The sequence below is a fragment of the Erythrobacter sp. AP23 genome (assembly GCF_001542855.1).
GTDB lineage: Bacteria > Pseudomonadota > Alphaproteobacteria > Sphingomonadales > Sphingomonadaceae > Qipengyuania.
The window spans coordinates 110,766-165,728 of record NZ_LNBY01000012.1 but is presented as its reverse complement, the minus strand read 5'-3'; the positions used below and the strand labels follow the sequence as shown (position 1 = coordinate 165,728).

General features: G+C 64.9%; 58 protein-coding genes and 2 tRNA genes (2 of these 60 running past the window's edge). 27 read left to right on the top strand and 33 right to left on the bottom strand.

What is annotated here, in order from left to right:
* Both ASS64_RS06130 and ASS64_RS06125 read left to right on the top strand, forming a co-directional pair.
* Positions 1-421: the end of a hypothetical protein gene (locus tag ASS64_RS06130; RefSeq protein ID WP_234002342.1), read on the top strand. Its footprint begins 515 nt before the window's first position; 421 of the gene's 936 nt are visible here — the last part of the coding sequence; the start codon falls outside the window, past its left edge; the stop codon is at positions 419-421.
* Between the two features lie 86 nt (positions 422-507).
* Positions 508-583: transfer RNA gene (locus ASS64_RS06125), tRNA-Ala, on the top strand.
* 19 nt (positions 584-602) lie between these two features.
* On the opposite strand, the gene ASS64_RS06120 is transcribed toward ASS64_RS06125, so the two are convergent.
* Together ASS64_RS06120 and ASS64_RS06115 are read right to left on the bottom strand one after the other, a co-directional pair.
* Entirely contained in the window at positions 603-1,481 is an 879-nt protein-coding gene (locus ASS64_RS06120; RefSeq protein ID WP_198147663.1) for a hypothetical protein, read from the bottom strand.
* Positions 1,474-2,802, bottom strand: coding sequence for a replication-associated recombination protein A (locus ASS64_RS06115; protein ID WP_067691360.1), 1,329 nt, complete (start codon positions 2,800-2,802; stop codon positions 1,474-1,476). Before ASS64_RS06115 ends, ASS64_RS06120 begins: the two co-directional genes overlap by 8 nt.
* A gap of 106 nt (positions 2,803-2,908) precedes the next feature.
* Between ASS64_RS06115 and ASS64_RS06110 the strand changes: the two genes are divergently transcribed.
* Positions 2,909-3,535 carry a PadR family transcriptional regulator gene (locus ASS64_RS06110; protein ID WP_234002341.1) on the top strand — a complete coding sequence of 209 codons (627 nt, stop codon included), beginning with the start codon at positions 2,909-2,911 and terminating at the stop codon, positions 3,533-3,535.
* A gap of 72 nt (positions 3,536-3,607) precedes the next feature.
* Positions 3,608-4,060 (top strand): hypothetical protein, encoded by a 453-nt coding sequence (locus tag ASS64_RS06105; RefSeq protein WP_067691357.1) that lies wholly within the window; start codon positions 3,608-3,610, stop codon positions 4,058-4,060.
* 4 nt (positions 4,061-4,064) lie between these two features.
* On the opposite strand, the gene ASS64_RS06100 is transcribed toward ASS64_RS06105, so the two are convergent.
* Positions 4,065-5,237: a glycosyltransferase family 1 protein gene (locus ASS64_RS06100; protein ID WP_067691354.1), complete on the bottom strand. Its 1,173-nt coding sequence runs from the start codon at positions 5,235-5,237 to the stop codon at positions 4,065-4,067.
* Positions 5,238-5,410: 173 nt separating this feature from the next.
* Here ASS64_RS06100 and ASS64_RS06095 point away from each other — a divergent pair, with 173 nt between their 5' ends.
* The 3 genes from ASS64_RS06095 to ASS64_RS06085 all read left to right on the top strand — a co-directional run bounded on the left by ASS64_RS06095 (position 5,411) and on the right by ASS64_RS06085 (position 9,477).
* On the top strand, positions 5,411-6,574 hold the full coding sequence (locus ASS64_RS06095; protein ID WP_067691351.1) for a phosphoserine transaminase: 1,164 nt from the start codon (positions 5,411-5,413) through the stop codon (positions 6,572-6,574).
* Between the two features lie 101 nt (positions 6,575-6,675).
* Positions 6,676-8,259, top strand: a complete 1,584-nt coding sequence (serA, locus tag ASS64_RS06090; RefSeq protein ID WP_067691348.1) for a phosphoglycerate dehydrogenase — start codon at positions 6,676-6,678, stop codon at positions 8,257-8,259.
* Between the two features lie 105 nt (positions 8,260-8,364).
* Complete coding sequence (locus ASS64_RS06085) at positions 8,365-9,477, top strand: ATP phosphoribosyltransferase regulatory subunit (protein ID WP_067691346.1); 1,113 nt, start codon at positions 8,365-8,367, stop codon at positions 9,475-9,477.
* Here the strand turns inward: ASS64_RS06085 and ASS64_RS06080 are convergent.
* Genes ASS64_RS06080 through ASS64_RS06065 form a run of 4 tightly spaced genes read right to left on the bottom strand, consistent with a single transcriptional unit; the run spans position 9,474 to position 12,446 of the window.
* Complete coding sequence (locus ASS64_RS06080; protein WP_067691651.1) at positions 9,474-10,079, bottom strand: glutathione S-transferase; 606 nt, start codon at positions 10,077-10,079, stop codon at positions 9,474-9,476. The genes ASS64_RS06085 and ASS64_RS06080 overlap by 4 nt on opposite strands.
* Entirely contained in the window at positions 10,072-11,034 is a 963-nt protein-coding gene (locus ASS64_RS06075) for a rhodanese-related sulfurtransferase (protein WP_234002340.1), read from the bottom strand. Before ASS64_RS06075 ends, ASS64_RS06080 begins: the two co-directional genes overlap by 8 nt.
* A 45-nt stretch (positions 11,035-11,079) precedes the next feature.
* Positions 11,080-11,898: an aldo/keto reductase gene (locus tag ASS64_RS06070; RefSeq protein WP_067691341.1), complete on the bottom strand. Its 819-nt coding sequence runs from the start codon at positions 11,896-11,898 to the stop codon at positions 11,080-11,082.
* A 50-nt stretch (positions 11,899-11,948) separates the two neighbouring features.
* On the bottom strand, positions 11,949-12,446 hold the full coding sequence (locus ASS64_RS06065; RefSeq protein ID WP_067691339.1) for an Rrf2 family transcriptional regulator: 498 nt from the start codon (positions 12,444-12,446) through the stop codon (positions 11,949-11,951).
* A 68-nt stretch (positions 12,447-12,514) separates the two neighbouring features.
* Here ASS64_RS06065 and ASS64_RS06060 point away from each other — a divergent pair, with 68 nt between their 5' ends.
* From ASS64_RS06060 to ASS64_RS06050, 3 genes are all read left to right on the top strand, one after another.
* Positions 12,515-13,441: a hypothetical protein gene (locus ASS64_RS06060; protein ID WP_067691337.1), complete on the top strand. Its 927-nt coding sequence runs from the start codon at positions 12,515-12,517 to the stop codon at positions 13,439-13,441.
* A gap of 170 nt (positions 13,442-13,611) precedes the next feature.
* A complete protein-coding gene (locus tag ASS64_RS06055; RefSeq protein ID WP_067691334.1) occupies positions 13,612-14,901 on the top strand; it encodes an adenylosuccinate synthase in 1,290 nt (429 codons plus the stop codon).
* An 18-nt stretch (positions 14,902-14,919) separates the two neighbouring features.
* Positions 14,920-15,444 (top strand): murein L,D-transpeptidase family protein, encoded by a 525-nt coding sequence (locus tag ASS64_RS06050; RefSeq protein WP_234002339.1) that lies wholly within the window; start codon positions 14,920-14,922, stop codon positions 15,442-15,444.
* Here ASS64_RS06050 and ASS64_RS06045 read toward each other — a convergent pair.
* Entirely contained in the window at positions 15,441-15,815 is a 375-nt protein-coding gene (locus tag ASS64_RS06045; protein WP_067691328.1) for a DUF6768 family protein, read from the bottom strand. The two genes, ASS64_RS06050 and ASS64_RS06045, sit on opposite strands and share 4 nt — an antisense overlap.
* Entirely contained in the window at positions 15,812-16,366 is a 555-nt protein-coding gene (locus ASS64_RS06040) for an RNA polymerase sigma factor (protein WP_067691325.1), read from the bottom strand. Before ASS64_RS06040 ends, ASS64_RS06045 begins: the two co-directional genes overlap by 4 nt.
* Positions 16,367-16,489: 123 nt before the next feature.
* On the opposite strand from ASS64_RS06040, the gene ASS64_RS06035 reads away from it, so the two are divergent.
* Positions 16,490-17,461: a hypothetical protein gene (locus ASS64_RS06035; protein WP_067691649.1), complete on the top strand. Its 972-nt coding sequence runs from the start codon at positions 16,490-16,492 to the stop codon at positions 17,459-17,461.
* On the opposite strand, the gene ASS64_RS06030 is transcribed toward ASS64_RS06035, so the two are convergent.
* The 4 genes from ASS64_RS06030 to argH all read right to left on the bottom strand — a co-directional run bounded on the left by ASS64_RS06030 (position 17,458) and on the right by argH (position 21,175).
* Complete coding sequence (locus ASS64_RS06030) at positions 17,458-18,225, bottom strand: bifunctional precorrin-2 dehydrogenase/sirohydrochlorin ferrochelatase (protein WP_067691324.1); 768 nt, start codon at positions 18,223-18,225, stop codon at positions 17,458-17,460. The genes ASS64_RS06035 and ASS64_RS06030 overlap by 4 nt on opposite strands.
* A 12-nt stretch (positions 18,226-18,237) precedes the next feature.
* Positions 18,238-19,500, bottom strand: coding sequence for a diaminopimelate decarboxylase (gene lysA, locus ASS64_RS06025; RefSeq protein ID WP_067691321.1), 1,263 nt, complete (start codon positions 19,498-19,500; stop codon positions 18,238-18,240).
* A 62-nt stretch (positions 19,501-19,562) separates the two neighbouring features.
* The gene (locus ASS64_RS06020; RefSeq protein ID WP_067691318.1) at positions 19,563-19,799 is read right to left on the bottom strand and encodes an argininosuccinate lyase; all 237 of its coding nucleotides are present in this window, start codon (positions 19,797-19,799) and stop codon (positions 19,563-19,565) included.
* Positions 19,799-21,175, bottom strand: coding sequence for an argininosuccinate lyase (gene argH / locus ASS64_RS06015; protein ID WP_067691315.1), 1,377 nt, complete (start codon positions 21,173-21,175; stop codon positions 19,799-19,801). The genes ASS64_RS06020 and argH overlap by 1 nt, the downstream gene beginning before the upstream one ends.
* 16 nt (positions 21,176-21,191) lie before the next feature.
* Between argH and ASS64_RS06010 the strand changes: the two genes are divergently transcribed.
* Positions 21,192-21,749: a TlpA disulfide reductase family protein gene (locus ASS64_RS06010; RefSeq protein ID WP_067691312.1), complete on the top strand. Its 558-nt coding sequence runs from the start codon at positions 21,192-21,194 to the stop codon at positions 21,747-21,749.
* 22 nt (positions 21,750-21,771) lie between these two features.
* Here the strand turns inward: ASS64_RS06010 and ASS64_RS06005 are convergent.
* Positions 21,772-21,847 (bottom strand) — tRNA-Val (locus ASS64_RS06005).
* A 100-nt stretch (positions 21,848-21,947) separates the two neighbouring features.
* On the opposite strand from ASS64_RS06005, the gene ASS64_RS06000 reads away from it, so the two are divergent.
* Positions 21,948-22,925 (top strand): asparaginase, encoded by a 978-nt coding sequence (locus tag ASS64_RS06000; protein ID WP_067691309.1) that lies wholly within the window; start codon positions 21,948-21,950, stop codon positions 22,923-22,925.
* Between the two features lie 86 nt (positions 22,926-23,011).
* Here the strand turns inward: ASS64_RS06000 and ASS64_RS05995 are convergent, their stop codons facing one another.
* The 4 genes from ASS64_RS05995 to fmt form a co-directional block, all read right to left on the bottom strand.
* Positions 23,012-24,124 carry a zinc-binding dehydrogenase gene (locus ASS64_RS05995; protein WP_067691306.1) on the bottom strand — a complete coding sequence of 371 codons (1,113 nt, stop codon included), beginning with the start codon at positions 24,122-24,124 and terminating at the stop codon, positions 23,012-23,014.
* On the bottom strand, positions 24,121-24,519 hold the full coding sequence (locus ASS64_RS05990) for a hypothetical protein (protein WP_067691304.1): 399 nt from the start codon (positions 24,517-24,519) through the stop codon (positions 24,121-24,123). The genes ASS64_RS05995 and ASS64_RS05990 overlap by 4 nt, the downstream gene beginning before the upstream one ends.
* Positions 24,519-25,277, bottom strand: a complete 759-nt coding sequence (gene truA, locus ASS64_RS05985; protein ID WP_067691301.1) for a tRNA pseudouridine(38-40) synthase TruA — start codon at positions 25,275-25,277, stop codon at positions 24,519-24,521. The genes ASS64_RS05990 and truA overlap by 1 nt, the downstream gene beginning before the upstream one ends.
* A 121-nt stretch (positions 25,278-25,398) precedes the next feature.
* Positions 25,399-26,307, bottom strand: a complete 909-nt coding sequence (gene fmt / locus ASS64_RS05980; RefSeq protein ID WP_067691646.1) for a methionyl-tRNA formyltransferase — start codon at positions 26,305-26,307, stop codon at positions 25,399-25,401.
* 131 nt (positions 26,308-26,438) lie between these two features.
* Between fmt and recR the strand changes: the two genes are divergently transcribed.
* From recR to ASS64_RS05950, 6 genes are all read left to right on the top strand, one after another.
* Entirely contained in the window at positions 26,439-27,035 is a 597-nt protein-coding gene (gene recR / locus ASS64_RS05975) for a recombination mediator RecR (RefSeq protein ID WP_067691299.1), read from the top strand.
* Entirely contained in the window at positions 27,035-27,490 is a 456-nt protein-coding gene (locus ASS64_RS05970) for a GNAT family N-acetyltransferase (protein WP_067691298.1), read from the top strand. Before recR ends, ASS64_RS05970 begins: the two co-directional genes overlap by 1 nt.
* A gap of 49 nt (positions 27,491-27,539) precedes the next feature.
* Positions 27,540-28,112: a peptide deformylase gene (locus tag ASS64_RS05965; RefSeq protein WP_067691297.1), complete on the top strand. Its 573-nt coding sequence runs from the start codon at positions 27,540-27,542 to the stop codon at positions 28,110-28,112.
* Between the two features lie 170 nt (positions 28,113-28,282).
* On the top strand, positions 28,283-29,746 hold the full coding sequence (locus ASS64_RS05960) for a DNA recombination protein RmuC (RefSeq protein ID WP_067691296.1): 1,464 nt from the start codon (positions 28,283-28,285) through the stop codon (positions 29,744-29,746).
* Positions 29,747-29,859: 113 nt separating this feature from the next.
* The gene (locus tag ASS64_RS05955; protein ID WP_067691295.1) at positions 29,860-30,933 is read left to right on the top strand and encodes a PAS domain-containing protein; all 1,074 of its coding nucleotides are present in this window, start codon (positions 29,860-29,862) and stop codon (positions 30,931-30,933) included.
* Positions 30,930-31,292: a response regulator gene (locus ASS64_RS05950; protein ID WP_067691293.1), complete on the top strand. Its 363-nt coding sequence runs from the start codon at positions 30,930-30,932 to the stop codon at positions 31,290-31,292. Before ASS64_RS05955 ends, ASS64_RS05950 begins: the two co-directional genes overlap by 4 nt.
* Positions 31,293-31,311: 19 nt before the next feature.
* On the opposite strand, the gene ASS64_RS05945 is transcribed toward ASS64_RS05950, so the two are convergent.
* From ASS64_RS05945 to ASS64_RS05915, 7 genes are all read right to left on the bottom strand, one after another.
* A complete protein-coding gene (locus ASS64_RS05945) occupies positions 31,312-32,121 on the bottom strand; it encodes an RNA methyltransferase (protein WP_067691292.1) in 810 nt (269 codons plus the stop codon).
* Position 32,122: 1 nt separating this feature from the next.
* Positions 32,123-32,401, bottom strand: coding sequence for an HPr family phosphocarrier protein (locus tag ASS64_RS05940; protein ID WP_067691291.1), 279 nt, complete (start codon positions 32,399-32,401; stop codon positions 32,123-32,125).
* Positions 32,398-32,823 carry a PTS sugar transporter subunit IIA gene (locus ASS64_RS05935; RefSeq protein WP_067691289.1) on the bottom strand — a complete coding sequence of 142 codons (426 nt, stop codon included), beginning with the start codon at positions 32,821-32,823 and terminating at the stop codon, positions 32,398-32,400. The genes ASS64_RS05940 and ASS64_RS05935 overlap by 4 nt, the downstream gene beginning before the upstream one ends.
* Before the next feature lie 72 nt (positions 32,824-32,895).
* On the bottom strand, positions 32,896-33,792 hold the full coding sequence (gene rapZ / locus ASS64_RS05930; RefSeq protein WP_067691288.1) for an RNase adapter RapZ: 897 nt from the start codon (positions 33,790-33,792) through the stop codon (positions 32,896-32,898).
* A 10-nt stretch (positions 33,793-33,802) separates the two neighbouring features.
* Positions 33,803-34,249, bottom strand: a complete 447-nt coding sequence (locus tag ASS64_RS05925) for an HPr kinase/phosphorylase (RefSeq protein WP_067691287.1) — start codon at positions 34,247-34,249, stop codon at positions 33,803-33,805.
* Positions 34,246-35,811 (bottom strand): stimulus-sensing domain-containing protein, encoded by a 1,566-nt coding sequence (locus tag ASS64_RS05920; RefSeq protein WP_067691285.1) that lies wholly within the window; start codon positions 35,809-35,811, stop codon positions 34,246-34,248. The genes ASS64_RS05925 and ASS64_RS05920 overlap by 4 nt, the downstream gene beginning before the upstream one ends.
* A gap of 17 nt (positions 35,812-35,828) precedes the next feature.
* A complete protein-coding gene (locus tag ASS64_RS05915) occupies positions 35,829-36,584 on the bottom strand; it encodes a response regulator transcription factor (RefSeq protein ID WP_067691284.1) in 756 nt (251 codons plus the stop codon).
* Between the two features lie 181 nt (positions 36,585-36,765).
* Here ASS64_RS05915 and ASS64_RS05910 point away from each other — a divergent pair, with 181 nt between their 5' ends.
* On the top strand, positions 36,766-38,364 hold the full coding sequence (locus tag ASS64_RS05910; RefSeq protein WP_067691283.1) for a phosphoenolpyruvate carboxykinase: 1,599 nt from the start codon (positions 36,766-36,768) through the stop codon (positions 38,362-38,364).
* A gap of 83 nt (positions 38,365-38,447) precedes the next feature.
* Here ASS64_RS05910 and ASS64_RS05905 read toward each other — a convergent pair whose 3' ends face one another.
* The 3 genes from ASS64_RS05905 to ASS64_RS05895 all read right to left on the bottom strand — a co-directional run bounded on the left by ASS64_RS05905 (position 38,448) and on the right by ASS64_RS05895 (position 43,653).
* Positions 38,448-40,079, bottom strand: a complete 1,632-nt coding sequence (locus ASS64_RS05905) for an FAD-dependent oxidoreductase (protein ID WP_067691281.1) — start codon at positions 40,077-40,079, stop codon at positions 38,448-38,450.
* Between the two features lie 79 nt (positions 40,080-40,158).
* Positions 40,159-41,730: a DUF1570 domain-containing protein gene (locus tag ASS64_RS05900; RefSeq protein ID WP_067691280.1), complete on the bottom strand. Its 1,572-nt coding sequence runs from the start codon at positions 41,728-41,730 to the stop codon at positions 40,159-40,161.
* A 57-nt stretch (positions 41,731-41,787) separates the two neighbouring features.
* Entirely contained in the window at positions 41,788-43,653 is a 1,866-nt protein-coding gene (locus ASS64_RS05895) for a DUF885 family protein (RefSeq protein WP_067691279.1), read from the bottom strand.
* A gap of 54 nt (positions 43,654-43,707) precedes the next feature.
* On the opposite strand from ASS64_RS05895, the gene ASS64_RS05890 reads away from it, so the two are divergent.
* Positions 43,708-43,929 (top strand): hypothetical protein, encoded by a 222-nt coding sequence (locus ASS64_RS05890; RefSeq protein ID WP_083508206.1) that lies wholly within the window; start codon positions 43,708-43,710, stop codon positions 43,927-43,929.
* Positions 43,930-43,936: 7 nt separating this feature from the next.
* Here ASS64_RS05890 and ASS64_RS05885 read toward each other — a convergent pair whose 3' ends face one another.
* Both ASS64_RS05885 and ASS64_RS05880 read right to left on the bottom strand, forming a co-directional pair.
* Positions 43,937-44,608 (bottom strand): TonB family protein, encoded by a 672-nt coding sequence (locus ASS64_RS05885; RefSeq protein WP_067691277.1) that lies wholly within the window; start codon positions 44,606-44,608, stop codon positions 43,937-43,939.
* Positions 44,609-44,760: 152 nt separating this feature from the next.
* The gene (locus ASS64_RS05880) at positions 44,761-45,417 is read right to left on the bottom strand and encodes an alpha/beta hydrolase (RefSeq protein WP_067691276.1); all 657 of its coding nucleotides are present in this window, start codon (positions 45,415-45,417) and stop codon (positions 44,761-44,763) included.
* Between the two features lie 115 nt (positions 45,418-45,532).
* Between ASS64_RS05880 and ASS64_RS05875 the strand changes: the two genes are divergently transcribed.
* From ASS64_RS05875 to ASS64_RS05855, 5 genes are all read left to right on the top strand, one after another.
* On the top strand, positions 45,533-46,591 hold the full coding sequence (locus tag ASS64_RS05875; RefSeq protein ID WP_067691274.1) for a cysteine desulfurase family protein: 1,059 nt from the start codon (positions 45,533-45,535) through the stop codon (positions 46,589-46,591).
* 331 nt (positions 46,592-46,922) lie between these two features.
* A complete protein-coding gene (locus ASS64_RS05870; protein ID WP_067691273.1) occupies positions 46,923-47,999 on the top strand; it encodes a cysteine desulfurase family protein in 1,077 nt (358 codons plus the stop codon).
* A complete protein-coding gene (locus ASS64_RS05865) occupies positions 47,996-48,325 on the top strand; it encodes a 2Fe-2S iron-sulfur cluster-binding protein (RefSeq protein WP_067691272.1) in 330 nt (109 codons plus the stop codon). The genes ASS64_RS05870 and ASS64_RS05865 overlap by 4 nt, the downstream gene beginning before the upstream one ends.
* A gap of 48 nt (positions 48,326-48,373) precedes the next feature.
* The gene (locus tag ASS64_RS05860; protein ID WP_067691270.1) at positions 48,374-48,796 is read left to right on the top strand and encodes a hypothetical protein; all 423 of its coding nucleotides are present in this window, start codon (positions 48,374-48,376) and stop codon (positions 48,794-48,796) included.
* 61 nt (positions 48,797-48,857) lie between these two features.
* Positions 48,858-49,943, top strand: a complete 1,086-nt coding sequence (locus tag ASS64_RS05855) for an alpha-amylase (protein ID WP_067691269.1) — start codon at positions 48,858-48,860, stop codon at positions 49,941-49,943.
* Between the two features lie 67 nt (positions 49,944-50,010).
* Here ASS64_RS05855 and ASS64_RS05850 read toward each other — a convergent pair whose 3' ends face one another.
* A complete protein-coding gene (locus tag ASS64_RS05850; protein WP_067691267.1) occupies positions 50,011-50,568 on the bottom strand; it encodes a type 1 glutamine amidotransferase domain-containing protein in 558 nt (185 codons plus the stop codon).
* A 98-nt stretch (positions 50,569-50,666) separates the two neighbouring features.
* Here ASS64_RS05850 and parC point away from each other — a divergent pair, with 98 nt between their 5' ends.
* Entirely contained in the window at positions 50,667-52,964 is a 2,298-nt protein-coding gene (parC, locus tag ASS64_RS05845; protein ID WP_067691266.1) for a DNA topoisomerase IV subunit A, read from the top strand.
* Positions 52,965-53,074: 110 nt separating this feature from the next.
* On the opposite strand, the gene ASS64_RS05840 is transcribed toward parC, so the two are convergent.
* Together ASS64_RS05840 and ASS64_RS05835 are read right to left on the bottom strand one after the other, a co-directional pair.
* On the bottom strand, positions 53,075-53,632 hold the full coding sequence (locus ASS64_RS05840; protein ID WP_067691264.1) for a hypothetical protein: 558 nt from the start codon (positions 53,630-53,632) through the stop codon (positions 53,075-53,077).
* Between the two features lie 231 nt (positions 53,633-53,863).
* Positions 53,864-54,963 carry the 3' portion of a CCA tRNA nucleotidyltransferase gene (locus ASS64_RS05835; RefSeq protein ID WP_067691263.1) on the bottom strand. The gene runs 76 nt beyond the window's last position, so the window shows 1,100 of its 1,176 coding nt (coding positions 77-1,176); its start codon lies off the right edge, out of view; it ends in the stop codon at positions 53,864-53,866.

The following is a 54,963-nucleotide window of genomic DNA, read 5'->3' as shown; positions in this document are numbered from 1 at the left end:
AGCGGATTTCTGCCGTACGGCTCTCGGCATTTCGCAGCAATATCTCGCGACGCAGGATGTCGATCCGATCGGCTTTGCCCTGGCCAATTTCGCGACATTCGAGGGACCGTTCGAGCGCTTCTTCGTGGCTTACGAACAGTACGAGCGCGAATCCGCGGCCTGGGATGCCCGCTACGGCGAACGCTACGGCGCTTCGCAACCGGGCTATGTGGCAGTGATGAACGCACGCAGCTCGCGATTGCCGCAACCGGGTTCCGATCCTGCCGAGCTGAGTGCCACCCCCTTGCAGGAAACGAGGGTCGTCGATCCCGAGACGGGCGCGCGGATCCCGGTCGTCCCGGTCGACGAAACGCGCGCTTCGCTGCCGATCGTGCAGCCCATTCCCAATGATGCAGGCGAAGACGACACGCCTCAGGAATAGTGGGATTGGTGCTTTTCAGGCGCGCCGCCATTCGCTAAACGGCGCGCCGCGCACCGTCCGCGTGGGTGGTGCGGCGAACCTGGAACGGGGCCGTAGCTCAGTTGGGAGAGCGCGTCGTTCGCAATGACGAGGTCAGCGGTTCGATCCCGCTCGGCTCCACCAGGGACCCATGTTTGTTGTTTCAGCGCGCGCCGAAGGTCCAACCTTCGGTTCGGGCAATCGTGCTTTCGAGGCCTTCGGGACACCACCGCGAAGGATCTTCCGCCGCAGTGCGCAGCCACGCCGCAGTGAGCAATGCGTCGGAGGCATGGTCGTCGATCGAACCGTCACCGCCGACCCCCGGGCTGCCGAGGGCCTCCAACGCGTCATTGAGCGCTTCGAAGGTCCGCATTTTCGCCCGGGAGGGGCTGCGCCCGGCATCCATTGCGGCCAGGCTGGTATAGATTTCGACCACGACCGAGCCCGACGCGGGCAGGGGATCGATCGGCCAAACGGGCAGGCGGTCGCGCAGCCGATGCAGCATCCGCATGCCGGTCAGGCTCGACTTGCCGACCTGTGCGGCTCCGACGAGGTTGAAGTTCGAATAGGGCTTGCACCCCATGGCCGCCTGCGCGTGTTCGGTCACGCGAAACCGCCCGCGCCCATGGTTCGCGCCGTCGCATCCGAAGTGGGGGCCGGTTACGCTTCCATTGCGGAAATAGGGTGCGAAATCGGGATGGTCGACGAAGCTCTGCGCGCCGAGATTGGGATCGCGGGCACAGATATCGTCGATCAGCGCCCAGAGTGACGGTGCATCGGGCAGGAGCAGGTCCCGCCGAGGGAAATAGGCCCCGCAATCGGCGTGAGGCAGCGCTATTCCGAGATCGAGCCCGACCAGGGTTCCCGCGGGCAAGTCCTCGCGCAGCAAGGCGAGCACATCCTCGCGCGACCAGCCGCGGCCGGGGTCGACCAGTACCGGCGGACCGCCATCGGCGTGGGCCAGGGCGAGCGCGATACCTTTCTGGACCGGTCCCTTGGCACCCGACCAGTCGATGGCGAGGAAGCGATCAAACCTAGCCACGCTCGCGTCGCAGCTTGTCCCAATAGTCGAGCCGTTTCTTCACCTCGCGTTCGAATCCGCGCTCGACCGGTTCGTAATAGCGTTGCGGCTCCATCTCCTCGGGCCAGTAATCGTCGCCGGAAAAACCTTCCTCGGCATCATGATCGTAGCTGTAGCCCGAACCGTAGCCGATATCCTTCATCAGCTTGGTCGGCGCGTTGAGGATGTTCTGCGGCGGCATCAGGCTGCCGGTTTCCTTCGCCGATTTGAACGAAGCTTTCTGCGCCTTGTAGACCGCGTTCGATTTGGGCGCGGTGGCGAGATAGGTGCAGGCCTGCACCAGTGCGAGCTCGCCCTCGGGACTGCCGAGGAATTCATAGGCGTCCTTCGCCGCCATGCACTGCACCAAGGCCTGCGGGTCGGCCATGCCGATATCCTCCACCGCCATGCGGATCAGGCGGCGGGCGAGGAAACGCGGCTCCTCACCGGCCGTCAGCATGCGGGCGAGGTAATATAGACTTGCCTGCACATCGCTGCCGCGTACCGCCTTGTGCAGCGCCGAAATGAGATTGTAGTGACCCTCGCGATCCTTGTCGTAGACCGCCACGCGGCGTTGCAGGAAACTGCCGAGCGCGGCCGGATCGAGCGGCCCGGAGCCGTCGACTCCGATCTTCGCATTGTAGAGCGTTTCGGCCTGGTTGAGCAGGAAACGGCCATCGCCATCCGCGCTGGCCACCAGCGCATCGCGCGCTTCGGGCGTAAGAGGTAGCGGGCCCTCGAGGGCCTCGGCCCGGTCTAGGAGCTGCCCTAGCGCGTCGTGGTCCAGTCGCTGGAGGATGAGCACCTGCGCGCGGCTGAGCAGAGCGGCATTGAGCGCAAAGCTCGGGTTTTCGGTCGTTGCGCCGACCAGCGTGACCGTTCCGCGCTCGACGAAGGGGAGGAAACCGTCCTGCTGCGCGCGGTTGAAGCGGTGAATCTCGTCCACGAACAGCAGCGTGCGCTGGCCAGCTTCCGCTGCCTTGTCGGCGGCGGCGAAGGCCTTCTTGAGATCGGCGACGCCGCTGAACACTGCGCTCACGCTTTCGAAGCGCATACCGACACTGTCGGCCAGCAGTCGCGCGATGGTGGTCTTGCCGGTGCCGGGCGGGCCCCACAGGATCATGCTGGACAGGCGGCCTGCCGCCACCATGCGACCTATCGCGCCTTCCGGCCCTGTCAGATGGTCCTGCCCGATGACCTCGTCGAGCGAAGCCGGACGCAACCGATCGGCCAGCGGTGCATCCTCGCGCGGGGTGTCGGGTGCCGGTGCCTGGGGCACGTCATCGGGAAACAAATCGGCCATTGGTCGGCTGACATAGGGCCTTGGCCGAGGAATTGCAGGGGCCTCTTGCGTATCGGCAAATAAGATATATCTTAGAGCTATCGAAGATAACTCAAGGACTCGTGACATGCACAAGGCATACAAGTGGCGCAAAATGCGCAGGATGGGTGGCTGGCCCTTTGTGGCAGCCATGATGGCGGAGGCGGAATGCAAGGACGGCCTCGGTGCATCGGGGAAATTCGGCGGCCCCGGCTGGACCTTCGATTTCGGCCCGCGTGGCGGCGGACGCAGACGGCGCCGGATGTTCGGTTCGGGCGAATTGCGGCTGGTGCTGCTCAAGCTCGTCGCCGACGAACCGCGTCATGGCTACGAATTGATCAAGGCGATCGAGGAGCTGACCGAAGGCACCTATGCACCGAGCCCGGGCACGATCTATCCCACGCTGTCGCTGCTCGAGGACGAAGGCGCGATCGCGCAGGCTGCGGGTGATGAAACGCGCAAGGCCTATGAAGCGACCGATGCCGGTCGTACCGAACTCGATGAACGCGCCGACGAGGTCGAGGCGCTGTTCGAGCGGCTCTCGGGCCATGGAGAACACCGCCGTGCCTTTGCCACGCCCGAGATGTTTCGCGCGCTTGGCAATCTCGCCGGCGTGCTCAAGAACCGCGCCCGGTCAGGCAAACTCGATGAGGAGACCATGCGCGAAATCGTCGATCTGGTGGACGAGCTGGCCAAGAAGATCGAACGGCTCTGATCCGCTCCCGATTGCCATCCGCGGGCCAGGCGTTAGTCTCGCCCGCGGGTTCGCATGAGGGAGGGAACAACAATGAATACGAGAGCCAAGACGCCGTGGCACCTGTGGGTCGTGGGGTTGGTTTCGCTACTGTGGAACGGGTTCGGCGCTTACGACTATCTGATGTCGAAGGCCGAGAATCGCGAATACCTCGCCAGCATGATGGAACCCACCGGCGTGACCGTAGATGCGGCGATCGCGTACATGAATGCCATGCCATTGTGGGCCAATGTCGCTTGGGGGCTCGGAGTATGGGGCGCGGTCGCCGGCTCGATCCTGCTGCTCCTGCGCAGTCGCTTCGCCTTCCACGCATTCCTGCTGTCTCTGGTGGGACTGGTTTTCGGCATGATCCACCAATGGACCAACCCGATGCCGGGAATGACAGACCCGACCACCCCCATCATCTTCACCTTCGTGATTTTCGCGATCACCTTGTTCCTGGTGTGGTACGCGCGCCGGATGGCGGCCACGGGCGTATTGCGCTGATCGCCTAGCCTGCGGCTGCGCGGGCCTCGCACAGCCGCAGGTAGGTGTCGACGACCGCCTGGTTGATCGCATCCCACGAATAGGCGCGGGCTGCTTTCTCGCCGTTCGCCCCATGCTGGAGTCGCAGCGCGTCGTCGGTGCAATAGGGCGCCAGGGCTTCGGCGCAGGCGGGGGCGAAGACATCGGGCTTGCCCGGCGGCACGAGCCGACCGGTCTCGCCATCCTTTACCAGGCTCGCCGCACCGGTGGCGCCGGCCGCGACCACCGGCAGCCCGCAGGCCATCGCCTCGAGCGTGACATTGCCGAAGGTCTCGGTGATCGATGGGTTGAAGAAGACATCGCCGCTGGCGAGCGCCATGCCAAGGTCCGTGCCGGTCTTGAATCCGGCGAAAATCCCGCCGGGCAGCGCCTTTTCGAACCAACCGCGCGCCGGTCCGTCGCCGATGACGAGGACCTTGTGCGGGACCTGCCTCCTGCGTAGCTGGACGATCGTCTCAGCGAAGACGTCGAGCCCCTTTTCCATCACCAGACGCCCGAGAAAGACGATCGCGACATCGTCGTCGGCAAGGCCCAGCGATCGCCGCCATTCGAGATCGCGCTTCGACGGGTCGAACACCGTCCGGTCGACACCGCGCGACCAGATGCTGATGTCGTCATGCATCCCCTGCGCCTTCAGTTCGTCGATCTGGCTTTGCGACGGTGCGACCAGTGCATCGCAGCGCTGGTAGAACCGCCGCAGGATCGCCTCGACCGCAGGCTCCAGAAAGCCCAGGCCGTAATAGCGCGGGTAGGTCTCGAATCGCGTGTGGACCGAGGCCAATACCGGAATCTCCCGCTCGCGCGCCCATTTCAGCGCCCCATGCGCAGCCGGATCCGGCGATGCGAGGTGCAGCGTATTGGGTGCGAACCGCTCGAGGTCGCGGCACACCCTTTCGTCGATTCGCAGCGGCAATCGGTATTCGCCGCGTCCCTTCACCGGCATGCGGACATTGGGCACGTCGACGAGATCGCCGGTCGCCGGAAAATCGGGTTCGGCCACCACCGGCGAATAGACGCGCAGCGCCGCCCCCTGCCGCAGCAGATAGTCGGCCAGTCGATTGAGTGCCTGGTTCGCCCCGTCACGGGTGTAATTGTAGTTCCCGCTGAACAGCGCGATGCGAAGGTCGGTCACATCCATCGGGCGGCCTTTAGGGAGTCGGAACCATTTTGGCGAGGCTTCGCTTGTCGGGAACAAACACCGCTTGGTCGAAGCATACCTATTTCGCATTGACTTGCCGACAAGCAACTTTATTGCCGCCGACGGGCCACGCGGTCCCAACGCCGCGCGAGCTCTCTGCAAGGAGAGAATACATGACTGCCGAACCGACGCTCAAGCCTGAGCGCCCTTTCTTTTCGTCCGGTCCGACCGCCAAACGCAAGGGCTGGTCTGCCGCAAATCTCAAAACCGAATCGCTCGGACGCTCGCATCGCAGCGCGCTCGGCAAGTCGCGGCTGAAATATGCCATCGACCTGTCGAAGGACATGCTCGGCGTGCCCGAGGATTATCTCGTCGGGATCATGCCCGCTTCGGACACCGGCGCGCTCGAATGCGCGATGTGGACGATGCTGCGCCCCGACCGCCCGGCGACGGTCGCGGCATGGGAAAGCTTCGGCAATGTCTGGATCCAGGATGCGGTCAAGCAGCTCAAGCTGCCCAAGCTGACCACGCTCGACGCCGATTACGGCGAGATTCCCGATCTTGCGAGCATCCCGCAGGACAATGACGTCGTCTTCACCTGGAACGGTACGACCTCGGGCGCGAAGATCCCGGACACCGACTGGCTCGCACCGGGCCGCGAAGGCGTGACGATCAACGATGCCACCAGCGCCATCTTCGCGATGGAGATGGACTGGGCCAAGCTCGATGCCACGACCTATAGCTGGCAGAAAGTAATGGGCAGCGAAGCCCAGCACGGCATGCTGATTCTCAGCCCGAAGGCGGTGCAGCGGATCGAGGATTACGATCCCGAATGGCCGCTGCCCAAGCTCTTCCGCCTCAAGAAGGGCGGCAAGATCAACACCGGCATTTTCGAAGGTGCGACCATCAACACGCCGTCGATGCTGGCGACCGAGGACTATATCGACGCGCTCGAATGGGCGCAGGCGATGGGCGGCCGCAAGGCGATGTTCGAACGCGCCGATGCCAATGCCGCGATCGTGCTCGACTGGATCGAGGCGACGCCGTGGCTGCGCAACATGGTTGCCGATCCGGCCAAGCGCACCAATACCGGCGTGTGCATGGTCTTCCAGGGCGAGTGGTACGATCAGCTTTCCGACGAGGATAAGGCGGCCGTTCCCAAGAAGATCGTCAAGCTGCTCGAAGAGCGCGATGTCGGCTACGACTTCAACGGCTATCGCGATGCCCCGCCGTCCCTGCGCATCTGGTGCGGCGGCACGGTCGAGCAGGAGGACCTCAAGCGCCTCCTGCCGTGGATCGAGTGGGCCTACGAGCAGGTGAAAGCCTCGCATAGCTGACAACGAAGTGAGCCCCGGCGAAGGCAGGGGTCTCTTTCGGCCAATCGCCAATCCGCATGATGTCCCAGCCTTCGCTGGGACTCGCGATTTAGGAAATTCCAATGACCAAACCCAAAGTCCTCATCTCCGACAAGATGGATCCCAACGCCGCGCGCATCTTCGAAGAGCGCGGCTGCGATGTCGATGTGAAGCCCGGCATGACGCCCGACGAGCTCAAGGCTGTGATCGGGCAGTATGATGGCCTCGCCATCCGCAGTGCGACCAAGGTCACGCCCGAAATCCTCGATGCCGCCGAAAATCTCAAGGTGATCGGGCGTGCCGGGATCGGCGTCGACAATGTCGATATTCCCTATGCCAGCGGCAAGGGCGTCGTCGTCATGAACACGCCGTTCGGCAATTCGATCACCACCGCCGAACACGCCATCGCGCTGATCATGGCCGTGGCGCGCCAGATTCCCGCCGCCGACGCCCGCACGCAGAAGGGCGAATGGCCCAAGAGCGATTTCATGGGCGTCGAGGTGACCGGCAAGACGCTCGGCCTGATCGGCGCGGGCAATATCGGCAGCATCGTTGCCAGCCGCGCGCAGGGCCTCAGGATGAAGGTCATCGCCTACGATCCCTTCCTCACCGAAGACCGCGCGGTCGAGATCGGAGTGGAGAAGGTCGATCTCGAAACGCTGCTCCAGCGCGCCGAATTCATCACGCTCCACACCCCCCTGACCGACGAGACGCGCAACATCCTGAGCCGCGAGAATCTCGCCAAGACCAAGCAGGGCGTGCGCATCGTCAATTGTGCGCGCGGCGGGCTGGTCGACGAGGAGGCATTGAAGGACATGCTCGAAAGCGGTCATGTCGCCGGAGCAGCGCTGGATGTGTTCGCGACCGAGCCGGCGAAAGAGAGCCCGCTGTTCGGCACTCGCGGCTTTATCTCGACCCCGCACCTCGGTGCCAGCACCACCGAAGCGCAGGTCAATGTCGCATTGCAGGTGGCCGAGCAGATGGCCGATTATCTGGTCAACGGCGGCGTCACCAATGCGCTCAACATGCCAAGCCTGAGCGCGGAAGAAGCGCCGAAGCTACGCCCTTACATGAAGCTCGCCGAAAACCTCGGCAGCCTCGTCGGCCAGCTCGCGCATGGCAATCTCACCAAGATTTCGATCGAGCGCGAAGGCGCGGCGGCAGAGCTCTCGGGCAAGCCGATCGAGGGTGCGGTGCTGGCCGGGCTGATGCGCCAGTATTCGGACACGGTGAACATGGTCAACGCGCCCTATCTTGCCAAGGAACGCGGACTCGATATCCGTTCGGTTCGTCACGAGAAGGAAGGTGCCTACAACACGTTGATCCGGGTCACCGTGGGCACCGAGCAGGGCGATCGCTCGGTCGCGGGAACGCTGTTCGGTGCCGACGCGCCGCGGCTCGTCGAAATGTTCGGCGTCGGCATCGAGGCCGAACTGTCGGGCGACATGCTCTATATCGTCAACGAGGACGCACCGGGCTTCATCGGCCGCATCGGTACGCTGCTCGGCGAGAACGGCATCAATATCGGCACCTTCCATCTCGGCCGCCGCCAGGCGGGCGGCGAAGCGGTATTGTTGCTCAGCGTCGATGCGCCGATCCCGCAAGATATCGTCGGCCAGGCTTGCGCGCTCGAGGGCGTCAAGGTCGTGACGCCTCTGGCATTCTGACGATACCCTAGATCGTCATACCGGGCTTGACCCGGGATCGCTCTCGGCTAGGCGCATGGACGAAAGCGATCCCGGCTCGTGGGCCGGGATGACGAATGAGGAACAATGATCACACCTGACGACCTCCTGCCTGTCGGTCTTGAAGATGCACTTCCCGACCGTGCCCGCGCCATCACCATGGCGATGCGCGCCGTGCTCGATGCGATGGACGGTCATGGATACGACCGCGTGCGGCCGCCGCTGGTCGAGTTCGAGCGCTCTCTGGCAGGGCGGATGGATGGTGTCGCAACGCGGCGGATGGTGCGCTTTACCGACCCCGACAGCCTGCGCACACTCGCACTGCGCAGCGACATGACGGTGCAGGTCGGGCGTATTGCAGCGACGGGCATGGCCTCCGCACCGCGACCGCTGCGCCTCTGCTATGCGGGCGATGTCGCCTTTCTGAGCGCAGACCAGCTCGATCCCGCACGCCAGCGCCTGCAGATGGGCGCCGAGCTGATCGGCGCCGACAGTGTCGCGGCGGCAAGCGAGATCGTCTCGGTCGCGATCGACGCGCTGAAGGCGGCCGGGGTTGCCAATATCTCGGTCGATTTCACGCTTCCCGACCTCGTCGATACCTTGGCCAACAAGGCCATGCCGCTCGGCCCGGCCGAACGAGAGGCGGTCCGCCGCGAACTCGACACCAAGGACGCCGGCGGTCTGCGCGAAGCGGGCGGCGGTGCCTATCTCCCATTGCTCTATGCCACGGGCGATTTCGACGAAGCGATCGACAAGCTCGCCGCGATCGATGCCGGTGGAGCACTGGCAAGCCGCATTGAAGGCCTGCACGCTATCGCTGCCGCAATCGGCGACGGCGCGCGCGTCACGCTCGACCCGACCGAGCGTCACGGTTTCGAATATCAGAGCTGGTTCGGTTTCACGCTCTACGGCGAAGGCGCGCGCGGCGCGCTGGGACGGGGTGGTACCTATATGATCAAGGGCAGCGATGAGGCCGCGACAGGTTTCTCGCTCTACATCGATCCCCTGCTCGATGCGCTGGGCTCGACCGATGACCACGAGGCACAGAAGCTCTTCCTGCCGCCCGGACACGATCGCGATGCCGCTGCGCGGCTACGGGCCATAGGATGGCGGACGGTGGCTGCGATTGCCGAGAGCGACGATGCGCGAGCGTTGGGCTGTTCGCACGTTCTGGAGGGAAAGGAGCCCCGCGCGCTCTAGGCCGCTTTCCACTGCGGGTGTTTCTGCATCACTCCGGTGAACAGGTCGGAAGTGATCAGACCCTCGAGCCAGGCCTGCAGTTTCGGCAGGTCCTGCACATCGAACCAAGCACGGTCGGCATTGGCGAACTGGCGGATGAAGGGAAAAATCGCGATATCTGCAAAGCCGCGCTGCTCGCCGCATAGATAAGCGCCTGCCTCCAGTCTTTCCTCCAGCATGCGCAGAATGTCGAAAGCGGCCGCACGATGTTCTTCCGGGTCCACATCATCGTAGCGGGTGGCATATTTGTAGCGGTCGAGATGGTGTTTGAAGGGACCGTCATTGGCTTCGATCAGCGCCGGATCGTCGCGGTCGAGCCAGCCTTCGGGATCGCTCTGTCCCAAGGCCCAGCGCATGACGTCGAGGCTCTCCTCGAGGACCTCGCCATTCTCGGCCACCAGGACCGGCACCGTGCCCTTGGGCGAGGCTTCGAGCATCTGCGGCGGCTTGTCGCGCAACACTACCTCGCGGTGCTCGTATTGCGCGCCGCTCACCGACAGCGCCATGCGGGCGCGCATCGCATAGGGGCAGCGGCGGAAGCTGTAGAGGATCGGCTCAGCCATCGGCTTCGGCATCCTCGCGGCGGCCAACGTGTTCCGCCCCGCGGGCTTCGGCCAGCAATTCCTGCCGCTGCCGCTCGGCATAGCGGGCGCGCTGTTCTTCGCTGCGTTCGCCGTGGCAGCGATGGCAGGATACGCCTTCCACGTAATGCTCATGCGCCATATCGGATACGCTTAGCGGGCGGCGGCAGGCGCGGCACAGCGAATGCTCGCCAACTTCGAGGCCGTGACCGACGCTGACACGCTCGTCGAACACGAAACATTCGCCTCGCCACAGGCTGTCGCCCTCGGGCACGTGCTCGAGATAATTCAGGATGCCGCCCTTGAGATGATAGACCTCGTCAACGCCTTCGGCGCGGGCGAAGGCGGTCGATTTCTCGCACCGGATGCCGCCGGTGCAGAACATGGCGATCCTGGGCGATCGCCCCTCGGCCTCGATCTCGGCGCGCTTGACGCGGAACCACTCCGGAAATTCGCGGAAGCTCTTGGTCTCGGGATCGATCGCGCCCTCGAAACTGCCGATCTGCACCTCGTAATCGTTGCGCGTGTCGATCAGGATCGTGTCGGGATCGGAAATCAGCGCGTTCCAGTCCTCGGGCGCGACATAGGTGCCGACACCGTCGAGCGGATCGAGATCGGGCTGGCCCATGGTCACGATCTCTTTCTTCAGCCGCACCTTGGTGCGGTGGAAGGGCATGATCGCGGCACGCGATTCCTTGACCTCGATTTCCGCGCAGCCGGGCAGACCACGCACATGGTCGAGGACCGCCTCGATCCCCTCGTCCGATCCAGCGATCGTCCCGTTGACCCCCTCGCGCGCGAGCAGCAGCGTGCCGCGTACGCCTGCCTTTTCCATTGCCGCAAGCAGGTCGGGCTTGATTGCGGCAGGATCGTCGAAGCGCGCGAACTGGTAGAGCGCGGCGATGCGGATGGGGAGGTTGGTCTTGTTGTCGGTCACGCGGCGCCCCCTAGCACCGCCTTGCGCGCGCTGCATCCCCTCGCATCATCCCTCGAATGACGCCGGATCGGGTCCTAGCCGCCCCTCGGGATCGTCGAGGGCGTCGATCCGCGCCATCTGATCGTCCGACAGTTCGAACGAAAGCGCGGCGAAGTTCTGTTCGATATGGTCGCGGCTGGTCGATTTGGGGATTGGGCAGAGGCCGTGCTGGATGTGCCAGCGCAGCACCACCGCGCTGGGTGGTTGGCCTGTCTCGCCTGCGATTTCCTGGATCGCGCCTGCATCCATGCCGCCGCCCTGGCCGAGCGGCGACCAGCTTTGCGTCACGACGCCCATCTCCTGATGCACCTTGCGCAGGGCCCGCTGCTGGAAGCCGGGATGCAGTTCGATCTGGTTGAGCGCAGGTGTCACGCCGGTTGCATCGACAATCCGCTTCAGGTCCTCTTCGCGAAAGTTCGAAACGCCGATCGACTTCGCCTTGCCCTGGTCGCGCAGTTCGATCAGCGCCTTCCAGGTCTCGACGAACAGGTCCTTCTCCGGACAAGGCCAGTGGATCAGCAGCATATCGACATGATCGCGTCCGAGCCGCTCGAGGCATTTGTCGGCGGCCTTCAGCGTGCGGTCGTAGCCCTGGCTCTCGTTCCAGATTTTGGTCTGGAGGAAGATGTCGGACCACTCACCGATCCCTTCGCCCACACCGCGCTCGTTGCCGTAAACGGCGGCGGTATCGACGAGCCAGTAACCGACATCGAGCGCGGTTCGCACTGCACCCGCGGCCTCGTCCTCCTCGATCTGCCAGGTGCCGAAGCCGAGCTGCGGGATCTTGCGGCCGTCGTTGAGAGTGAGCGTGGGGTATTCTGCCATGGTATCTCCTTTGCCTATCAATCATGCAGTGGAGACTTGTTTCCGACGGCTTAGCTGCGCGAGCGCAGATTCTCCGCGATCCACCCGGCCGCTTGTTCGACCTTGGCTGGCCCCAATTGCGCCGCGACGCTGCTGCTCAGCGTGGCGAGATCGATCCGCGCGAGGCTGTCGCGATAGGCGACCTCCGCCTGTGCGAAGCCGGCGGCGATATTGCAGGGCAGCTTGCAGTCCTCCGGCCTGCTGGCGCAGGGGCCATTCTGGCGGATTTCGGTGCAGCGGAACATGGAATCCTTACCATCGACGGCCAGCAATATGTCGAGCAGCGAGATATCGGCCGGCGGCAGTGCGAGGCTGTAAAAGCCACTGCGGCCGCGCCCACCGTGAACGATTCCTGCACGGGCAAGGGCCTGCATTTGCTTGGCCATATAGGGTTCCGGAACGCCGTGAAACTCGGCCAGCGCAGCCAGCGACAGGCCGCGTTCGGGCCACAGGGGCGCCAGCAGCGCGCAGGCGTGCGCAGCCCATTCGACACCCTTGTTTATCCGCATGCGTCCGATCCCTCTTGCGTGCAACTTTATAAATGGATATTCAATATCCGAATATAAGGAGAAGCGCGATGTTGGGCAAACCTGATGGCCTCGATCGGCTGATGCAAGCGGTGATCGCACTGGTCGGGCTTTTCGCGATAGCCAATGGCGTCTTCATGCTGACCGACCCGCTGGTCTGGTACGGTACGCTCGAGACCGTGCAGACGACCGGACCCGCCAACCGCCATTTCATCGGCGATATCGGCCTTGCCTACATATTTTCGGGCGTGGTGCTCCTCTTCGCCTCGGCCAACCTCGCGCTGCGCTGGGGCGCCGCGCTGATCGGGGTGAGCTGGCTAGCCGCGCATGGAGCTTTTCACGTTTACGAAGTCACTACCGGAATCTGCGCCCCCGACGTCTTCTGGGCGGATGCGCCCGGCGTGCTCGGTCCTCCGGTACTGGTCCTGCTGGCCGTAGGAGTGCAGATGGCCCGGCAGCGCATTTCGCCTGTCCCTTTGCCGAAACCCTTGTTCCTCTCCATCATGCGCAAGGTCGCCGGCAAGTCCGAGCCCTATCTCGACGATCTCGACCGGGCAGGGGGCTTCGCGACCGAGAAGTTCCAGCACGCCATGTTGCTGTCCGGCCACCGCCATCACGCACCTGCCGCCCTGTTGCACATGGCCCGGCTGGGCTCGACCCGCGCGGAGGATTGCGGTCCCTGTGTCGAGATCGTCCGCCAGTTCGCTTTGGCCGACGGTCTCGATCCCGACCGCATCCAGAATGCGCTGATAGGACGGCCGGATTGCGACGAGGATGCGCTGGCCTATGATTTCGGCACGGCCGTGTCTTCGGGCGATGTCGCCGTTGCGGCGGAGCTCGGCGAGCGGATCGAGGCGCTTTTTGGGCGAAAGGTCCGCACCGAACTGGCATTGGGAGCGGCCAGCGGCAGGCTGTTCCCCGCGATCAAGCGCGGTCTGGGCTATGCATCGGCCTGTGCCATCCCGCGCGCCGCCTGATCGTTCTCGTCAGCGCATACGAGTGCTTGCGCATGCCGCTTGACGTGCCACCTCGCGCCCCCTAACCCGCGCACCGCATTTGAAGCGGCTGTCCGCTTCTCCAATCCATCCCTTGGTCGAGTCCTGTCGAAGGACCTCGTGGATCCCCGGGCAGGGGAAAAGGCGTACTCATGGCAAATGTAACCGTAATCGGTGCCCAGTGGGGCGATGAAGGCAAGGGCAAGATCGTCGACTGGCTGGCCAGCCGTGCGGATGCAGTCGTGCGCTTCCAGGGCGGGCACAATGCCGGCCACACGCTGGTGATCGACGGTACGACCTACAAACTCTCGCTGCTGCCGAGCGGCATCGTCTCGGGCACGCTGAGCGTGATCGGCAATGGCGTGGTGCTCGATCCCTGGGCGCTGAAGGCCGAGGTCGAGAAGCTCGAAGGGCAGGGCGTCGCCATCACCGACGATAATCTCGCCATTGCCGACAATTGCCCGCTGATCCTGCCGCTCCACCGCGACCTCGATGGCTTGCGCGAGACCGCCGCGGGCAAGGGCAAGATCGGCACCACCGGGCGCGGGATTGGCCCGGCCTATGAAGACAAGGTCGGTCGCCGCGCGATCCGTGTGTGCGATCTTGCGCATCTCGACCATCTCGAACCGCAGCTCGACCGACTCTGCGCGCATCACGATGCGCTCCGTGCCGGGTTCGATCAGGACCCGATCGACCGCGAAGCGCTGCTAGCCGAATTGCGCGAAATCGCGCCCTTCGTGCTCAGATATGCGCAGCCGGTGTGGAAGCGGCTCAAGAAGGTCCGCAAGGCGGGTGCCAAAATCCTGTTCGAAGGCGCGCAGGGCGTGCTGCTCGATATCGATCACGGCACCTATCCCTTCGTCACCAGCTCCAACACCGTCAGCGGCACCGCGGCTGCGGGCAGCGGGCTCGGCCCCAACAGCACGGGTTTCGTGCTCGGCATCGTCAAGGCCTACACCACGCGTGTGGGCAGCGGCCCGTTCCCGACCGAGCTCGACGACGACATCGGCAAAGGCATAGGCGAGCGCGGCCATGAATTCGGCACGGTAACCGGTCGCCAGCGTCGCGTGGGCTGGTTCGATGCCGTGCTGGTGCGCCAGACCTGTGCGATCAGCGGCGTCACCGGCATTGCGCTGACCAAGATCGACGTGCTCGACGGCCTGGACGAGGTTAAGATCTGCACCGGCTATCGCCTGCGCAACAACGTCTACGACTACTTCCCCAGCCATGCAGCCGACCAGGCCGCGGTGGAGCCGATCTACGAAACGATGGAAGGCTGGAAGGAAAGTACGGCAGGCGCGCGGAGTTTCGCCGATCTTCCCGCAAATGCGGTCAAATATATCCAACGCGTGCAGGAACTGATCGAAACGCCGGTGGCGTTGGTTTCGACCAGCCCCGAGCGCGACGATACGATCCTGATGCGCGATCCGTTCATGGATTAATGAGGATTGCGCGGTAAAGTGCATGCCATCATGCGCAGCCTCGCCTTTCTGTCAGCAATTGCTCTTGGCGCCGCGGCGATCCCCGCATCGCCCGCGCATGCGCAGCAGGCACGCGCGGGCGAACGGGCCGATTTCGTCCTCGTCGACAAGTCGGAGCGCAAGCTGTGGGTCTACCAGAACGGGCGCGTGATCCGCAGCTATTCGGGTCTGCAATATGGCGACCAGCCGGTTGGTCACAAACGTTTCCAGGGCGACGAGCGCACGCCCGAGGGGCGCTACACGATCTCCTATGGCAATGAGCAGTCGAGCTATTACCTCAGCCTGCATATCGACTATCCCAATGCGCAGGACCGGGCCCATGCGCGTTCCAGGGGCCGTTCTCCGGGTGGGCTGATCTTCATCCACGGCCAGCCCAACGGCTTGCCCTTCGATGCGCGCGTGCCGGGCGACTGGACCGATGGCTGCATCGCCCTGTCCAATGCCGAGATTGCCGAGCTGTGGAGCCTCGTGCCCGACGGCACGCCGATCGAAATCCGGCCCTAACCGCGTTCCTCCGACAGCATGGCGACCTGCAATTGCAGGCGCTTCACTTCGCGCAGCATGCTCAGCAGGTTCATCCGCGCATAGAACCACTCCTTGATGAAGCCCTGCATCAGCAGGGCCGCAAGAGTTACCATTCCCCACCACACAGCATCTTCGAAACTGGTTGCGGTGAAAAACCGCCACGCGAGATAGAGAAGTGTAATGCCGAGTACGAAGGCGACGGCGAAAATCAGCTTGGACCAACCGCCCAGCGGCCCGGCGAGCACATCGCCCATCTGACTGAATAATCCGCGTCCTTCGTCGAGGCTCGCCAAGAAGGCCTTGTCGTCCGCGTCGAGCGCGCCGCGAATCCGGTCGTCGATATCGGTCATGTGTCGTCTCCAATCAGGGCCGCCTTCAACTTGCGGCGGGCGTGAAAGAGGCGCGTCTTGGCGGTGCCCACGGGCACCTCCTGCACCTCGGCGATTTCCGCGAGGGTGAGCCCCTCGACGAAGAAGAGTTGCGCGGCGAGCCGCTGGTCTGCCGGCAGCGCGGCGAAGGCCTCGCGAATGGCGAGCGCTTCGTCCGCCATGGCCGCGACGATGGGCTCCTGCGTGCATTCGCCGCTGTGGCGCCGGGCGGACTGGGCCTTGCGGATATGATCCGCACAGCGCCGCCGCAGGATGCCGAAGGCCCATGGCGCGAACCGGCTGGGATCGCGCAGGGACCCGATCCCGCGCAGGATCGACAACCAGGCCTCCTGCACCACACCCAGCGCCGCCTCGTCATCGCCGAGCAGCCTCCGCGCGGTACGGGCGAGCCGGGGCTGCCAGCGGGCCGCGAGTCTCTCACCCGCACGCCGGTCGCCCGCCTGCACCAGCGTGACGAGCAACTCGTCGTAGAGCCGTCCCGCTGGCGGTGATTTGGCGATCCGGCCCGTCATGTTTCGATAGTCGCAGCAGGGGCTCAAATGGTTCAATCGCGATGCCGATTTTTGCCCAACTTCTTGACGTGATCCACATTTGTTCTCACTGTGTTCTCGATCTTCAAGCAGGAGTGCGAGTCGATGCAGGCGAATTTCAACTACGAGCCGGTGTGCGATGCCGCCGGGTGCCAGCTCTCGGTCACGGTGCTGGCCGATCGCGATCACGTTCGCGCCGAAATGCGCGAGGATGCGCTGGCGGCCGGGTTCCGCATCCTCGATTGCTGCAGCCTTGAAGAATATGCGCAGGGGCCGCTCGCCGCTCTGGGCGATCTGGTGCTGGTCGATTGCGCGCAGGCGAGCGCGGATGCGCTGGCGCTGCTCGCGCGGCTGGACATGCGCGGGGGCAAGGCCGGGGCGCAGCTCGTGGTGTCGACCACGATGGGCGCGCTCGACGACGTGTTCGGCTGTTTCTCGATGTCGGCTCCGCAAATCCTCGTCGATCCGGCGCGGGCCGAACGGGTGATCGCTATCGGTCGCGTCTTGGCGCGGATTCCCAATCTGCGGCTGCGCGAAATGGGCGAGGAAGATCGGTTGATGCTGCTCCGCCTGACCGAACAGGTCGGCCGCATTGCCGAGCGGCTCGAGCGGCTCTCGCCCGGCCAGCGCGAAGGTGGCGGCGCGTTCCGTTTCGAATCCCCCGCCACCGCCTGGCGCGAACAGGGGCAGGATTATGTCGTGGCGCGCGAGGGCGAGGGTCGGCCGCGTCTGCCCGATGCCGCAGTCATCCGCCGATTGATAAAGGCGCGCCAGCTGCGCGCCCGCTATTTCGATGGCGAACTCTTCGCCGATCCCGCCTGGGACATTCTGCTCGATCTCGCGGCGGCGCGCGCCGAGCGCCAGCAGGTCAGCGTGACCTCGCTGTGCATTGCCGCGGGCGTTCCCGCCACCACCGCGCTGCGCTGGATCGGCCAGATGGTCGATGCCGATCTGCTGGTGCGGGTGTCCGACCCGCACGATCGCCGCCGCGCCTATATCGCGCTGGCCGACAGCACCGCCGATGCCATGGCCCGCTATTTCGCCGAGGCCGGCGTGGGCGATCTGGCGGTGGTCTAGCCCAGCCGCAGGATCACGGTCAGCCCGTCTTCTGGCGGGTCGGCGGGCAGCGCCTGGCGCACGGCATCGGCGCGGGCGCGGACGAGCAGCGCTTCGGGCACGTGCGGATCGTGCAGCACGGTGTCGGCCATTCCCAGCGCGCGCGCCTGGCGCAGCGTCAGGTCTTCCGGATCGTCGCTCGCCAGCGTGAAGTCGAGCACCTCCTGCGGGTTCGCCTCGGCCCGGCCTGCGAGCCATTGCTCGACCGCATCGTCCCCTTGCGGATCGAAGGGATCGAGCCGGCCGCCTTCCTGCAGCGCGGCATCGATCGCCCGTCGGCGCGCATCGCCATCGGGATAGCGCGCGCGGATCGCGTCGCGCGCCGTGCCGAGCGCCTGGGCAAGCGCGCCGAGCGATTGCGGCAGGATCGCCTCCAGCCGCAATCGCAGATGCTTGGCCAGCCCCGCCGAAGCGCCCCCCGTGCTCACCGCGACCAGCACCGGTTCGCGGTCGAGCACGCTGGGCAGGGTAAAGTCGCACAGGTCGGGCCGGTCGGCGACATTGACCAGCAGACCGGCGCGCTTGAGCCGCAAGGCCGCGGCCTCGGCCGCGCGTTCGTCCTCCAGCGCGACGAAGGCGAGCTTTGCATGATGCGCTTCGGTTTCGGCACAGGGCACGCCGCCCGCGCGTTCGACCAGCCGGGCCTTGGCCGCCGCCATGTCGCCCGTCCCGACCACGACCACACGCTGGCCGCCGATCCGGTGGAAGAGCGGCAGGCTATGCATAGCGGGGATCCATCAGGCGAGCCATGCGGGCACGCGTTCGGCATCCATGATCGCGCTCGCCGCGATCCGGTCGGCGACCACGGCATAGCGGTCGCCATCGACCAGCGTTTCCGCCACGAATCCGCGCGAATTGTAGGATGAGGCCATCGTCGCGCCATAGGCTCCGGCGGTGCGGAACACGGCGAGGTCGCCCGCCACCAGCGCGTCGCAGTCGCGATCCATCGCGAAGGTATCGCCGGTTTCGCAGATCGGACCGACGATATGCGCGGTCATCGTCGCGCCTGTGGGTTCGACCGCCTCGAAATCGTGCCAGGCGCCGTACATGGCGGGGCGCGCGAGGTCGTTCATCGCCGCATCGACCACCACGAAGGGCGGGCCGTTGCCGCTGCGCTTGGCGCGGATCACGCGGGTCAGCAACACGCCAGCATTACCCGCGATCACGCGGCCCGGCTCGAACATCAGCCGCACGTCCCAGCCCGCGGTCACGCGCGCGACCATGGCGCCATATTCGGCCGGGGAGGGCAGCTCTTCGCCTGCCTTGTAGGGCACGCCGAGCCCGCCGCCGAGATCGGCATGGGTAACGCTGCAGCCTTCCGCGCGCAATTCGGCGATCAGCTTGCCGAGTTTCGCGAACGCGGTCTCCAGCGGTTCGAGCGTCGAGAGCTGGCTCCCGATATGCACCGCGATCCCGCGCATATCGAGCGCCTCTTCGCGCGCCAGCCGCGCGTAGATCTCGGTCGCGCGGTCGAGCGGTACGCCGAACTTGTTCTCGCGCTTGCCGGTCGAAATCTTTTCGTGCGTGCGCGCATCGACATCAGGATTGACCCGCAGCGCGCAGGCCGCGCGCCTGCCGTATCGCGCGGCGATGGCGGCCAGTTCGTAACCCTCTTCCTCGCTCTCGATATTGAACTGGCCGATGCCCGCCTCGAGCCCCTGCCGTAGTTCCGCATGGGTCTTGCCCACGCCCGAAAAGACGATGTCCTCCGGCTTCATGCCCGCCTTGAGCGCGCGGGTCAGTTCCCCGCCCGAAACCACGTCCGCGCCATAGCCTTCGTTGGCGAGGATCTTGAGCACGGCGAGATTGGGATTGGCCTTGACCGCAAAGGCGATGTGCGGGTTGTCCAGGCCCGACAAAGCCTCGCGAAACACGCGCGCATGCCGCTCCAGCGTAGCGCGCGAATAGACGTAGACGGGCGTGCCGACTTCTTCGGCAATGCGCACCAGGGGCACGTCCTCGGCGTGCAGCACGCCGTCTTTAAGCTGGAAATGGTCCATGGGCGCCGCCTGTGCCCAATGGCATGGCCGATGTCGAGCAAGCCTTGCTTGCCGGTTTGAAACTACTCGGGCGGCAGGTCGAAAGGATCGTCCTCGCGTTCCTCGGACCTTGTGCGCAATTCGACATTGCGGTCGGGCGCGGCGTTAGGCTCGAGCGCCAGAAGGTCGTCCGCATTGGGCAGCACTTCGGCGCCATAGGGCGCAGGCGGCAGCGTGGTCCCCTCGACCGGTTCGAGCCGGATCTTCTGCCCGCATGCCGCGAGCGTCGCCAGGGCGATCAGGGCGATCGGTAGACGCATCAATCCTCCATGCCGAGACGCTGTTTCGCCGCGGCCACCTGCTCCCTTACGCGAACCGGTGCGGTCCCGCCATAGGATGCGCGCGCGGCGACCGATGCGTCGACCGACAGCGCATCGAACACGCGCTCGTCGATCCGTTCGTCGATCCCCTTGAGGTCCTCGATCGTCAGCCCGTCGAGCGCGACGCGCTTATCCTCGGCCAGCTTTACCGCCGCGCCGGTGATATGGTGCGCCTCGCGGAAAGGGATATCCGCCTGCCGCACCAGCCAGTCGGCCAGATCGGTCGCGGTGGCATGGCCCGCCTCGGCGGCCTGGCGCATCCGCGCCGTGTCGAACCCGCTGTCGGCGACCATGCCCGCCATCGCCGCGAGGCTGAGATCGAGCAGGCCCGCGGCCTCGAACACCGGCGGCTTGTCGTCCTGCATGTCCTTCGAATAGGCGAGCGGCAAGCCCTTCATCGTGACCATCAGGCTGGTCGCGCAGCCGATCACCCGGCCCGCGTGCCCGCGCACCAGTTCGGCAGCGTCGGGATTGCGCTTTTGCGGCATGATGCTGCTGCCGGTCGACAGAGTGTCGGGCAATTCGACGAATCCGAAGGGCTGGCTTGCCCAGATGATGAACTCTTCCGCCAGGCGGCTGAGGTGCAGCGAGCACTGGCTCGCCGCCATCAGGTAATCGAGCGCGAAATCGCGGTCGGATACGGCATCGAGGCTGTTGCGCGTGGGCCTTGCGAAGCCGAGCGCCTCGGCAGTCATCTCGCGGTCGAGATCAAATCCGGTCCCGGCCAGCGCCGCCGAACCCAGCGGGCACTCGTCCAGCCGGGTCAGCGCATCGGCAAAGCGCGAGCGATCGCGCATCAGCATCTCGAAATAGGCCAGCAGGTGATGGCCGAGCGTCACCGGCTGCGCGGTCTGCAGGTGCGTGAAACCGGGCATGATGCTGTCGGCATGCTCCTCGGCGCGCGCGACCAGCGCGCCCAGAACCGCATCGATCCCGGCGATCGCGCGCTGCATCGTACTGCGCACCCACATGCGGAAATCGGTCGCGACCTGATCGTTGCGGCTGCGTGCGGTGTGCAATCGCCCGGCGGCGGGGCCGACGATTTCGGTCAGCCGCGCTTCCACGGTCATGTGGATGTCCTCGAGGTCCCAGTCCTCGGGCACGCCGTCGCGTTCGTATTCGACCGCGACCTGCTGCAGGCCCTCGTCGATCGCCTTGGCATCGGTCGCGCTGACGATGCCCTTCTTCGCCAGCATGGCGACATGCGCGCGGCTGCCCGCGATATCCTCGCGCCACAGCGCTTTGTCGAAGGGGATCGAGGCGTTGATTTCGCGCATGATAGCGCTAGGTCCCTCGGCGAACCTGCCGCCCCACATCGCATTGGAGCCTTTCGTGTCCCGCCTGTCGTTCACGCTCGCCATCATCCTCGGTCTTACTGTCGCGGGCTGCGATAGGGGCGCGTCCGATGCGGCGCAAGAAAGCAGCGCTTCACCCGCGCCAACCGGCCGGATCGATGCGAGCGAGGCGGGCGCACTGATGCCCGCGGCCAATGTCACCGATCCGCAGGGGCGCGTGCTCAATCTCGGCGCGCTGCAGGGCACGCCGGTGTTGGTCAATCTCTGGGCCACCTGGTGCGCCCCTTGCGTGAAGGAAATGCCGCTGCTCGACGATCTGGCGGGTGATTACGAGGGGCGCCTGCGTGTCCTGACGATCAGCCAGGACATGCAGGGCGCCGAGAAGGTCGAACCCTTCTTTGCGCAGGCTGGCTACGCCATGCTCGAGCCATGGATGGACCCGCAGAACGAACTCGGCTTCGCCATAGGCGGCGGAGTGATGCCGACGACCGTGCTCTACGACGCGATCGGGCAGGAGGTCTGGCGCGTGCAGGGCGATTACGACTGGTCGAGCGAGGAAGCCCGCGCCGCTATCGATGCGGCAATCGCGGAGTAGTTCTCGGCGTATCTGCGGGAAGTGGTGGGCGATGACAGGCTCGAACTGCCGACCCTCTCGGTGTAAACGAGATGCTCTACCAACTGAGCTAATCGCCCCTACCACGGGAACCGCCAAGTCGGCGGTGTGCTGCACATAGCGTCCAAATCTTCAAAATCAATTGCCGAGATTGCACGGGCGCGGCTAGGCGGCGCAGCCATGACGACCAAACTCACCGTCCTCGCCACCGGTGGCACGATCGCCGGGATCGCCGGCTCCGCCATCGCGCATGACTATCGTGCGGGCGAGATCGGGATCGAGGAGTATCTCGAACGCGTCGGCGGGTTGGGGCTGGAGGCGGAGCTTTCGGGCACGCAGATCGCCAATATCGATTCGGCGGATATCGGCCCCGCGGTCTGGCACCCGCTGCATGCCGCGGCGCTGGCCGCCTTGAACGACGAAGACTGCCATGGCGTAATCGTCACCCACGGCACCGACACGCTGGAAGAAACCGCCTTCCTGCTCGACCTGACGCTGCCGGCGACCAAGCCGGTGGTGGTGGTCGGCGCGATGCGGCCCGCCGATGCGGTCGGTTATGACGGGCTGAGGAACTTCGCCAATGCCGTGCGCGTGGCGAGCGATGCGCAAGCCGCCGGGCGCGGGGTGCTGGTGGTGATGGGCGACCGCGTGTTCGCCGCGCGCGACGTCTACAAGGTGCGCACGCGTGGGACCGAAGCGTTTCGCGGCTTCCCGCGCGAATCGGTCGGACTGGTGACGCCCGCCTCGCTCGAATGGTTCGGCGCGCCCTGGCGCAGCGGGACCGAAGCGGCGTTCGGCTGGCCCGAGACGCTGCCCGAAGTGGTTATCGTCTATGCCCATGCCGGGCTCGACGGTGCGGGTGTGGCGCGGCAGGTGGCCGAGGGCACGCGCGGGGTCGTCCTCGCCGGGGTGGGCGAGGGCAATATGCCCGAAAACGCGCGGCAGGAACTGGTGCGGCTGGCGGCGCGCGGTGTGCCGGTGGTACGCGCGAGCCGCGCCGACGAGGGTCTCGTCGATCGCGAGCCGGAGGACGATGCAAACGGCTTCGTCGCCGCGCGCGCGCTCAACCCGCAAAAGGCGCGTATCCTGCTGCAATTACTGCTGGCGGGCGGGACAAGCGATCCCGCCGCCATCCAGCGTGCCTTCGACGGGCGGTAGGCAGCTGTGTCCCAGCAAAGGCTGGGACCTCGCTAAACCAAGCGCGAGGCCGAAGGAGGCCCCAGCCTTCGCTGGGGCTCATGGGCTCAGGCGTTCGGCACAACCAGATATTTCTCGCCGGTCTTCATCTGGCGATAGTCGAGGATCGCCTCCTTGGTCAGCATGCCTTCGAGGTCGACCTTGGTCTTGTAGCTGCTGGCGAATGTCGTGGTGAGGTTGTCGAGCACGCGCTTGCGCATCCGCATCACGGTTTCCATGCCTGCATGCTGCAGGAACGGGGTCAGCAGCCAGCCCGACAGCGTCCAGCCGAAGCCGTAGCTCGGCGTCAGCGTAGTCGGCGAAAAGTCGAGACGGCCATAGATGAACATGCGCTTCGCCTGGTTCGAACCATAGCGTGAATATTCGGTCATCTTCGATACCGCGACCTGCTCCATCGCCTTGAAGCAAGTGTCGACCATCTGCCCGCCGCCGATCGGGTCGAAGCCGTAGAAGGCGTGGGTTTCGTCGATCATGGCTTTGAGGTCGGCGAAGAAGCTGTCGTCGGAGGAATTGACCACGTGCTCGGCGCCGAGGCCCTTCAGCAGGTCGACATGCTCCTGCTTGCGCACGATATTGACCAGCGCGAGACCGTCTTCCTGGCAGATCCTGACCAGCATCTGCCCCAGGTTCGAGGCGCCGACCGTGTGCAGGATCGCCTTCTGGCCGTCCATCTTGGCGTTTTCGGCAAAGCCCAGCGCGGTCATCGGATTGACGAAGCTCGATGCACCGGCCTCGGCGCTGTGATCGCCCAGGGGCAGGCACATGGCGGCGTCGGCAATCGCGTATTCGGCATAGGCGCTGCCCGGCACGCAGGCGACGCGCTGGCCCTTCAGCGCCTTGGCCATGTCGCTGTCACCCGTGGCGACGACGGTACCCGCGCCTTCGTTGCCCGCAGGCAGGCGCTGGCCGTGGCGGGCCTTCTGGCCGCTGTTGAAAGGCTCGGGCATCTTGGCGACGACCTTGCCGGGCGAATATTCCGCATTCTCGAAATCGGCCGCGCCGGTCAGGATCGCGAGGTCCGAAGGGTTGATCGGCGCAGCTTCCATCTTGACCAGCACCTGGTTGCCCGTGGGATCGGGAAACTCGCTTTGCGCGATCTCGACGGTCAGCGTACCGTCGGGGTCGAGGGTGGTGAACAATTGTCTGCCATTGGTGGTCATTGGGTCGGTTCCTTGTCGTTCAGGGAGTGCGGTTCGCGTGGGACGAGTTCCACGAACATAACCATCGCAGCCCACACGGCGAGTGTAGGCTGGAGCTGCGGGATAGGCGCAAGGCCGAAATGGTCGAACATCACGATCGGCATCACGGCGATCACCGCGATCGTGAGCAGGGTGTAGAACAATCTATACTGGCTGTGGGCGAGGTAGAGAATACTGATCACGATGCTGGCACTTATGAACAGGACGAGGGCGAAATCCCAGGGCGGCAGATCGCTCGCATCGGCGAGGACGAATCCCAGCACAGCACCGAACAGGATGTTCAGGCCGCGGATATTGGCCTCATATTCGCGTTCGGTCATCCGCAAGGTTTTGGGAATCGCATACCATTTCGCCATCAGTCGTCTCCATCGCGCGCGGGATAGGTCGCGCCTACAAAATACAACCCCTCGGGCGGCGCGTTCAGGCCTAACGCCTGCCGGTCGCGCGCGTCCAGCGCCTTGGCCACCTGCTCCTCGCGCCATCGGCCCATGCCGACCAGCGCGAGGCAGCCGACCATGCTGCGGACCTGGTGATGCAGGAAGCTGCGCGCCTCGGCATGGATGCGTACCTCGTCGCCCTCGCGTTCGACATCGAGCCGGTCGAGCGTCTTCAACGGGCTGTCCGACTGGCAATGGACCGAGCGGAAGGTGGTGAAATCGTGAAGACCGACCAGCGCCTGCGCCGCGCGGTGCATGGCTTCGTGATCGAGCTCCTGCGGCACCTGCCACAGCCGGTTTTTCTCCAGTGTCAGCGGCGCGCGGCGATTGGCGATGCGATAGACATAGGCGCGACCCGTGCAGGAAAAGCGCGCGTGCCAGTCGTCGGCCACCGTCTCGCAATGCGTGACGGCAATCGGATCGGGTCGGAGGTGCGCGTTGAGCGCCTCCATCAGCCGGAACGGCTTGATGACCTTCTCGATGTCGAAATGGCTGCGCATGGCGAGTGCGTGGACGCCCGTATCGGTGCGCCCCGCGCTGTGCAGGCGCACCTCCTCGCCCAGCACGCGGAAGGCGGCTTCCTCGACCGCCTGTTGCACGCTCGGCCCGTCCTTCTGGCGCTGGAGGCCGTAGAATGGCGTGCCGTCGAATTCGAGTGTGAGAGCGAAGCGGGTCATCGAGGGAGATCAGCTCCCCCACCCGTCATTCCCGCGAAGGCGGGAATCCAGCCGACGGTCGTGGCTCGCGAGGGCTTGTCTGGACCCCCGCCTTCGCGGGGGTGACGAAACATGGTGGCGGTCACGAGAGGATAGTTCCTTGCGTGACCGCATTGCCGCGCAGGAAGGTGGCGAGATCCATCTTGGGCTTGCCCGCGCGCTGCAGTTCCAGCGGACGGATCGCGCCCTCGTTGCAGGCGATCGCCAGCCGGTCGTCGAGCACTTCGCCCGGATTGCCCGCGCCTTCGACCATTTCCGCGCGCAGCAGTTTCACGCGGGTGCCGCCAAGCTCGAACCATGCGCCAGGGAAGGGCGAGAGGCCGTGGATATGGCGCACGACCTCCTGTGCCGGACGGTCCCAGTCGATCCGTGCCTCGCTCTTGTCGATCTTGGCGGCATAGGTCGCCTCGGCGTCGTCCTGCTCCATCGGATGAAGCACGCCGAAATCGATCAGCGTGCCGACCATCAGCTGGGCGCCTATTTCGGCCAGTTCCTCGGTCAGCTCGCCGGTGGTCTTGTTCTCGATCGGGGTGCGCGCGGTGGCGAGCATGGGGCCGGTGTCGAGCCCCGCTTCCATCTGCATGATCGTGATGCCGGTCACCGGATCGCCCGCCATCACCGCGCGATGGATCGGCGCCGCGCCGCGCCAGTGCGGCAGGATCGAGGCGTGGACGTTGAGGCAGCCGTGCTTCGGCGCATCGAGGATCGCCTGCGGAAGGATGAGGCCATAGGCGGCAACCACCGCCACATCGGCGTCGAGCGCCGCGAACGCCTCCTGCTCCTCGGCCGACTTGAGCGATTTGGGATGCCGCACCTCGATGCCGAGGTCGCTCGCGCGCTGGTGCACCGGCGTCTTCGTCAGCTCCTTGCCGCGTCGCCCGCCGGGGCGCGGCGGCTGGGTATAGACGCACACCACCTCATGCGCCGCGTCGACCAGCGCCTGCAGCGTCGGCACCGCGAAATCGGGCGAACCCATGAAGATAATGCGCACAAATCGGTCCTTGAAATTCAATCCGTTCGGGCTGAGCTTGTCGAAGCCCTGCCCTTTCTTCTAGCGCTGCCTTTAAAGAGAAGTGCGGCCCTTCGACAAGCTCGGGGCGAACGGAAAAGGGAAGAAGGCGCTTGGCTTCACAGGAAATAGAAACCCTCGCAGCAGCGCTCGCCCGCCTGCCCGGCCTCGGCCCGCGTTCGGCGCGACGCGCGGTGCTGTGGCTGGTCAAACGCCGCGAAAGCGCGCTGCCCGCGCTGCTCGAGGCGCTAGCGACGGTGGGCGAGGCGCTGGTCGAATGCGACACCTGCGGCAATGTCGACACCACCAACCCCTGCGGCATCTGCGCCGATCCGCGCCGCGACACCAAATCGCTTTGCGTGGTCGAGGACGTGGCCGACCTGTGGGCGCTCGACCGGGCGAAGCTGTTCACCGGCAAGTATCACGTGCTCGGCGGCAAGCTGTCCGCGCTCGACGGTGTGCGGCCGGAGGATCTCAATATCGCATCGCTGATGGCGCGGGTGGAAGAAGGCGGAGTGGACGAGATCGTCCTCGCGATGAACGCGACGCTCGAAGGCCAGACCACCGCGCACTACCTCGCCGAGCGGCTCGAGGAGCACCCGGTGCGGATCACGCAGCTCGCCCATGGCCTGCCGGTTGGCGGCGAGCTGGATTACCTGGACGAGGGCACGCTCGCGCAGGCGTTGCGGGCAAGAAGGCCGGTGGGTTGATGCCGGTGAACGTCGAACTCACAAAGGAAGAGTATCTGCCCTCCATCGCGAGAATGTGGCGGGCTAGCATCACGTCAACCGGTATCCGTTACGAGAAGGAGGACAGCGAGACCGATCTCTTAGCCAAGCTGCGCGAACACTGGCCCGATAGATGGGATTTACGCGTTGTGCGAGCAGACAACCGGATTATCGCGTTTCTTGCCTGCGATGTAGGGGCAAATGTGCTTGCGCAGATATTCGTCGCTCCCGAGCGGCAACGTGAAGGGATCGGGACTGCGTTACTTCAATTGGCGAAAGAGCTGATGCCGGATCGCATCGCCTTGTGGACGGACAGTCGCAATCGGCGAGCCAGAAACTTTTACGAACACGAGGGCTTCCGGCTTCTTAGGGAAGTAAAGCATCCTTCAGCGGCGCATTTTCGTGCCCATTATGAGTGGTGCAGTGGAGTAAGGTAGATACGCCAATTACGTTGAACTCTAAGGCGTCCACGCCTATCTGGGCCCCATGGCTATCCGTGAAATCCTTGAAGTGCCGGACCCCCGGCTCAAGACCGTGTCGACGAAGGTCGAACCCGACGAATTCGGGGACGAATTGAACACCCTCGTCTCCGACATGTTCGAAACCATGTATGCCGCGCCCGGCATCGGCCTTGCCGCGATTCAGGTCGGCGTGCCCAAGCGCGTGCTGGTGATCGACCTCCAGCCCGAGGATACCGACGCCGAGCCCGAACCGTGCAATCACGACGGCCACGAGCACGTCCACTATCCGGTGAAGAAGGAACCGCGCGTCTTCATCAATCCGGAAATTCTCGATCCGGCGGAAGAATTGGCGACGTATCAGGAAGGCTGCCTCTCGGTCCCCGACATCTTTGCCGATGTCGATCGCCCGGCGACCTGCCGCGTGCGCTACCAGGATCTCGAGGGCGAGACCCACGAGGAAGACCTCGACGGGCTGATGGCCACCTGCCTCCAGCACGAGATGGACCACCTCGAAGGCATCCTCTTCATCGACCACCTCTCGCGCCTCAAGCGCAATATGGCGCTGAAGAAGCTCAAAAAGCTGCGCGAAGCGGCGTAGACACTCACACCTCCCAACTCCTTGCGTCATCCCCGCGAAGGCGGGGATCCAGCTAAGTTAGCTTCCATTCGCGACGTCAGTTGGGCCCCTGCCTGCGCAGGGGCGACGTAGGTGTTGAATGTAGTGGAGTGCATCTGGCGTTCCCCGTCCGTTCCGCATAGAGTGCGCGAATGGATCCCATGATTTTCGTTCTCATCGCATTGTTCGGCGGCCTCCTTGTGGGGGGGCTGGCCGGCTGGTTTGTCGGTTCGCGTCCGGTTGCCCACTGGCAGGCGCGGCACGGCGAGAGCGAGGTGCGTGCCAAGGAGCTCGACGAGAAGTTCCGCCAGGCGATCGTCGAGCTCGAGAATGCCAGCGTGCGCGCCGACCGCGCCGATGCGCTCGATGCGGAGTTGCGCGAGACGCGCAAGACCCATGAAGCGGCGCTGGACGAACTGCGCCGCAGCAATGGTGCGCTCACCGCAGAACTCGCCACGCTCAAGGAAAAGACCGCCAATTTCGACGAGCAGAAACGCCTGCTGATCGAAGCGCGCGAGGAGCTGCTTAAGGAATTCCAAAACACGGGCTCGGCGGTGCTGACCAAGGCGCAGGAGGCCTTTCTCGAACGCGCCAACGAACGGCTCGGCCATTCGGAAAAGGCCAGCGAGGAGAAGCTCAAGGCGCTGCTCGATCCGGTCGGCAAGCGGCTCGAAGCCTATGAGAAGCAGGTCGCCGCGCTCGAAGAGAAACGCACCGATGCCTTCGGGCGGCTCTACCAGCAGATCACCGAGATGCAGCGGGGGCAGGAAGAGGTCCGGCGCGAAGCACAGCGGCTCGGCAACAGCTTGACCAATGCCCCCAAGGCACGCGGGCGGTGGGGCGAACGGGCGTTGCAGAACGTGCTCGAGCAATGCGGATTGTCAGAGCACACCGATTTCAATCTCGAACACGCGATCGATACCGAGGAAGGCCGCCTGCGTCCCGATGCGGTGGTCCATGTGCCGGGGCAGAAACGCCTCGTGATCGACGCCAAGGTGTCATTGAACGCCTATCAGGCCGCCTTCGAGGCCGATGACGAGGGCGAGCGCGTGCGCCATCTCGACCTGCACGCGAAATCGATGCGCACTCATGTCCAGACGCTCGGTTCGAAGAGCTACCAGAGCCAGTTCGACGACACGCCCGACTATGTGGTGATGTTCGTGCCGGGCGAGCATTTCGTCGCCGCCGCGCTCGAACACGATCCCAAATTGTGGGATTTCGCCTTCCGCAACAAGGTGCTGCTGGCGACCCCGACCAATCTCGTCGCCATCGCGCGCACCGTGGCGCAGGTCTGGCGGCAGGACAAAATGGCAGATGAAGCGCGCGCGATTGGTGCGATGGGGGCCGAGCTTTACGATCGTCTGCGTGCCGCGTCCGAGCACCTAAAGCGTGTTGGTGGCGGTCTCGAATCCGCGGTTAACAATTACAACAAGTTTGTCGGAAGCTTCGAGCGCAATGTCCTTTCGTCTGGTCGGCGTATGGCTGAGAAGGGCATCGAAATCGGCAAGACCGAGATTCCCGACGTCCCGCTGGTCGAAGCCACCCCGCGCTACAACGCCGAAGATGCTGCGCAGATCGAGGACGCTCGCAAGGAAGGTCGCGAAGCCGCTGAATAAAAAGCGGAAAAAATGGCCGGGACCTTCTCTGGGATAGCCGCGTTTCTACCTCGACGGATTGCGTGCACCGGCATGACAATCATTGGCAGTAGGTAGCAGCAGGAAACCACTTCATGCATCGCGGTGACGGCGATGGAACGCGCGATACGTTCGAACAGGCCCAACATGTGGCCAAGCCCTTCAGTGCGGAGACGGACAATTTCTCCGGCGCGTCCGGCCTGCTGTTCGAGCAGGCGATGGCTCAGACCCGCATGGCGGTGTGCCTGACCGATCCGCGGTTGGAAGACGACCCGATCATCTTCTGCAACAAGGCATTCGAACGGCTTACCGGCTACCGGCAGGAAGAAGTCGTCGGACGCAATTGCCGGTTCCTGCAGGGCCCGAAGACCAGCCAGAAACAGGTTGCCAAGATTCGCGAGGCGATCCGCTCGGAGGAAGTGCTGGTCGTCGAGCTGCTCAATTATCGCAAGGACGGCTCCACATTCTGGAATGCGCTACACCTCGGTCCGATTTACGATGACGAGGGGGAGCTGCGCTATTTCTTCGGCAGCCAATGGGACGTGACCGATATTCACCTTGCCCGGGCCGAGGAAAGACATGCCAAGGCCATGGCGCGCGAGGTGTCGCACCGTCTGAAGAATGTATTCGCGGTCATTGGCGGCATCGTGAACATCACCGGGCGGGCGATGGATGCGCGCCCGGTTTCGGGCAAAATCAACGAACGCATCCAGGCGCTCGGTCGCGCCTACGAGCCGACACTCGACGAGGCGGCCTTCGGGACGATCGAGGTGGGTCAGGCGATCCGCTCGGTGCTCTCGCCCTATGATCCCGAAGGCGACCGCATCGTCTTCGAGGGCAATGGTGCGAGGACCGAACCCAATGCGGTCTCGGCCATCGGCTTGACGCTGCACGAGCTCGCCACCAATGCCTCCAAATACGGAGCGCTTTCCAACCGCGAGGGCACCGTCACCGTATCGTGGCACCACGAGGAAGACCGGCATGGCCGGCAATCGCTGGTCATCGACTGGAAGGAGAAAGGCGGGCCGCCAATCACCGCCAAGCCCGAGCCGACCGGCACCGGATTCGACATTGCCGATCGACTGCTGGCCTTTTCGCGCGGGACGCTGGATCGAATTTGGGAGGGGGACGGCCTGCGAGCACGCATCTCGCTGGCGCTGAGGTCATGAAGACGATTCTCATACTGGAAGACGAGCCCTTCATCGCCATGGACCTGCAATTCGCCTTCGAGGATTCCGGGGTGCAAGCGGTCGTGGCGGTATCGTGCAGCGAGGCCTTCACCGCGTTGGATCGACATGCCGTCGATGGAGCGGTGCTCGACGTGAACCTCGGTCAGGGCGAAACCTGCGAACCGGTAGCGCAGGAACTGCGCAAGCGCGACGTTCCTTTCGTACTTCATACAGGCGATCTCGACCGCGCGGGCGAGGCGCTGCGCGATCTTGCGGCGCCGATCCTGGCCAAGCCCATGGATGCGGAAGCCGTGGTGGAGCGTATTCTCGGGCTGCGTCGAAGCTGCGAGCCTGCCTAGGCGAGGCGGGACGAGCCGTTCAGCCGTCCAGTGCGTGCAGCACCTCATATCCCAAGACCGCCGCCGCCACGGCTGCATTGAGGCTGTCCGCGCGGCCTTTCATCGGCATTGTGACGCGCAGGTCGCAGGCCATTTCATAGGCCTCGGGCAGGCCGCGGCTTTCGTTGCCGACCATGACGAAGCAGGGCGCGGCATAGGGTGCGCCGCGATAGGGCTGCGCATCGCGCAGGGATGCTGCGACGAGCTGCCCTTCCTCTCGACGTAGCCAAGTCTCGAACTCGTCCCACCTTGCGCGCGCGATTCTCTGTGTGAACAGTGCGCCCATGCTGGCGCGCACCGCCTCCACGCTGAAGGGATCCGCGCAGTCGTCGATCAGGATAAGTCCGCCCGCGCCGATGGCGTCGCCGGTACGCAGCATGGTGCCGAGGTTACCCGGATCGCGCAGCGCCTGCGCGACCAGCCAGATATCCGCGCTGCTCCGGTCGAGCGCGGCGAGCGACGTGTCGAATTCCGCGAAGACGCCCGCCACCGCCTGCGGATTGTCCTTGCCGGTAATCTTGGCGAGGATGTCGGGCGTGGTTTCGATGATCTCGCCGCCGTTCGCCTCGACGGCCTCTTCCAGCCTTGTCAGCAGCGGATGCGGATCGCGCCGGTCGGCCAGGACCAGCATTTCGGGCACATGGCCGCATTCGCGCGCATCGGTCAGCAGCCGCAGACCCTCGACGAGGAATTTGCCCGCAGCCTTGCGGTGTTTCTTCTCGCGCAGCGCGCGCAAGGCCTTGACCGTGGGATTGGAAAATCCGGTTATGACCCGGCGTTCGCGGGTCATCTCACGGCTCTCCGAAGCCGTCCTCGACCATGGCGGAAAGCTCGGCCATCACCGTATCGGCGTTTTCGCCCGCCACGATCAGGTCGATCGTATCGCCCTTGGCCGCGCCCAGCATCATCAGGCCGAGGATCGAGCCGCCCGCGGCCTCGTTCTCGCCCTTGGCCACGCGAACGGTGCAGCCGTTCGGCAATTCGGAAACGGCATTGACGAATTTCGCGCTCGCCCGCGCGTGCAGCCCGCGCTGGTTGACCACTTCGATACTCTTGCGCAGCTCGCTCAAGAGGCTTTCCGCGCGCTTTCGAGGTCCTGGCCCAGGAACTCGCTGGCGACCGTGATGTAATTGCGTCCCGCCGTCTGTGCAGCATTGACTGCATCGACCACATTCATGCTCTTTCGCGCACCGGCAAGGCGGATGAGCATCGGCAGGTTGATACCCGCGATCACTTCCACATGACCCGTATCGAGCAGCGAGATGGCGAGGTTGGAGGGGGTGCCGCCGAAAAGGTCGGTCAGGATGATGGCGCCCTGGCCTTCGTCCACCTGCTTGATCGCATCGGCAATGTCCGCGCGCCGCTGCTCCATATCGTCATTGGGCCCGATGCAGATGGTCGCAACGCCGTCCTGCTTACCGACGACATGCTCCATTGCGTCGATAAAGTGTTCGGCCAGTCTGCCGTGAGTGACGAGAATCATGCCGATCATGCAGCTTCAGTTCCGTTTACGATGCCCGAAGATTGTGCCTGCGTGGCGCTTAACCATTCCTTGCCCACGGGTCTAGCGGCGCTCGAGCGGGTCGGCCGGGCGCGATCCGAGGTTGCGGTGGATGATCGTGGGGGAAAAGCCCGCCTCGCGCAAGACCTCCGCGGCGCGTTCCGCGCTGTAAACCGAACGATGTCTTCCTCCGGTACAGCCGAAAGCGATATTGAGATAGCTGCGCCCCTGGGCAGCGTAGCGCGGCATCACCTCCCGCAGGAGATCGACGATCCGGTCGAAGGCGGGAGCGAAAGCGGGATCGGCGGAGATATGCTCGCCGACAGGTGCATCGAGGCCGGTCAGTTCGCGCAAGCCTTCGACCCAATGCGGATTGTCGAGAAAGCGCATGTCGAACAGCAGGTCGGCCAGCGGCGGCATGCCCCGGGCAAAGCCGAAGCTGGAGACGGTTACCGTCATTTCGCGTCCGGCCTCCTCGGCAAAACGCTCGCGAACGACCTGCTGCAGCTGGTTGGTCGCGTAATCGGTGGTGTCGATCACCAGATCCGCCCAGCGACGCAGCGGTTCGAGCAATTCGCGCTCGGCCTTGATTCCCTCAAGCGCAGGCCGGCCGCGCGCCATGGGATGCGGGCGACGGGTTTCATTGTACCGCCGTTCCAGTTCGCCGCTGCCGCAGTCGATGAACATCGTGGTCACGTTGACGTCGTCGCGCCGGTCGAACTTCTTGAACAGTTCGATGATTTTGGCCGGCACGAAGCCACGTGTGCGCGAATCGACGCCGATCGCGAGCCGGGAGTTGTCCGGGCTGCCGCCCACCAGTCGATTGAGCAACCGGATGGGGAAATTGTCGATCGTCTCCCAGCCGAGATCCTCGAGGACCTGAAGTGCGGTGGATTTGCCTGCGCCCGATACGCCGGTGACCAGCAGGATGTCTTGCCTGGGGAGCGATTCGTCGTCCATCGAGCGCTGCCTATGCCTTTTTGTCCGCTTTGGGGAGGGGTAGGCCATGCAGGCGCAATGCATGTTCGGCCCGCAGGGCCTGTACCGCGTCGCCGGGGGCGAACGGCAGCACCGGGATGACCACCCCCTCTATATCGCGCGAGGCGCTTGCGACGGGAAAGCGTGGCGCCGCTGGATCGAGCGCCAGGATCAGGCCGACGGGACCTTCGGCCACCGGCAACTCGACGATGCCCACATTGCGCACTTCGATGAGGCCCGCGGTATTGGGTGGCGGCGAGGCGACCAGCGCGTCGCCCTCGCGCGCGATGCGAACCGCGTCGTCGCCGACCAGAGTCGCCCCGCGATCGATCAGCGCCAATGCCAGCGTGGATTTGCCCGTCCCCGGCGATCCTTCGATCAACAGCGTCCGGCCATCGATCACCACTCCGGTGACATTGGCGAGGACCGGGCGATTCATCGCTTGGCCGGAAGGCCGAGCCTGAGGCACGCGCCGTCCTCGCCATCGGTGCGCGTCGTCGCCACCAGCGTCCCGTCGTGCGCCTCGGCAATTGTGCGTGCGATCGCCAGGCCGAGGCCCGAATGGTTGCCGAAGTCCTCCTCTTCGGGGCGATCGGAATGGAAGCGCTGGAACACCTTCTCGCGCTTCTCCTCGGGAATGCCCGGACCCTCGTCGCAGATCGCTAGCGTGACCCAGTCGTCACTGCGCGAGATATCGGCCCAGATTCGGCCTTCGGGCGGCGAAAAGGATACCGCATTGTCGAGCAGGTTTTCGATTACACGTTCGAGCCGTACCGGAACGCCCATCACCCAGACCGGGTCGTCCGCCCCTGAGATCTCGAGCCTGCGGCCCTCGTTTTCGTCGCGCGCCTCGCGACTTTCGAAGATCGTACACAGCAACCGGGCAAGGTCGACCGGTTCGAATTCGGTGCGCGACATTTCGGCATCGATGCGACTCGCATCGGAAATCTCAGTCACCAACCGGTCGATCCTGCGCACGTCGTGGATGGCGATTTCGAGCAATTGCGCGCGCAGCTCGGGATCCTCTACCTTGCCGAGCGATTCGGTCGCGCTGCGCAAGGATGCGAGCGGGTTCTTGATCTCATGCGCGACATCGGCGGCAAAATGCTCGACCGCATCGATCCGCTGCCGCAGCGCCGCGGTCATGTCGGAAATCGAGCGCGCCAGCATGCCGATCTCGTCGCGGCGCTGCGGCAGGCGCGGCACCTCGACCTGCCGGTCGCGCCCCTGGCGCACGCGGATCGCGGCCTGGACCAGTTCGCGCAAAGGCCGCACGATCGTCTGCGCGAGGAAGAGCGATAGCAGCGTGGAAATGGCCAGCGCCAGCAGCACGATCAGCGCGACCGTGGACCGGGCCTCGCGCACGCTTTCGGTAATGTCGACCGGATTGCGCGTGAGCAGCAATGTATCGCCGTCGAGCCCGACCGGCGCGGCGGCATTGATGACATGCGTCCCGTCTGGCGCGTCGCGCAAAACGATCTGTGTCAGGCTTTCCTCTCGCGCGCGACGAAGCTCGGGCCAGTCCTCGGCGTCGTCGCTTTCGGGTTCGAGATAGTCGGGCAAGGCGGGGGCCCCCACTACGCGGTCGAACCAGCGATCGAGCTGGAGCGCGAATGCATCCTGATCGACATCTTCCTTGCGCGGGAGGGTGAAACTTGGCGGAGCGAGCTGGAAACTGTCCGATTCGAGTTTTCCGTCGGGGCCATAGACACGCAGGCGAAGACGTTGTTCCTTGCCGATCTGGATCAGCAGCGCTTCCTGGCGCTGGGGGGTCGCCCCGGCGAGCGCTTCGGCGGTGATCTGCGCCTCGACCAGCGCCAGCTTGAAGCGCTCGTCGAGCAATTGCTTGCGATAGGCATCGACATAGATCACCCCGCCGCCCAGCAGCACCAGCGGGAGCACGTTGACGAACAGGATGCGGCTGGTGAGCGAGAGTCGCCGCGACCACCGCAGCTTTTCGAGCCGCGGGTCGCCTTTGAGGACGCTGCCGGTTTCGGACATGGCCTTTCCGCCCCGCCTCAACCTTCGTTGAAGCTGTAGCCCGCGCCGTACAAGGTCTCGATCGCGGAAAAGGTCGGGTCGACGCTGCGGAACTTGCGCCGCATGCGCTTGATGTGGCTGTCGACCGTGCGGTCGTCGACGAAGACATCGTCGGGATAGGCCGCGTCCATCAGCTGGTTGCGGCTCTTGATCACGCCCGGGCGCGCGGCGAGCGCCTCGAGGAGAAGGAATTCGGTCACGGTCAGCGACACCGCCTGCCCGTCCCATGTGACATGATGGCGCGCGGGGTCCATGAACAATCGCCCGCGTTCCAGAACCTCGCCCGGCTTGTCGTCGAACTGTTCGGACAGGAGCAGCGGATGATCGCCCCCGCTGCGGCGCAGGATTGCGCGGATCCGGGCGAGCAGCAGGCGCAGGCTGAACGGTTTGGCGATGTAATCGTCCGCGCCCATCTCGAAACCGGCTTCCTCGTCGGTCTCGTCGTCCTTGCTGGTCAGGAAGATGACCGGCAGCGGCGATTGTTCGCGCAGGCGGCGCAGCAGTTCCATCCCGTCCATCTTGGGCATCTTGATATCGAAAATGGCAAGGTCGGGCGGATTCGACAGCAGCGCGCCCAAGGCCGCTGCGCCATCCGAATAAACGCGCGTGTCGAAACCTTCCGCCTGCAGCGCGATCGACACTGTGGTCAGTATGTTGCGATCGTCATCGACCAGCGCGATGACCGTGCGGTTTTCCTCGCCCGCGGGCGTGGGTTCTGACCCTGTGCTCTCCATCGTCTGGTGACTAGCCCCATTGTCTGGGCAAAACAACGCGGGCGATGTCCCCAGGCGGCACTTATTGCCGGCCCCCTGTTTGACGACACGCCACGGGGGGACTATTGGCGATCAGGAAGGCCGCGCATTCGTATGCGAAGGCGATTCCCGGACGAACCCGCACCACGCGCTGGAGGATTCAGTGACCTTTCCGCTTTCCCACTCGCTTGCCGCGCAGGGCATTGAGACCTCTGCTACGATCCATGCCAATCTCACCTCGAAAGAGCTGACCGCCACCGCGCTCGAGAATGGCGAAGGTCGCCGCGCCAAGCACGGCCCGCTGGTGGTGGAAACCGGCAAGCACACGGGCCGCAGCGCGAAGGACAAGTTCATCGTCCGCGACGCCGAGACCGAGACCACCGTGTGGTGGGATAACAACGCCTCGATCACGCCGGAACACTTCGCCGCGCTGAAGGAAGATTTCCTCAAGGCCGTTGCCGACAAGAGCGACCTCTATGTCGCCGACCTGTTCGGCGGGTCGCAGCCCGAATATCGCGTGAACGTGCGCGTCATCAACGAGCTCGCCTGGCACAACCAGTTCATCCGGACGCTGCTGGTCCGCCCGACCGAGGCCGAACTCGACGGATTCGCGCCAGAATATACCATCATCGACCTGCCGAGTTTCAAGGCCGATCCCGCCCGCCACGGCACGCGCAGCGAAACCGTGATCGCGGTCAACCTGTCGGAGAAGCTGATCCTGATCGGCGGCACCAAATATGCCGGCGAAATGAAGAAGAGCGTCTTCGGCATCCTCAACTACCTGCTGCCGACCAAGGGTGTGATGCCGATGCACTGCTCGGCCAATATCGGCCCCGACGGCAAGAGCGCGGTTTTCTTCGGCCTTTCGGGCACCGGCAAGACCACGCTGTCGGCCGACGCCAGCCGCACGCTGATCGGCGATGACGAGCATGGCTGGTCGGACACGGCGGTCTTCAACTTCGAAGGCGGATGCTATGCCAAGATGATCCGCCTCGATCCCGAGGCCGAGCCGGAAATCTACGCCACCACCAAGATGGAAGGCACGATCCTCGAAAACGTGGTGATGGACGAGCAGGGCGAGATCGACCTCGACGACAATTCGAAGGCCGAGAATACCCGCGGCGCCTATCCGCTGTCCTCGATCCCGAACACTTCGGAAGAGAACATGGGCCCGCCGCCCAGCAACGTGATCATGCTGACCGCCGATGCCTTCGGCGTGCTGCCCCCGATCGCGCGGCTCACGCCCGACCAGGCGATGTACCACTTCCTGTCGGGCTACACCGCCAAGGTCGCCGGCACCGAAATCGGCGTGACCGAGCCGCAGGCCACCTTCAGCACCTGCTTCGGCGCGCCCTTCATGCCGCGCCACCCGAGCGTCTACGGCAACCTGCTGAAAGAGCGCATCGCCAAGGGCGAAGTCGCCTGCTGGCTGGTCAACACCGGCTGGACCGGAGGGAAATACGGCACCGGTCACCGCATGCCGATCAAGGCCACGCGCGCCTTGCTCAATGCCGCGCTCGACGGCTCGCTGGGCGATGCCGAATTCCGCAAGGACCCGAACTTCGGCTTCGAAGTGCCGGTGAGCGTCGACGGCGTCGACGACGCGATCCTCGATCCGCGTTCGACCTGGGCGGACAAGGACGAATACGACCGCACCGCACAGAAGCTGGTGCAGCTCTTCGTCGACAATTTCGAACCCTTCGCGGCGCATGTCGACCAGGGCGTGCGCGACGCGGCCCCCACGAGCGCTGTCGCCGCCTGACGATTTCGGCTCCGCCTGCGGAGCCCACGAGTTGGAGAGGAAGCCCCCGGCCGCGCTTGTTCGCGGACCGGGGGCTTTAAGTTTCAGCCTCGGCTGACCGGTGCGGGAAGCCGGTCGATATAGTCCCAGATACGGCTGACCACGACCGAGCCTTCGCCGACTGCGCTGGCGACGCGCTTGACCGATCCCTCGCGCACGTCGCCGACCGCGAAGATGCCGTCGGTGCCGGTTTCGAAGGGCGTCTCGCGGCCGACGGTCGCGCCGGTCTTCACGAAGCCGTTCTCGTCGGTTTCGACCAGGCCCGAGAGCCAGCCGGTGTTGGGCGCGGCGCCGATCATGATGAACAGTGCGCGCGTGTCGATCCGGCGTTCGCCCTCGGGCGTCGCAAAGGTCACCCCGTCGAGATGATCCTCGCCATGCAGCGCGGTAACCTGCGTATGGTAATGGATGGTGACCGCAGGATCGGCTTCCAGCCGCCGCGTGAGATAGCTCGACATGGATGAGGCGAGGCTGTCTCCGCGCACGACGACATGGACATGCTTGGCCGAGCGGCTGAGGTACATCGCCGCCTGTCCCGCCGAATTCCCGCCGCCGATCACCACCGCCTCGGTACCGTGGCAGAAGCGCGCTTCCATGTCGGTCGCGGCGTAGAATACGCCCGCCCCTTCGAGTTCCTCCAACCGGTCGAGCGGGAGGCGGCGATATTGCACGCCCGTGGCGACCAGTATCGCCTTGGCACAGACCTCGTCGCCATCGTCGAGCTGCGCGCAAAATGTGCCGTCATCGCGCCGGACAAGCCCCTCGACCGCGCGCGGCATCGCGAAGCGCGTTCCGAACTTCATCGCCTGGATCTGCCCGCGATAGACGAGGTCGGCGCCGCTGATCCCGGTGGGAAAACCCATGTAATTCTCGATCCGGCTGCTGGTGCCCGCCTGCCCGCCGATTGCCGTATCCTCGATCGCCAGTGCGCACAGCCCTTCGCTGCCCGCATAGACCGAGGCGGCGACACCCGCCGGCCCGCCGCCGACGATGAGCAGGTCGTAAAGCGTCTCGCGGCAGACATCGAGGTCGAGATTGAGGAATTGGGCGACCTTGCGCGGGGAGGGGTCGTCCAGCACGCGATCCTTGCCGAGGATCACGCTGGGGCGGTGGTCGGTCAGCTCGCACGCCTCCAACGTGGCATCGTCGCGCCCGTCCATGTCGAGGCTCTGGAACGGGATGCGGTTACGGCTGAGGAATTGCTCGACCTTCTGCACCTTCGCATCGCGATCCGCGCCGATCAGCTTGATCGCGCTGTTCTTCGTCTCGAACTGCTTGCGGCGTCGGGCGGAAAAGACGCGGATGACATGGTCGGACAGTTCGGGCACGCGCGCCATGAGATCGAGCATGTCGGTCCGCGGTATCTCGAGCGTGCGCGTCGGCCTGGCGGCGCGCATGGGGAGGACATGCGAGCCGGCGTTGAGGAAGGCGATCTCGCCCATGAATTGCGTCGGGCCGAGCGAGCTTTCCAGCAGTCGTTCTCGTGAATAGGGATCGACGACTTCGATCTCGCCATCGAGGACATAGACGAACCTGTCCATGCTCTCGCCCGCCTCGGCGACGATCTCGCCTGCATCGTAGCTGCATTCGCTGCCGAGGTGTCGCATGGCAGCGACATGCTCCTCGGCCAGCGGCACACGCGGCATCGTCTCGAGGTTTTCGCCCAGTGATTCCATCGCGCCGCCTCCGTTCGGTTTGTGATAGCCGAACGATCGGGAAACGCACAGGGCGAGAATGCCGTCCGCGCGTGCTGTCCTATTCGCCCTCGGCCTCTTCCTCTTCCGCGGCCCTGCGCGCGACTGCGCTGAGCACGTCGGTGAGGTCGAGCTGCGGGCGCGGTGTCCATTGCGTGCCTTCGGAGACTTTGGCCAGTTCGTCGAGGTGGCGCTGCGCTTCGCGGGCGAGGTGGCCGCCATGCGGGTTCGCCGCGACAGGACCCAGAGTATGGCGGGCGAGCACAATCTTTCCTTCGCGCGCCTGCATGAGCCCGGCGTTCATTGCGAGGCCGAGGTCGAAAGGCGAAAGCTGCGCCGCGCGTTCGAGCGCATGCCGCGCCGTCTCATTGGGCGCTTCGCCGCGTTGAACGAAGCTGCGGTAGTAATGAATCAGCGGCAATGGGTGATCCTGTTCTAGCCGGTTGAGCGCCGAGAACGGCTTCATCGCCGCAGCATAAGCGACGTCCGGGTCCTCGGCATCCACGGCCTTGTCGAACAGTGCCAGGCCCTTCTGGACGAGCGCGTTCTTGACCGTCGGATCGATTGCCAGCGCGCGATCGGCGGCGGCGATGGCCGCTTCATTGTTTCCGGCATCGAACTCCGCTTCGGCCAGTGCGGCAAGGACCATCGGATCGTCCGGATATTCGGCGGCCACCTCACGCAAATCGGGCAGCAGTTCGAGCGCTTCCTCGCGAGAGACGCCGCGCTGCGAGCGAATACGCAAGGGCATGACCTCGGCCTCGCCCTCGGACAGTTCGCGCACATGCACCGGGTTGGTCGGGAGCAAGTCCGCGGGGAGGTCGAACACGTTCATCCGGCGTTGTTTGAGATAGCGATCGAGGTCCTTCTGCAGTTCGTCGAGGTCGCCGAATGCGTTATCCGCCGCTTCGCGTTGATCGGTACCCTGGGCGATCTCCGTAATGTATTGGCGTAACTGACCCCGGCGTTCCTCGGAGAAAAAGAGGAAGTGATACAGTGCCCAGGATCGACCATAGAATGCATCGAGACGTTTGCCCTTCTTCTCTTCATAGAGTTTGGGATCCATCAGCTCCCTCACACTGACGTCCCGCGCATAGTGCAGCTCGGCCGCGCGATGGTAAGCGGGGCGGCCGATCGCGAGGCTGCCGTCCTTGTCGAATTTGGCGGAAGCAAAGAACTCGGCCGCGCCTTCACTGACCCAACGCGGCATGGCGTAGCGCGAGGTCGACATGAGATAGTGGTGGGCATATTCGTGTAGCAGGACAGTGACCGAGAAATCGGTTTCCCGCCCGCGCATGCTGATCGACGGTACGAAGGCACGAGAGCCCCCCGCACGCGGCAGGTAGAAGCCCGCGACATTGCCGGACTTGTCACCGAGAAGCTTGCGGATCTTCCCCTGGTCCCCGACGACGAAGATCGTCACGCGGTTCGAGGGGCTGGGCTTGCTGGCTTCGCGCCCGTTCAGCAGGTCGAGCGCCGTATGATAGCGTTCCAGTGCCTCGCCGAATTCCTGCACGTCCTGCCAGCGGTCGTCGGCATAGATGACGAAATTGTCGGATTCGGCGACGTGCCAGTCGGCATGTGCGGGCACGGCGAGCGAAAGCGCTGCAATCGCAGCGAGAATCCTGAACATGGTTGCGACCCCTGTTTGAATGTCCACCAGGGACCCTAATGGCGTTACATGAGAATTCTATGACGAATGCGTCATTCTCGCGCTCGCTATGTAACGCCCGACATTCTTCTCCAGCACATCCATCGGGACGTTCCCGCCCAGCACGACGGCATCGTTGAACGCCTTGAAGTCGTAGGCCGCGCCCAGTTCGCGCTGTGCCCGCGCGCGCTGGTCGACGATGCGGCTGTGGCCGAGCTTGTAGCCGGTCGCCTGACCCGGCCAGCTGCAATAGCGATCGACTTCGCTCTCGACCTCGGCCGGCTTGCTGCCATTGCGCGTGACGAAGAAGTCGACCGCTTTCGCGCGGCTCCATCCCTTTGCGTGCAACCCGGTGTCGACCACCATGCGGCAGGCGCGGAAGGCGAGGCTTTGCAGGTAACCCAGCCGGCCGACGGTGAAATCGTCATAGGCGCCGAGTTCGTCGGCCATCTGTTCGCCGTAGAGCGCCCAGCCTTCGCTGAAGGGATTGAAGGCGAGGATCGAGCGGATCAGCGGCAGGCGGTTCGAATATTCGCCCTCCCATACGTGGCCCGGAATGGTCTCGTGATAGGTCAGGTCGGCCAGGTCGTACTTGCGGTGCAGGTCGGTGGTCCTGAGGTTGATCCAGAAGCGGCCCGGGATCGTCCCGTCCTTGCTCCCCGCGCCGCCATAGGCGCCCGGCGCGCCGACTTCCTCGGCCGGCGGAATCCGGCGCACTTCGAGATTGGGATCGACCAGCGTGTTGAAGGCGCGCGGCATCTGCGCCTTGATCCAGTCGATCCGCTCGGCGATGAAATCCATTATCTGCGCGCGGCCCGGATCGCCCTCGGCGAACTGGTAGCGCGGGTCCTGCGAAAGCGCCTGCATGCGCTCGCCCACCGTGCCGCTGGTATAGCCGATATCGCGCAGGATCGGGTCCATCCGGGCGTGCAGCGCCTCCAGTTCCTCGAGCCCCTGCCGGTGCACCTCGTCGGGCGTCAGCCGCGTGGTCGTGCTGGAACGCAGCGCCCAGGCGTAGAATTCCTCGCCGTACGGGCGTGCGGAAATCCCGGGATCGTCGGTTGCGACCGCGCGTTCGGCGCGCAATTCGTCGAGCTGGCGCGTCAGCGCCTCGGCAATCGGGCCGGCTTCCAGGATCGCGGCGCGGTTGGCGTGGCTCTCGGGCATGCCTCTGGCATTCAGCTTGGCGCGCAAATCATCGGAGAAGAGCTCGCCCTTGCCCGCGCTGGCGATGGTCTGTTCCATCTGGCGAAGCGCCTTGTCGAGCAGGAAGGATGGCGGCACCACGCCCATGCCCCGGGCCGCGCGAATGCGCGCCAGCTCGCCATCGAACACGGCGGGCATCTGCTCCATCCGCTCGATATAGGCATCGGCATCCTCGCCGTTCTCGACCTTGTGGTTCGATTGCATGAAGCGCGGCAGCGCGAGATATTCGCCGACGTTCTGGATCACCACATAGGGCGCGGTGCGCCAGTTGCCGACCGGCGTATCGCCATAGGGCAGGGCAAATCCGTCGAGTGCGAGATCGTAGGCGCTCTCGACCACGTCGAGGCTGGTCAGCGTGTCGCTGTCGAGCCCCTCGCGCGGGAAGGCGCGCACGCGTTCCAGGTCGCGGCGCAGTGTCGCAGCATAAGCCTCTTGTCCGGCGGGTGACTGATCTTCCAGCCTGCCGCGCAGGTAAGCGTAGCGCCCGGTGTCGACCCCCAGCGCGGTTGCACGTTCGGGTTCGTGTTCGAGCAGATTGTAGCCCACCACTTCGAGCAGGCGCTGCGCGCCGATCGAGCGCGCCTGCGATATGGCCTCCGGCCGGGCCGTGGCGGCGCATCCGGAAAGTGCGAGGGCGGAGGTCGCGCCGAGACCGGCAAGGGCCTGGCGACGGGTGATGGCTGTGCTGGCAATGGTCATGCGCGCGGGTGTGCTTCGCACGCGCAGGGCTGTCAAATACCGTGCAAGCTGCGTATGGCGACGCGCATGCTCGATGCCGTGCTTTCCATCACCGTCCTTGCCGCGATCCTGCTGATCATCGGTGCATTCTTCCTATGGCGCCGGACGGGCAATGTGAAGAATGCGCTGCTTATGGTGCTGCTGGCTGCCGTGGCGCTGATGAATGTTGCGATCTGGACCCTGCCCGATGCGGGCGGCGAGGCCCCGCTCGACAGGCTCGAGCAGGGCGCACGCTAGGCACGGATCAGTCGGGCAAGCGCCACAGCACCGAGCCTGTGTAGCTGCCCGCAACCGCCTCGCCAGTACCGCCGCGTGCGGGTTCGAAGCGGGCACGCTTGCTGACGAGACGGCAGGTGGCCGCGTCGAGCTCGCCATGGCCGGTCGATGCGGTGACGGTGCAACCGGTCACGCGCCCATTGGCCGCAACCTCAAGCCGGAAGGTGGCAAGCCCGGTCAGTTCCTTCCTGATCCACGCGGGACGATAGTCATTGTCCGAGAACCACGCAGCCGGATCGTTTCGCGGCTTCGCGCCGACCGGCGTGAAGCTCGGCTGCGGTGCGGGCGTGGGGACGGCCGTACCCAGCCCAGGCGAGGGCGTTGGCAGGGGCGGGAAGATCAATTCGGTGCTCGGGATGGTCGGCGCCGTCGTGTCCAGCTCGAACTTGGGCTGCGGAACATGCACCAGCGGTTCGGTCGGCTGCGCAGGTTTCGCCTCCACCGGGTCAGCGGACGGCTCCGGCGGTAGCGGCGGCGGAGTATCCGGAATATCGCGAACCTCCCAATCGGTTCTCACCTCTGGGATGACGCCTGTCACGGTCAGTCCCGTTACGAGCAGTGCGGCGACTGCGGCATGCACCCCGATGACGGCGGCGATGCCTGCGGGAGACGGCCCGCGGGATTGGTCGACATAGGACATGGATGGTGCTCCTCTTCCAAAGCGGGAGGCGTCCTTGCGACTCCTCGTTTGGAAAATGTTACAACATAACAATAATTCGACAAGCAGTTTCGCGTTGCGAAACAAAACCTTGCCAATGTCCTACAGTTTGGAAGGCCGAACAGCGCGCCCGATCACTTGATCGGGCAGCTCGGGTCGAGGCGGAAGTCGAGATAGTTGTCGACCGACTTCATCAGCTCTTCCTGCTCGTTTTCGAAGAAGTGGTTCGCGCGCGGGATTTCCTCGTGGTGCACGGTGATGTGCTTCTGCGTGCGCAGCTTCTCGACCAGCTTGGTCACCGCCTGCGGCTGGACCACCGTGTCCTGCGCGCCGTGGATGAAGATGCCGCTGGCAGGGCAGGGGGCGAGGAAGGAGAAGTCGTACATGCTCGCCGGCGCACCGATGGAAATCCAGCCGCGGATCTCGGGGCGGCGCATCAGCAGCTGCATGCCGATCAGTGCGCCGAAGCTGACGCCGGCGACCCAGGTCACCTGCGCTTCGGGATGGACCTGCTGCACCCAGTCGAGCGCGCTGGCGGCGTCCGACAGTTCGCCGATGCCGTTGTCGAAACTGCCCTGGCTGCGGCCGACGCCGCGGAAGTTGAAGCGCAGCGTCGCGAAGCCGCGGTTGACGAAGGTCTTGTAGAGCCGCTGGGTGATCTGTTCGTTCATCGTCCCGCCGCCCTGCGGGTGCGGGTGGAGGATCATCGCCACCGGTGCGCGCGGACGCGGAGCGGGAGAGAAACGGCCTTCGAGGCGGCCTTCGGGGCCGGGAAAGATCACGGTCGGCATGGGGAGGTATACCCTGGTCGAAATTTTCATGGGCGCGGCGCCCGACAGGGCTTGCGCGAGGTTGCGCGCTATATAGGGTTTACTGCCCAATTCGCAATCATTTCGAGCCTGTATCATCCCGGAACGTATCTATCTCGACCACGCCGCCACCATGCCGCTGCGCCCGGAGGCGCGGGCGGCGATGGAAGAGGGCTTCGCGCAGTGGGCCAATCCCTCGAGCCCGCACGCGGCTGGCCGCAAGGCGCGCAGCCTGCTGGAGGATGCGCGCGACCGGCTCAGGGAGGCGGTCGGCTGGGATGGCGAGGTGGTTTTCACTTCGGGGGCGAGCGAGGCGGCGGCGCTGGCGTTGCAGCATGCGAATGCGCGAGCCCGGCTCGTGTCCACGGTAGAGCACGATTGCATGCTGCAGGCGGCCCCGGATGCGGAACGCCTGCCGGTACGCAGCGATGGCGCGCTCGATCTCGAGGTGCGGAGCGAGGCAGTGCAGCGCGAGCGGCCGCTGGTCGCTGTGCAGCAGGTCAATTCGGAAACCGGCAACCGGCAGGATCTGTCTGCCATCGCAGGCATCGTCCACCAGGCAGGCGGGCTGCTGCTCGCCGATTGCGCGCAAGGGGCAGGCAAAATGCCCCTGCCGCCCTGCGACATGGCGATCGTATCGGCGCACAAGTTCGGCGGGCCGATCGGTGTCGGCGCGCTTTTGGTGAAGGACTATGCGATGCTCGCCCCCTCGGGCGGGCAGGAGCGCGGCTATCGGCGCGGGACCGAGAACATGCCCGGCGCGCTCGGCATGGTCGCGGCTCTGGAGGCCCTTGGCGAGCCTTTCCTCGATCCTCATATCCTCGCACCGCTGAACGAACTTGCGGAGCATTGCCGCACGTTGGGCGGCACCTGGTTGTCCGACCGCCTGTCCGATCCCACGCCCTATATCCGAGCCATGGCCATGCCCGATATGAGTGCCACGGCGCAGGTCATGCGCCTCGACATGGCCGGCATTGCGGTGTCGCAGGGTAGCGCCTGTTCGAGCGGGACGATGAAGACCAGCCGCGTGCTCGAGGCGATGCAGGTCGAACCGGAGATCGCCGCGAACACCATCCGCGTCTCGGTCGGCTGGAACACGACACGCGCCGAGGTGGAACGCTTCTGCGAAGTGTGGCGCGATCTGGCGAAGGGATGAATTTCGGACCCTCAACCTTCCTCGTCACCCCGGCCCCCGAGCCGGGGTCCAGCTTCTTGCCAGCGCGGTCGACAAAAAGCGGGATCCCGGATCAGGTCCGGGATGACGCAAGAAAGTGGGCAGCGAAATCGCCCCTTTCCTACACGGCAGAAATCGGACAGCCACCGGTGCATGAAATCTTCCACGCCTCGGACCCTGTTTGCCGCCCCCGCTCCGTGTCCGTCACCCGCGGCTCGCACTGCGAAGCGCGCGCAATTCCGCGGCCTTCAGCCATCCGTCCAAAAGTGACACGGTGTAAACTTCGTCACCCAGACACTATCGCAAGGGTCGCATGATCTATCTCGACTACCAGGCCACCACCCCGCTCGCACCCGAGGCGCGCGATGCGATGCTGCGCTGGCTCGACGGGCCGGGCGGCACCGGTTTCGGAAATCCGCATTCCGCGCACCGGATGGGCCGCCAGGCCAGGGCCGCGATCGAACTGGCGCGCGACCAGGTTGCTGCGCTGTTTCCGCCCAATGGCCGCGTGATCTTCACCGGCGGCGCGACCGAGGCGCTCAATCTCGCCATTCGCGGGTCGGGGCAGGGCGGCACGGTCTCCTATTCGGCGATCGAGCATTCGGCGGTCGGCGATACCGCGCAGGATGCGGGTAAGAGCCATGTGCTCAATGTCGCCAAGAACGGGCAATGCAACACCAAGCAGGACCTTCCGGCCGACACGCGGCTGGTATGCGTCATGCAGGTCAACAACGAGATCGGGACCATCCAGCCGACCATCGAATGGCACCGCAAGGCCAAGGAAAACAACGCGCTGTTCCTGTGCGATGCGGTGCAGGCCTATGGCCGGATCGAGCTGACCGGCGCGGACATGATCGCGATATCGGCGCATAAGTTCCACGGCCCCAAGGGTGTGGGTGCGCTGTGGGTGCGCGACGGGCTCGATCTGCACGAGGTACAGACCGGCGGCGGGCAGGAGTTCGGCCTGCGTTCGGGCACACTCAGCCCTGCGCTGATTGCGGGGATGGGCGCCGCCGCCGCCGAGGCCAAGGACCGCATGGAACAGGATCGCGAGCATGTCGAAAAGCTCTGGCGGCGTGCGCGCGAGTTCTTTGTGGATTGGGCCCTGAACGGCAGCGAGGAGGCCCGCTGGCACGGCAATCTCAACATCCGCCGCAAGGGGCTGGATGTCGCCCGCCTGATGAGCGATGTGCGCGATGTGATGTTCTCCGCCGGCAGCGCCTGCGCCAGCGGATCAGGTCGCCCGAGCCATGTGCTCAAGGCCATCGGACTGTCGGACAAGCAGGCGAAAAACTCGATCCGCCTCGGCTTCGGGCGCTACACCACGCCGGAGGAAATCGAGGAAGCGGCGGGCAAGATCAATGCGGCAGCGGAGGCGCAGGGACTGTGAAGATCGAATTCGTCACGTCGCAGGGCGAGACCGTCACTGCCGAGGCCGAGCCGGGCGAAAACCTGCTGCGCGTAGCGCAGGCGGCAGGGCTGCCGCTCGAGGGGACCTGCGAGGGCCAGATGGCCTGCTCCACTTGCCACGTGATCATCGCACCCGAATGGTTCGACCGGCTGGAGGAGGCGAGCGAGGAGGAAGAGGACATGCTCGACCTCGCCGCCGGTGTCGCCCGCACCAGCCGCCTGTCCTGCCAGATCGAGCTGACTGCGCAAATGGACGGCCTGACCGTGCGCATCCCCGCCGAAAGCCACGACATGCGGCGGTACTAGGCAGCTTAAGGCCTTGCCATATGCGCGTGGCATTCTAGGGCTGCGGCCGTGTCGCGGCGTATTGCCATCCTGTGCCTCCTGGCACTGTTTTCCTTTGCCACCGCGCCTGCGGGGTTCATGCCCGGCGCAGCGGCGGGCGGCCCCGCATTGCTGATCTGTCCCGGTTCGACCGACATCGGCAGCGGCTCCTTCGCCGGTCCGCGGCACTCCCGGCAACAGACCGGCGCGATGGCCGGCCATCACGACCACCATCACGCGGCGCCGGGCGACGATGACGACAAGGCCGAGGCGGATGCGGGCAATGCGTTCTGCGACTACGGGACGCAGGCGCAGGCCGATGTTCCGCCTTCCCCCGTCGCGTCGGCGGATGTGCAGCCCTACACTCGTAGCGAACCGCTTCCTGCCAGCCCGCTGACCACCATATTCCCGGCCGCGCTGCCTCCGTCGACCGGCCCTCCCAGACACTCCTGAACCCGCCGCGCGGCGTCCCGACGCCGGCGTGCATTCCTTCTGCAATTCAGGATTATCTACGATGAAACACGTGCTTTCTTGCGCGGGTGCCCTCGCGGCGCTCGCCCTTCCGACGCTTGCCCATGCACACAATGTCTATGCCGACGATCACGCGCCGATCGGCGTGATGGCCGATCACGCGCACAAGCAGGGCGAATTCATGGTCTCTTTCCGCGCCATGCATATGGAAATGAGCGGCAACCAGATCGGCACCGACGATGTCGCCGCCGACACTATCGTGACGACCGTGCCAAACCGCTTTGCCGGCATGCCGATGCAGCCGCCCACCCTGCGTATCGTGCCCACCGAAATGCGCACCGACATGTATATGCTCGGCATGATGTATGCCCCGTCGGACGCGGTCACGCTGATGGTGATGGGCCACTATATCGAGAAAGAGATGGACCACCTCACCTACCAGGGCGGGATGGGCACCACCGTCCTGGGCACTTTCCAGACCAATCCCAAGGCCTTGGGTGACACCAAGGTCGCCGCGCTTTTCCCGCTGATCGGCATTCCGGAGGCGGGCGCGATGAGGGCGGACGAGTTGACCCTTAAGGCCGGTATCAGCCTGCCGACGGGCTCGACCGACGAGACCGCCACCGTCCTCACGCCGATGGGCATGCAGCCCACAGTACGCGTGCCCTATATGATGCAGGCGGGGACGGGGACCTGGGACCTGGAGCCCGCGCTCACCTACAAGGCGCGCCGCGGTGCGATCGGTTTCGGGGCGCAGGCCGCCGCCTCGATCAGGCTCGATTCGAACAAGTGGGGCTATGCCTTTGGTGACACTTACGAGGCGACCGCCTGGGCCAGCTACCGTCCTGCGCAGTGGATCAGCCTGTCGAGTCGCGCCAAGGCGCGGACCATGGGCCGCATAGACGGAATCGATCCCAACATCATGGGGCCGGTGCAGACTGCCAATCCCGATTTCCAGGGCGGCGAACGCGTCGACCTGCTGGCCGGCGTCAATCTCGTCGGCACGCATGGAGCGCTGGCCGGGCATCGACTGGGTATCGAACTGGGTCTGCCGATCTATCAGGATCTCAACGGCCCGCAGATGGCGGCCGACTGGAACCTGACCGTGGGGTGGCAGAAAGCCTTCTGATCGCCCATGCAAAAGCCCCGCCGCATCGCTGCGGCGGGGCCCTCGCTGTGAAATGCGTCGTGCCGGATCAGGCGGCTTCGAGTTCTGCCTGTTCGACGGTTTCACCCAGACTATCGATCAGCGCCTTGCTGAAGGCGGGAATGTCGTCGGGATTGCGGCTGGTGATGATCTGGCCATCTGTTGCGACTTCCTGGTCGACCACGTTCGCACCAGCATTCTTCAGGTCGGCACGAATCGAGGGCCAGCCGGTCACGGTCTTGCCGTCGATGAGGCCCGCTTCGGCGAGCAACCACGGTGCGTGGCAGATCGCGGCGATCGGCTTGCCGGCCATGCCGAATTCGCGGACGATCGCGATCGCGCGTTCGTTCATACGCAGGATATCGGGGTTCATCTGGCCGCCGGGAAGCAACAGGGCGTCATAGCCTTCGCAATTGGCAACTTCGTCGACCGTCTTGTCGACACGGACGCTTTCGCCCCAATTGCCATCCTGCCAGCCCTTGATTTCACCGCTCTCGAGACTCACGACTTCGGTCTCGATTCCGGCTTTTTCCAGATTGGCCTTGGGCTTCATCAGTTCGGACTGTTCGAAGCCGTCGGTGGCGAGGATCATTACGCGCTTGGTCATGGGTTAGCTCCTTGATTTCGTGTTGCCTTTGCAACGCGTGGGGAAAGCGCGACGTTCCGTTCTTCTAGGCGAGCCGTGGCAGTGATAGGGCAAGGCGCATGGCCGCCAAAGAAACTGCTCTCGATGACGAAAAAGACCCCTTCGACGCAATCGTCGATGCCCCTTTCGACAGCGCGCTGTCGGAGCGGTATCTCGTCTATGCGCTCTCGACGATCACCGCACGCTCGCTGCCCGACCTGCGCGACGGGCTGAAGCCGGTCCACCGCCGGCTGCTGTGGGCGATGCGGCAGTTGAAGCTCGACCCGTCCAGCGCATTCAAGAAATCGGCGCGCGTGGTGGGCGACGTGATCGGCAAGTACCACCCGCATGGCGATGCCAGCGTCTATGACGCCATGGTCCGCCTCGCGCAGGATTTCGCCTTGCGCTATCCGCTGGTCGAGGGGCAGGGGAACTTCGGCAATATCGACGGCGATAACGCGGCGGCCTACCGCTATACCGAGGCGCGCCTGACCAGGACCGCGCTGCGGCTGATGGAAGGGTTGGACGAAGGCACGGTCGATTTCATCCCGACCTACAATGGCGAGGAGCAGGAGCCGGAAATCTTTCCCGGCCTGTTCCCCAACCTTCTCGCCAATGGCGCCAGCGGGATCGCGGTCGGCATGGCGACGAACATCCCCTCGCACAATGTCGCCGAAATCGTCGATGCCACGCTCGAGGTGATCGACAATCCGCATGTCGAGCATGCGCGGCTGATGGAGCTGTTTAAGGGTCCCGATTTCGCCACCGGCGGGATTGTCGCCGAAAGCGCGGAGGCGGTGGCCCAGGCCTATGAGACCGGGCGCGGGTCTTTCCGCGTACGCGGGCGTTTCCATGCCGCCGAGGCGGAGAAGGCGGAGGATCGCGAGGCGGGAATCGAGCGGCTGGGCGGTGGCCAGTGGCAGCTCGTCATCAGCGAGATCCCCTACCAGGTCGCCAAGGGCAAGCTGATCGAACAGATCGCCGCCGCGATCGCCGACAAGAAGCTGCCGATCCTCGAGGATGTGCGCGACGAGAGCGACGAGCAGATCCGCATCGTGCTGGTCCCGCGCAGCCGCAATGTCGATCCCGAACTGCTCAAGGAAAGCCTCTACAAGCTGACCGATCTCGAAACGCGTTTCGGGCTCAACCTCAACGTGCTCGACGCCGGGCGCACGCCGATGGTGATGGGGCTGAAGGAGCTGCTCACCCACTGGATCGCCAGCCAGATCGACATCCTCCAGCGCCGCAGCCAGCATCGGCTCGACCAGATCGCCCGGCGGCTGGAGCTGGTCGAAGGCTATATCATCGCCTTCCTCAATCTCGACCGGGTGATCGAAATCATCCGCACCGAAGACGAGCCCAAGCCGGTGATGATGGAGGAATTCAAGCTCACCGACCGGCAGGCCGAGGCGATCCTCAACATGCGGCTGCGCAGCCTGCGCAAGCTGGAGGAAATGCAGCTCAGAAACGAGAAGGACGAGCTGCTCAAGGAACAGGACGAGCTCGAGAAACTGCTCGGCAGCCCCGCGCGTCAGCGCACGCGGCTGAAGCGCGACCTCAATGCCTTGCGCAAGGAATACGGGCCCGAAACCGAGCTCGGCCGCCGCCGCACCACGATCGAGGAAGCCGCGCCCGCGGTCGAGTTCAGCATGGATGCGATGATCGAGAAGGAGCCGGTCACGGTCATCCTGTCGCAGAAGGGCTGGATCCGCGGGGCCAAGGGCCACCTGCCGCTCGACCAGGAGTTCAAGTACAAGGAAGGCGACGGGCCCGCCTTTGTGCTTCACGCGCAAACCACCGACAAGTTGTTGCTGGCGACCGACATGGGGCGGTTCTTCACCTTGGGTGCGGACAAGCTGCCCGGGGCGCGCGGTTTCGGCGAACCGCTGCGCAACACGCTCGACATCGATGCCAGCGCGCAGATCGTGGCGGTGGTGGTGCACGAGGAGGGCAAGCGCCTGCTGCTCGCGGCGAGCACCGGCAAGGGCTTCGCAACCACGACCGACGAGCTGCTCGCCGAAACCCGTAAGGGCCGGCAGGTCGTCAACTTGAAGGATGATGCGCGGCTCAAGGTGGTTCGACCCATAGCGGCGGAACACGATCACGTCGCAGTGGTCGGCGACAACCGCAAGCTGGTGGTCTTCAACCTCGAGGAACTACCCACCCTGTCCAAGGGCCAAGGGGTCAAGCTCCAGAACTATCGCGATGGCGGCCTGTCGGATGCGACCACCTTCACTCTGGCCGAGGGCCTTTCATGGCAGATGGGCGGCAAGGGCGATCGCACGCGGACCGAGAACGAGATGTGGCAATGGAAGGTCGCGCGCGGCGGGGCGGGCCGACTCCCGCCGCAGGGCTTTCCGCGGGACAACACATTCTGAGGTTCCGGCGTGCGGTAGGGAAGAAGATGCCGAGCTCCACGCAAAACAAAAGCCGGAGGCGATCGCTCGCCTCCGGCTCTTTTTGACCCCGTCCAAGGGTATCCTGTAAATCAGCCGGCGCTGTCGGCAGCCGGTGCCGATGCAGCCATGGCTGCATCGATCTGGGCGTTGGTCAGCAGCGCCATCAACTCGCCGTTCGGGCCGGCTGCGAAGTGCTCGCGAAGCAGGGTGACCTTCGCCATCTCGTCGCCACCGCGGGCGATGATGACATTGTCGCCGTCGATTTCGAGAACGGTGCCGAGCGGCGCGTTCTTGGCGGTGACGGCGGCGGCGCCGACGACCAGCGCGGCGTCGCGTGCGGCAATGGCCTGCTTCTGGGCCGCCTGAAGCATGCCGACGATCTGTGCCTTGGTCGCGTTGAGCGAGGCGCCCTTTTCATTGGTGCCGAAAGCGGCAGCCGGGACAGGGGCCTTCATGTCGTCGACGACGAGGATGGCCGTTTCGCCATCGATGCTTTCGACGGTGCCGATTTCCATGCCGTCGTTACCGTAGACGGTGGCGCCGGCGGTCACCGAAGCGGCAGCTTCCTGCGCGATTGCAACGCCCGGTGCGACAGCAGCGGTGGTGGTGAGGGCGGCAGCGGCAAGGGCCAGCTTCGCGATATTCATAATGCAACTCCAAGGCTTTGTTATTCGAAATACGCGGTTCCCCTACGCGCGAAACGCGCATGGAAACCGACCAAAATGGAAAGAGCGGGCAAGAGTGGTAATCCGCACCACCCGCAGTCCCCCTCCGGGAGAACGCGGGCTCTATTTCACGAATTGCGTCGTTTTGCAACCGCGTGACACTTATGCTGCATTGCACCTTAAGCCAGGCTTAAGCCGGGCCGAAGCGCTCGTTCAGCGTGCCAAGAGCTCTTCTTCGAGCAGTTCTTCGACGCGCGCGCGGGGCGGGAAATGCTCCTCGATCCAGCGTTTCTCGATACGCTGCAACATGCGCGCGACCTCGGGACCCTGGCCGACCCCACGTGCGACGATCTCGCCACCCTTGAGCGGGAAAGTGGGAGCTTGCCAGCCGATGATGGGGGCCGGGTCGCTGCCGATCAGCAGCAGGCGGTCGAGCGCGCAGTCGTGCCCGACCACGTAAGCGAGCCCGTGCGGGTGCTTGCCATCGGCGAGCTCGCGACGAGCGACGCAGATCAGCCTGTCGCGCTGCCTGCGCGACAGGCGCAGGCGCGCGGCCACGGTCTCCGCGACCGAGACGATTGCCGGAAGCAGCGCGGCCAGGCGGCGCATCGGATCGGGAGCGATACCTGCCTTCTGCTCCGCGCCGACAAGGGTGGCGAGTTGTTCGACCTCGCGCCGCCCGCTCTCGGGTAACACTTCCTCGAGTACGCCCAGTTCGCGCATTCTGGCGAGAGTGGCGGACGGATCGGGCAGGTTCAGCAGGTTCTGCAGTTCCTGGCCGACCCTTTCGCGGCTGAGGCCTTTGAGCGTCGCCGCAAGCTCGCTGCAGGCTTTGCTCGCCTCTTCGTCCCAATCGTCGCCGAAGCGCGTGGCGAAGCGGAAATAGCGCAGGATGCGCAGATGGTCTTCCCTGATCCGGGTTGCCGCATCGCCGATAAAGCGAACGCGCCGTGCGGCAAGATCCTCCAGCCCGCCGAAATAGTCGCCGATCGCAAGCGTATCGGGATGGGCGTAGAGCGCGTTGATGGTGAAATCGCGTCGCGCGGCATCGTCCTGCCATTCCTCGCTGAAGGCGATCGTTGCGCGCCGGCCGTCGGTCGCGACGTCGCGGCGCAGAGTCGTGATTTCGACGAGACCGTCCTCGAATATCGCGGTAATTGTGCCGTGGTCGATGCCCGTCGGGACGGTGCGGATGCCGGCTGCCTTGCAGCGGTCGATCACGGTTGCGGGCAGGTGCCGCGTGGCCGCATCGATGTCGTTGGCGTCGTGGCCCAGCAGCGTATCGCGCACACAGCCACCGACCCAGCGGATAT

Bases quoted from the DNA above. Each gene is read 5' to 3' on its own strand.
- ASS64_RS06115 (WP_067691360.1), bottom strand. From the start codon at position 2,802: ATGGCCGATTTGTTTCCCGATGACGTGCCCCAGGCACCGGCACCCGAC.
- ASS64_RS06110 (WP_234002341.1), top strand. From the start codon at position 2,909: ATGCACAAGGCATACAAGTGGCGCAAAATGCGCAGGATGGGTGGCTGG.
- ASS64_RS06105 (WP_067691357.1), top strand. From the start codon at position 3,608: ATGAATACGAGAGCCAAGACGCCGTGGCACCTGTGGGTCGTGGGGTTG.
- ASS64_RS06100 (WP_067691354.1), bottom strand. From the start codon at position 5,237: ATGGATGTGACCGACCTTCGCATCGCGCTGTTCAGCGGGAACTACAAT.
- ASS64_RS06095 (WP_067691351.1), top strand. From the start codon at position 5,411: ATGACTGCCGAACCGACGCTCAAGCCTGAGCGCCCTTTCTTTTCGTCC.
- serA (WP_067691348.1), top strand. From the start codon at position 6,676: ATGACCAAACCCAAAGTCCTCATCTCCGACAAGATGGATCCCAACGCC.
- ASS64_RS06085 (WP_067691346.1), top strand. From the start codon at position 8,365: ATGATCACACCTGACGACCTCCTGCCTGTCGGTCTTGAAGATGCACTT.
- ASS64_RS06080 (WP_067691651.1), bottom strand. From the start codon at position 10,079: ATGGCTGAGCCGATCCTCTACAGCTTCCGCCGCTGCCCCTATGCGATG.
- ASS64_RS06070 (WP_067691341.1), bottom strand. From the start codon at position 11,898: ATGGCAGAATACCCCACGCTCACTCTCAACGACGGCCGCAAGATCCCG.
- ASS64_RS06065 (WP_067691339.1), bottom strand. From the start codon at position 12,446: ATGCGGATAAACAAGGGTGTCGAATGGGCTGCGCACGCCTGCGCGCTG.
- ASS64_RS06060 (WP_067691337.1), top strand. From the start codon at position 12,515: ATGTTGGGCAAACCTGATGGCCTCGATCGGCTGATGCAAGCGGTGATC.
- ASS64_RS06055 (WP_067691334.1), top strand. From the start codon at position 13,612: ATGGCAAATGTAACCGTAATCGGTGCCCAGTGGGGCGATGAAGGCAAG.
- ASS64_RS06045 (WP_067691328.1), bottom strand. From the start codon at position 15,815: ATGACCGATATCGACGACCGGATTCGCGGCGCGCTCGACGCGGACGAC.
- ASS64_RS06040 (WP_067691325.1), bottom strand. From the start codon at position 16,366: ATGACGGGCCGGATCGCCAAATCACCGCCAGCGGGACGGCTCTACGAC.
- ASS64_RS06035 (WP_067691649.1), top strand. From the start codon at position 16,490: ATGCAGGCGAATTTCAACTACGAGCCGGTGTGCGATGCCGCCGGGTGC.
- ASS64_RS06030 (WP_067691324.1), bottom strand. From the start codon at position 18,225: ATGCATAGCCTGCCGCTCTTCCACCGGATCGGCGGCCAGCGTGTGGTC.
- lysA (WP_067691321.1), bottom strand. From the start codon at position 19,500: ATGGACCATTTCCAGCTTAAAGACGGCGTGCTGCACGCCGAGGACGTG.
- ASS64_RS06020 (WP_067691318.1), bottom strand. From the start codon at position 19,799: ATGCGTCTACCGATCGCCCTGATCGCCCTGGCGACGCTCGCGGCATGC.
- argH (WP_067691315.1), bottom strand. From the start codon at position 21,175: ATGTGGGGCGGCAGGTTCGCCGAGGGACCTAGCGCTATCATGCGCGAA.
- ASS64_RS06000 (WP_067691309.1), top strand. From the start codon at position 21,948: ATGACGACCAAACTCACCGTCCTCGCCACCGGTGGCACGATCGCCGGG.
- ASS64_RS05995 (WP_067691306.1), bottom strand. From the start codon at position 24,124: ATGACCACCAATGGCAGACAATTGTTCACCACCCTCGACCCCGACGGT.
- ASS64_RS05990 (WP_067691304.1), bottom strand. From the start codon at position 24,519: ATGGCGAAATGGTATGCGATTCCCAAAACCTTGCGGATGACCGAACGC.
- truA (WP_067691301.1), bottom strand. From the start codon at position 25,277: ATGACCCGCTTCGCTCTCACACTCGAATTCGACGGCACGCCATTCTAC.
- ASS64_RS05970 (WP_067691298.1), top strand. From the start codon at position 27,035: ATGCCGGTGAACGTCGAACTCACAAAGGAAGAGTATCTGCCCTCCATC.
- ASS64_RS05965 (WP_067691297.1), top strand. From the start codon at position 27,540: ATGGCTATCCGTGAAATCCTTGAAGTGCCGGACCCCCGGCTCAAGACC.
- ASS64_RS05960 (WP_067691296.1), top strand. From the start codon at position 28,283: ATGGATCCCATGATTTTCGTTCTCATCGCATTGTTCGGCGGCCTCCTT.
- ASS64_RS05955 (WP_067691295.1), top strand. From the start codon at position 29,860: ATGCATCGCGGTGACGGCGATGGAACGCGCGATACGTTCGAACAGGCC.
- ASS64_RS05950 (WP_067691293.1), top strand. From the start codon at position 30,930: ATGAAGACGATTCTCATACTGGAAGACGAGCCCTTCATCGCCATGGAC.
- ASS64_RS05945 (WP_067691292.1), bottom strand. From the start codon at position 32,121: ATGACCCGCGAACGCCGGGTCATAACCGGATTTTCCAATCCCACGGTC.
- ASS64_RS05935 (WP_067691289.1), bottom strand. From the start codon at position 32,823: ATGATCGGCATGATTCTCGTCACTCACGGCAGACTGGCCGAACACTTT.
- rapZ (WP_067691288.1), bottom strand. From the start codon at position 33,792: ATGGACGACGAATCGCTCCCCAGGCAAGACATCCTGCTGGTCACCGGC.
- ASS64_RS05925 (WP_067691287.1), bottom strand. From the start codon at position 34,249: ATGAATCGCCCGGTCCTCGCCAATGTCACCGGAGTGGTGATCGATGGC.
- ASS64_RS05920 (WP_067691285.1), bottom strand. From the start codon at position 35,811: ATGTCCGAAACCGGCAGCGTCCTCAAAGGCGACCCGCGGCTCGAAAAG.
- ASS64_RS05915 (WP_067691284.1), bottom strand. From the start codon at position 36,584: ATGGAGAGCACAGGGTCAGAACCCACGCCCGCGGGCGAGGAAAACCGC.
- ASS64_RS05905 (WP_067691281.1), bottom strand. From the start codon at position 40,079: ATGGAATCACTGGGCGAAAACCTCGAGACGATGCCGCGTGTGCCGCTG.
- ASS64_RS05900 (WP_067691280.1), bottom strand. From the start codon at position 41,730: ATGTTCAGGATTCTCGCTGCGATTGCAGCGCTTTCGCTCGCCGTGCCC.
- ASS64_RS05895 (WP_067691279.1), bottom strand. From the start codon at position 43,653: ATGACCATTGCCAGCACAGCCATCACCCGTCGCCAGGCCCTTGCCGGT.
- ASS64_RS05890 (WP_083508206.1), top strand. From the start codon at position 43,708: ATGGCGACGCGCATGCTCGATGCCGTGCTTTCCATCACCGTCCTTGCC.
- ASS64_RS05885 (WP_067691277.1), bottom strand. From the start codon at position 44,608: ATGTCCTATGTCGACCAATCCCGCGGGCCGTCTCCCGCAGGCATCGCC.
- ASS64_RS05880 (WP_067691276.1), bottom strand. From the start codon at position 45,417: ATGCCGACCGTGATCTTTCCCGGCCCCGAAGGCCGCCTCGAAGGCCGT.
- ASS64_RS05870 (WP_067691273.1), top strand. From the start codon at position 46,923: ATGATCTATCTCGACTACCAGGCCACCACCCCGCTCGCACCCGAGGCG.
- ASS64_RS05855 (WP_067691269.1), top strand. From the start codon at position 48,858: ATGAAACACGTGCTTTCTTGCGCGGGTGCCCTCGCGGCGCTCGCCCTT.
- ASS64_RS05850 (WP_067691267.1), bottom strand. From the start codon at position 50,568: ATGACCAAGCGCGTAATGATCCTCGCCACCGACGGCTTCGAACAGTCC.
- parC (WP_067691266.1), top strand. From the start codon at position 50,667: ATGGCCGCCAAAGAAACTGCTCTCGATGACGAAAAAGACCCCTTCGAC.
- ASS64_RS05840 (WP_067691264.1), bottom strand. From the start codon at position 53,632: ATGAATATCGCGAAGCTGGCCCTTGCCGCTGCCGCCCTCACCACCACC.